24 protein-coding genes (2 of these 24 cut by a window edge) are annotated in these 57671 nt (G+C 62.0%); 12 read left to right on the top strand and 12 right to left on the bottom strand.

Translation table 11 applies throughout. The features are described from left to right. The 3 genes in view from CKW38_RS03875 to CKW38_RS03865 are tightly spaced (at most 49 nt apart) and all read left to right on the top strand, a layout consistent with a single transcriptional unit that may run on beyond the window. A protein-coding gene (locus CKW38_RS03875; RefSeq protein WP_095111881.1) for a fumarylacetoacetate hydrolase family protein crosses the window boundary here: on the top strand, positions 1 to 336 show its 3' end. It extends 357 nt beyond the left edge of the window; the window shows 336 of its 693 coding nt (coding positions 358-693); the start codon falls outside the window, past its left edge; it ends in the stop codon at positions 334 to 336. A gap of 49 nt (positions 337 to 385) precedes the next feature. Beyond that, complete coding sequence (locus CKW38_RS03870; protein ID WP_095112193.1) at positions 386 to 1144, top strand: SDR family oxidoreductase; 759 nt, start codon at positions 386 to 388, stop codon at positions 1142 to 1144. Positions 1145 to 1176: 32 nt separating this feature from the next. Next, a complete protein-coding gene (locus tag CKW38_RS03865) occupies positions 1177 to 2133 on the top strand; it encodes a 2-hydroxyacid dehydrogenase (RefSeq protein WP_095111880.1) in 957 nt (318 codons plus the stop codon). A gap of 320 nt (positions 2134 to 2453) precedes the next feature. Here CKW38_RS03865 and CKW38_RS03860 read toward each other — a convergent pair whose 3' ends face one another. Further along, positions 2454 to 4580, bottom strand: coding sequence for a TonB-dependent siderophore receptor (locus CKW38_RS03860; protein WP_095111879.1), 2127 nt, complete (start codon positions 4578 to 4580; stop codon positions 2454 to 2456). A gap of 267 nt (positions 4581 to 4847) precedes the next feature. Between CKW38_RS03860 and paoC the strand changes: the two genes are divergently transcribed. Then, the gene (gene paoC, locus CKW38_RS03855) at positions 4848 to 7058 is read left to right on the top strand and encodes an aldehyde oxidoreductase molybdenum-binding subunit PaoC (protein ID WP_095111878.1); all 2211 of its coding nucleotides are present in this window, start codon (positions 4848 to 4850) and stop codon (positions 7056 to 7058) included. 12 nt (positions 7059 to 7070) lie between these two features. Here the strand turns inward: paoC and CKW38_RS03850 are convergent, their stop codons facing one another. Continuing rightward, positions 7071 to 7781, bottom strand: a complete 711-nt coding sequence (locus tag CKW38_RS03850) for a carboxymuconolactone decarboxylase family protein (protein ID WP_256588334.1) — start codon at positions 7779 to 7781, stop codon at positions 7071 to 7073. Positions 7782 to 8087: 306 nt separating this feature from the next. Between CKW38_RS03850 and CKW38_RS03845 the strand changes: the two genes are divergently transcribed. Then, positions 8088 to 9035 (top strand): NAD(P)-dependent alcohol dehydrogenase, encoded by a 948-nt coding sequence (locus CKW38_RS03845; protein WP_095111876.1) that lies wholly within the window; start codon positions 8088 to 8090, stop codon positions 9033 to 9035. Continuing rightward, positions 9035 to 9739 carry a YafY family protein gene (locus tag CKW38_RS03840; protein WP_095111875.1) on the top strand — a complete coding sequence of 235 codons (705 nt, stop codon included), beginning with the start codon at positions 9035 to 9037 and terminating at the stop codon, positions 9737 to 9739. Before CKW38_RS03845 ends, CKW38_RS03840 begins: the two co-directional genes overlap by 1 nt. Before the next feature lie 33 nt (positions 9740 to 9772). On the opposite strand, the gene CKW38_RS03835 is transcribed toward CKW38_RS03840, so the two are convergent. Then, on the bottom strand, positions 9773 to 10357 hold the full coding sequence (locus tag CKW38_RS03835; RefSeq protein WP_077572446.1) for a TetR/AcrR family transcriptional regulator: 585 nt from the start codon (positions 10355 to 10357) through the stop codon (positions 9773 to 9775). A 212-nt stretch (positions 10358 to 10569) separates the two neighbouring features. Here CKW38_RS03835 and CKW38_RS03830 point away from each other — a divergent pair, with 212 nt between their 5' ends. The 4 genes from CKW38_RS03830 to CKW38_RS03815 all read left to right on the top strand — a co-directional run bounded on the left by CKW38_RS03830 (position 10570) and on the right by CKW38_RS03815 (position 16886). After that, a complete protein-coding gene (locus CKW38_RS03830) occupies positions 10570 to 11247 on the top strand; it encodes a type 1 glutamine amidotransferase domain-containing protein (protein ID WP_095111874.1) in 678 nt (225 codons plus the stop codon). A gap of 105 nt (positions 11248 to 11352) precedes the next feature. Beyond that, the gene (locus CKW38_RS03825; protein ID WP_095111873.1) at positions 11353 to 12477 is read left to right on the top strand and encodes an alkene reductase; all 1125 of its coding nucleotides are present in this window, start codon (positions 11353 to 11355) and stop codon (positions 12475 to 12477) included. 279 nt (positions 12478 to 12756) lie between these two features. Continuing rightward, entirely contained in the window at positions 12757 to 14295 is a 1539-nt protein-coding gene (locus CKW38_RS03820) for a cryptochrome/photolyase family protein (protein WP_095111872.1), read from the top strand. 128 nt (positions 14296 to 14423) lie between these two features. Beyond that, the gene (locus CKW38_RS03815) at positions 14424 to 16886 is read left to right on the top strand and encodes a PAS domain-containing protein (RefSeq protein ID WP_007915999.1); all 2463 of its coding nucleotides are present in this window, start codon (positions 14424 to 14426) and stop codon (positions 16884 to 16886) included. Here CKW38_RS03815 and CKW38_RS03810 read toward each other — a convergent pair. After that, on the bottom strand, positions 16848 to 18395 hold the full coding sequence (locus tag CKW38_RS03810; protein ID WP_095111871.1) for a sensor domain-containing diguanylate cyclase: 1548 nt from the start codon (positions 18393 to 18395) through the stop codon (positions 16848 to 16850). The two genes, CKW38_RS03815 and CKW38_RS03810, sit on opposite strands and share 39 nt — an antisense overlap. 265 nt (positions 18396 to 18660) lie before the next feature. Between CKW38_RS03810 and CKW38_RS03805 the strand changes: the two genes are divergently transcribed. Beyond that, positions 18661 to 19911 carry an MFS transporter gene (locus CKW38_RS03805; RefSeq protein ID WP_095111870.1) on the top strand — a complete coding sequence of 417 codons (1251 nt, stop codon included), beginning with the start codon at positions 18661 to 18663 and terminating at the stop codon, positions 19909 to 19911. A gap of 81 nt (positions 19912 to 19992) precedes the next feature. Here CKW38_RS03805 and ycaC read toward each other — a convergent pair whose 3' ends face one another. Further along, positions 19993 to 20625 (bottom strand): isochorismate family cysteine hydrolase YcaC, encoded by a 633-nt coding sequence (gene ycaC, locus CKW38_RS03800; RefSeq protein WP_064390431.1) that lies wholly within the window; start codon positions 20623 to 20625, stop codon positions 19993 to 19995. Between the two features lie 318 nt (positions 20626 to 20943). On the opposite strand from ycaC, the gene CKW38_RS03795 reads away from it, so the two are divergent. Next, positions 20944 to 21690 (top strand): response regulator transcription factor, encoded by a 747-nt coding sequence (locus CKW38_RS03795; protein WP_095111869.1) that lies wholly within the window; start codon positions 20944 to 20946, stop codon positions 21688 to 21690. A 224-nt stretch (positions 21691 to 21914) separates the two neighbouring features. Here the strand turns inward: CKW38_RS03795 and CKW38_RS03790 are convergent, their stop codons facing one another. The 7 genes from CKW38_RS03790 to CKW38_RS03760 form a co-directional block, all read right to left on the bottom strand. Continuing rightward, positions 21915 to 22196, bottom strand: a complete 282-nt coding sequence (locus tag CKW38_RS03790) for a DUF6124 family protein (protein ID WP_256588333.1) — start codon at positions 22194 to 22196, stop codon at positions 21915 to 21917. A 59-nt stretch (positions 22197 to 22255) separates the two neighbouring features. Further along, positions 22256 to 22621 carry a DUF6124 family protein gene (locus CKW38_RS03785; RefSeq protein ID WP_095111868.1) on the bottom strand — a complete coding sequence of 122 codons (366 nt, stop codon included), beginning with the start codon at positions 22619 to 22621 and terminating at the stop codon, positions 22256 to 22258. A gap of 678 nt (positions 22622 to 23299) precedes the next feature. Next, positions 23300 to 25258, bottom strand: a complete 1959-nt coding sequence (locus CKW38_RS03780; protein ID WP_007915988.1) for a MacB family efflux pump subunit — start codon at positions 25256 to 25258, stop codon at positions 23300 to 23302. Between the two features lie 2 nt (positions 25259 to 25260). Beyond that, positions 25261 to 26409 carry a macrolide transporter subunit MacA gene (macA, locus tag CKW38_RS03775; protein ID WP_095111867.1) on the bottom strand — a complete coding sequence of 383 codons (1149 nt, stop codon included), beginning with the start codon at positions 26407 to 26409 and terminating at the stop codon, positions 25261 to 25263. 66 nt (positions 26410 to 26475) lie between these two features. Further along, entirely contained in the window at positions 26476 to 44328 is a 17853-nt protein-coding gene (locus tag CKW38_RS03770) for a non-ribosomal peptide synthase/polyketide synthase (protein WP_095111866.1), read from the bottom strand. Next, complete coding sequence (locus tag CKW38_RS03765) at positions 44325 to 57341, bottom strand: non-ribosomal peptide synthetase (protein WP_095111865.1); 13017 nt, start codon at positions 57339 to 57341, stop codon at positions 44325 to 44327. Before CKW38_RS03765 ends, CKW38_RS03770 begins: the two co-directional genes overlap by 4 nt. 246 nt (positions 57342 to 57587) lie before the next feature. After that, on the bottom strand, positions 57588 to 57671 hold the 3' end of the coding sequence (locus CKW38_RS03760; RefSeq protein WP_095111864.1) for a non-ribosomal peptide synthetase. The gene runs 6327 nt beyond the window's last position; 84 of the gene's 6411 nt are visible here — the last part of the coding sequence; its start codon lies beyond the right edge, outside the window — the gene reads right to left on this strand; the stop codon is at positions 57588 to 57590.

Genomic DNA, 57671 nt, shown 5'->3' with positions numbered 1-57671 from the left:
GCCAAGAGCAATGGTTTGCCGTGGGAAGGTGCCAAGGTGTTCGACGGCGCCGCGCCGATGACAGCCATCATGCCAGTGACCCGCGCGGGCCATCCCGAAGGCGAATTGTGGTTGAACGTCAACGGCGAGGAGCGTCAGCGCGACAGCCTCGACAGCCAGATCTGGTCGGTGGCTGAAGTGATCAGCCGGATCTCCCGGTCAGTGGCGCTCAGGGCCGGCGACCTGATCATGACCGGCAGCCCGGCCGGCGTCGACGGCCTGCAACCGGGCGATGTGATCAACGCCGGCATCGACGGTATCGGCCAACTGGAAATGCGTGTCGGCCCCAAGGCGTAAAACCCCTATGGCCTCAGTGATTTGAAGACAGGAGAACAACAAAATGTCCATCACTCAACCTTTGAAAGTCGCGCTGGTCACCGGTGCCGGCAGCGGAATCGGCCGCTCTGTGGCGCTTGGCCTGTTGGCCGACGGCTACACCCTGGTGCTTGCCGGTCGCCGGCCGGAACCGTTGCAAGCGCTGGTCGAACTGGCGGCAAGCGAAGGACACGAAGCCCTGGCGGTGCCCACCGATGTGCGCGACCCAGGCAGTGTCGATGCGCTGTTCGCAACCATTGCCGAGGTCTACGGACGCCTGGATGTGGTGTTCAATAATGCCGGGGTCAATGCCCCCGCTGTGCCCTTGGACGAACTGACGTTCGAACAGTGGCGCAACGTGATCGACACCAACCTCAACGGGGTTTTCCTCTGTGCTCGTGGCGCCTTCGGACTGATGCGCCGCCAGCAGCCACAGGGCGGGCGCATCATCAATAACGGTTCGATTTCGGCACACACGCCACGCCCGTTCAGCAGCGCCTACACCGCCAGCAAACATGCGGTGCTGGGGCTGACCAAATCACTGGCGCTGGACGGTCGCGAATTCAACATCGCGTGCAGCCAGATCGACATCGGCAACGCCCTGACTGAAATGTCAGTGCGCATGACCAAAGGCGTGCGCCAGGCCAACGGCAGCATCGCCGTGGAACCGATGGTCGACGTCAAGCATGTCGCCGATGCGGTGCGCTACATCGCCGGCCTGCCGCTGTCGGCCAATGTTCTGAACATGACCGTCATGGCCACCGCCATGCCGTTTGCCGGTCGCGGTTGAGCCGGCCTTTTTATTCGGTAAGTGAGGTTTACATGAAACCAGAAATCCTGCAGCTGAGCCCGATCCTGATTCCTGAAATCAATGCGCGTCTCGACCAACTGTTCACGGTCAGACGCTACTTCCAGCAGGCAGACAAACCCGCCTATGTGCAGGAGCACGGCGCCAATATTCGTGGGGTGATCACCGGCGGGCACACAGGCATTACCCAAGCACTGATGGCGCAACTGCCAAACCTTGAGGTGGTGGCGGTCAACGGCGTCGGCACCGATGCGGTTGACCTGGCTTATGCTCGGGATCGCGGCATCCGCGTGACGGCGACCATTGGCGCGTTGACCGAAGACGTCGCCGACCTTGCCATCGGTTTGCTGATTTCCGTGTGTCGCGGGCTGTGTACCAGTGATCGCTATGTACGCTCGGGTCAATGGCTGCACAGCGCCACACCGCTGGCGCCTCTGCCGCTGGCACGTCAGGTGTCCGGCATGCGTATCGGCATTGTCGGCATGGGCCGGGTTGGCCGCGCGGTGGCCAGCCGAGCGGCGGCCTTCGGCTGTCCGATCAGTTACACCGACCTGCAACCGATGAGCGACGTCAGCCACACCTTTGTCGCCGACCTCAAACAACTGGCTCGCGACAGCGATGCGCTGATTCTCGCCGCCGCTGCCGACAAGGCCGAGGCCATCATCGATGCTTCCGTGCTACAGGCCTTGGGCAAGGACGGTTATCTGATCAACGTGGCACGGGGCAAACTGGTCAACGAGGCAGATCTGGTGGCGGCGCTGAATGCCGGCGAGATCGCCGGTGCGGGGCTGGATGTGTTTGTCGATGAACCGAATGTGCCAGAAGCCTTGTTCGGTAATGAGCAAGTGGTGCTGCAACCGCACCGCGCCAGCGCCACCTTGCAGACACGCACACGCATGGGTGAGATGGTGGTGGCGAGTCTGCTGGACAGCTTTGCCGGGAAGACGCCGCAGGGTTGTGTCACTGGTTAAGTGGCAGGGGCCGAAACAGCTGCCCTCACCCTAGCCCTCTCCCCCAGGAGAGGGGACCGATTGGGGGATATTGGCGATGAACGCCGACGTGCAATAGCGTCTGTGAATCCAATGCCGCCAGGCATTACCGATGAATCCGTAGTGGATGAACGCAAACGTGCAATAGCGCCTGTGAATCCATCACCGTCTGGCATTACCGATGAATCCATAATCGACGCAATGTTTCAGGTCGATGTATAACGCCAGACACCTCGGTCGGCCCCCTCTCCCTCAGGGAGAGGGCTGGGGTGAGGGGCAGCCGTTGCAGCGTCGAGCTCGGCTTACAAGGTATAGGAAATCCCAACCTGCACCGTTCGCGGCGCGCCCGGATAGGCGTAGACATTACCAAACGCGCCCTCTTCATAATCCCGGTCAAACAGATTCTTCACGTCAAGATTGAGCCGCACCTTCTCGTTGACCTTATAAAAGCCGAGCAAATCGACAACGGTGTAGCTGTCCATCGAGAACGCAGTATTGGCGGTTTGCCCGGCGCGTTCGTCGACGTACTTGAGTCCGGTACCCAGGCCCAGGCCTTTAAGCGTGCCGTCCTGAAATTCGTAGACGTTGAGCAGGCTGAAGCTGTTTTGCGGAATGTTCATCAGTCGCGTGCCCGAACGGATCACATTGTCTTTGGTCACTTCGGCATCCACGTAGGCGTAGCCGCCGATGACGCGCCATTCAGGCGTCAGGTTGCCGGCGACGTTCAGGTCGAAACCACGGCTGCGTACTTCCCCGGCCGCCACACTGAAGGTCGAGTCCACCGGGTCGGTAGTCAGCACGTTGCGCTTTTCGATCTGATAGATCGCCGCGTCGACGCTCAACTGATGATCCAGCGCTTCCCACTTGACGCCCATTTCGTAGGATTTGCCTTTCTCCGGGGCGAAGCCTCCGCCCACGCGGCTCGCGCCGGTGTTGGGCTTGAACGAGCGCGCAGTGTCGGCGTAGACCGCCAGGGTCTCGGTCAGGTCGTAGGTCACGCCGAGGCGCGGGGTCACCGCGTTGTCGCTGGCCTGCCAGTTTTTTCCGCCCGGCACGTAGGTTTCATAGTCGTGTTCGAAACGCTCGAAACGCGCCCCGGCCAGCACCTTCAGACGCTCGGTCAACGCCACCTGATCCTGGACGAACGCGGCATAGGTCTTGAGGTTTTCCTTGTCGTGGGTCGGGGTGCGAGTCAGCGCCGGGCGCGGCTGACCGTAAACCGGATCGAAGATGTCGATCGGGTAGGCGCCGACCGCGCCGCTGGAGCGTTGAATGATCGACTTGTAGTCGTAATCTTCATACTCGATGCCGGTCAGCAAGGTGTGCTGCAAGCCACCGGTACTGAAATGCCCGGTCAGATTGAGCTGGGTGTCCTTGTCGGTCCACTCCAGTTTGCGGTAGTTGAAATTGCGCCCCAGGGTTCGACCGTCATCAGCAATGCCGTTGGCTTCGATCGCATTGCCCTCAAGCGAGCCGTCGAGCCACTGAAAACCACCGCCCAGCGTCCAGTCATCATTGAGCAGATGTTCGAAGCGCAGCTGCGCCATGTTGTTGTCGTTGTGCAATTTGCCGGCGTCTTTCTCGCCGAAAAACGTGTCGCGCGAGGCCGTGCCGATCTGTTTGGCGTAACGCGTCACGCCGCGATCCAGTGGATGATTATTGCGCATGAAATCACCCTCGAAAATCACTCGCGTGGTATCGCTGGCCTGCCAGGTCAGCACTGGCGTGACGCCGTAGCGCTCGGTCTCGACGTGATCGCGAAAGGTATCGCCGCCCTCGCCCACCACGTTCAATCGATAGGCCAGGCGCCCCTCTTCGTCCAGTGGGCCGGAGGCGTCCAGCGTGCCGCGCTTCATGCCTTGATCATTCAACTGACTGCCCAAGGTGACTGTGCGCTCGGCCAACGGCTGCTTGGAAACGACGTTGAAGGTGCCGCCAGGATCGCCACGGCCGTAGAGCATCGTCGCCGGCCCGCGCAGCACTTCCAGACGCTCGATGGTGTTGGCATCGGGCATGTTCGGGTAGCCGCGATTGATCGGGAAACCGTTGCGGTAGAACTCGCCGGTGGTGAAGCCGCGCACGGTGAATGTGGTCAATCCCTGCCCGCCGAAATTGTTTGCCCGGCCAACGCCGCCGGCGTAATCCAGTGCGTCTTGCAGGCGCGTGGCGCCGAGGTCTTCGACCGCATCCTTGGTCACTACGCTGATCGATTGCGGAGTTTCATGGATTGAGGTGTCGGTGCGCGTGGCACTGGCGGAACGTGTAGCGCGATAACCCTGCACCGGGCCGTCGGCCCGTTCGTAATCCGCTGTACCGACCACGTCGGTCGCCTCCAGCTCTAGCGCTGAGGATGTTGAATCGGCCTGTTCGGCCCACGAGGAAGAAGACAACGCCTGCAGCACGCAAATTGAAAGCAGAGTACGACGCATGAAATGAAAACCTTACGAATAGGCCAGAACGAAGGGTAAAACCGCCAGAACAGCGGCGCGGATGGTATACCAGAGATCGTGTAATTGAAACTTATTCTTATTTGTCATGTTGGTCAGGATTCATGAGCCGAACTCATGACTCCATCCTGGCAAGGCGCATTATCAGATGCGGTTCAATGGCCTAGGCTCGTAGGCGATATGGCCTGCAAACGCTGGCGCTGAGGCGCCCGGTGTTGTCCGCCAGCCCGCCTGAAGAGGAACTCAGCGATGAAATTCGACACACCGGCCGGCACTAATCCGATCGATCAATTGAACGTCATCGGCCAGCCCGCCGACCGCATCGATGGCAAGTTGAAAACCACCGGGACCGCGCCCTACGCGTATGAACAACATGCCGCAGTGCCCAACCCCGCCTATGGCTATGTGGTCGGCGCCGGGATCGGCAAGGGACGAATTGCCTCGATCGACTCGACGCAGGCGAGCAACAGTTCCGGGGTGATCGCGATCGTCACCTACGAGAATGCCGGGCCGTTGGCCAAGGGCGAGTTCTATGTCGCGCGCGCATTGGCCGGCCCGCAGGTGGACCACTATCACCAAGCCGTCGCGATTGTCGTCGCGCAGACATTTGAAGAGGCCCGCGCGGCTGCCAATCTGCTCGAGATCAGCTATGTGGCCGAACCCGGCGCGTTCGATCTGGCTGCCGCCAAGGATTCGGCCACACCGCCCCCACCTGCCGGTTTCGGCCCACCGCCGCAGACGCAGATCGGAGATTTCGAAGGCGCCTTCAACGCCGCACCGATCCAGATCGACCAGCACTACAGCACGCCGGATCAGGCGCACGCGATGATGGAACCCCACGCCACCATCGCCCAGTGGAACGGCAATTCGCTGACGTTGTGGACGTCGATACAGCAGATCAACTGGGGCGTGCGCGATCTGGCCAAGACACTCGGCATGCGCAAAGAAGATATTCGTTTGATATCGCCCTACATCGGCGGCGGTTTCGGCGGCAAAGGCACGATCCTGTGTGACGCGGTGCTGGCGTCGCTGGCGGCACGCCACGCCGGGCGCCCGGTGAAAGTCGCGCTGCCACGTCCGCTGATGTTCAACAATTTGACCCATCGCCCCGCGACGCTTCAGCGCATTCGCATCGGTGCCAGCCGCGAGGGTTTGATCGCTGCCATCGGCCATGAGAGTTGGTCAGGCAACCTGCCCGGGGGCCGGGCCGAAGCCGCGACGGCCTCGACGCGTTTGCTCTACGCTGGCGCCAACCGCATGACCCGCTTGAATCTTGCCGTGCTGGACCTGGCTGAAGGCTCGGCCATGCGCGCGCCGGGGGAAGCACCGGGAATGATGGCGCTGGAAATTGCCATGGATGAACTGGCGGAAAAACTGGCTATCGACCCACTGCAGTTGCGCCTGCTCAACGACACACAGGTCGACCCCGAACAGCCATCACGACCGTTTTCCACACGGCAACTCGTCGAGTGTTTACAAACCGGTGCCGAGCAATTCGGCTGGCACCAGCGCAACGCAAGCGCCGGCCAACGTCTGGAGAATGGCTGGCTGATCGGCATCGGTCTGGCGTCTGCCATACGTGGCGCGCCAACCACCGCATCGGCGGCCCGTGTGCGTCTTGATCGGCACGGCACAATCACTGTCGAAACCGACATGACTGATATCGGCACCGGCAGCTACACGATCATTGCGCAGACCGCCGCCGAGATGATGGGTGTGGAACTGGACCGGGTCGAAGTGCACCTTGGCGACTCGCGCTTTCCGGAGTCGTCGGGATCGGGCGGGCAATGGGGGGCGGCGTCGTCAACCGCCGGGGTCTATGCCGCTTGCGTCAAGTTGCGCGAAGCCGCTGCCCGCGCCGTCGGACTTGATCCGCAAACGGCCGAATTTGCCCACGGCGAGGTGCACGATGGTACGCGGCATTTTCCTTTGGCTCACGCGGCGGCCGCAGGCGATCTCGTTGGCGAAGACCGCATGGAATTCGGCGATCTGGCCCAGCGCTTTGCCCAGCAGACCTTTGGCGCACATTTCGCCGAAGTCGCGGTCAACGCGGCGACCGGCGAGATTCGTCTGCGCCGCCAATTGGCGGTCTGCGCAGCGGGGCGGATTCTCAATCCGAAGACCGCGCGCAGCCAAATCATCGGCGGCATGACCATGGGCGCCGGGGCCGCACTGATGGAAGAACTGCAGGTCGACAAGCGCCTTGGTTTTTTCGTCAACCATGACCTCGCCGGTTACGAAGTACCGGTGCACGCCGATATTCCCCATCAGCAGGTGATTTTCCTCGATGAGGTTGATCCCTACGCCACGCCGCTCAAGGCCAAAGGCGTCGGCGAGTTGGGCATCAGTGGCGCCGCAGCGGCCATCGCCAATGCGATTTACAACGCCACCGGCGTGCGCGTGCGCGATTATCCGATCACGCTGGACAAACTTATCGCGCACTTGCCGGAGCAGATTTGACGCCCTGTTCAGTCAGCCCGGCGCGCGCTGGCTGAACACTTCCTTGAACACCGGCACGGCGGAAAACGCATTCGGCCATCCGGCATAGAAAGCCAGTTGGGTAATCATTTCCGCCGCTTCGGTCTGGCTCAAACCGTTGTCCATCGCCCGACCCAGGTGATAGCCGACCTGGCCGGTCTGCCCGTTGGCCACCAACGAACTGACCGTGATCAGGCTGCGATCGCGAGGCGCCAGACCTGGCCGCAACCACAGATCGCGGAACAGCGCTTTGGTGGTGAACTCGACCAGCCCCGGCGCCACTGATCCCACCGCCGCATTCACGCGTTCCACGCGATCAGCTTCGCGAGCCTGGTCCAGCGGCAACAACGACGGCGCAACCGGCGCCAGTTGCTCAGCACCGATGTTGCGCGCGGTGAACACCTCGCCGGCGATAGGCAGCGCCGCTGCCGCATTGCCCCAGCCGGAATAAAACGCCAGGTGATTGAGCGTTTCGGACAGTTCCAGCGGTGTGACACCGTTGTCCAGTGCGAGGTTGAATTGCGCGGCCATCTCGGCGGTTTGTCCGCGTGCGATCAACACTGCAACGGTTACCAGACTGCGGTCACGGGGTGACAATCCGGGGCGTTTCCATATTTCGCCAAACAACATGGCATCGGTGTTATGAGCCAGTGCCGGGGACACGGCAGCCGCGGCATCGGAGGTCATTGCGGGTGAACGTTTCATGGAGGTCGAACCTTTTTCAGTTGAAGCACAGGCTGTCAGCAACAGTGCGATGGCCGTCAACAGAAGTCGGCGGGAATGGGTGACGTTTCGAACCGGGCGTGCTGCCATCGCTAAGCGCCTGCTGGCGGGATAATCAGCCGCTACGTTAAACCGACGAGGATCCTGCGACTATCGGCGCTGAGCTTCATGAAGTCATGAACACCGTTCATCAATCCGTCTTCTCAATAGAAAGCGAATGGTGCCAAAAACTGGCACTGCCCCGTTATAGAGTCGGCGTCATGTCCACTCTCGGAAGGCGAACCCGACATGTCAGCGAGCTATAAACGTATTCAGTACTCACGCTACGGCGGTCCGGAGGTGATGCACATTGAAGCATTCCCGTTGCCGGCACCCGGCAAGGATGAAGTGCTCGTGCAGGTCAAATGTGCAGCGATCAACCCCATCGACTGGAAGTTGCGCCAGGGCCGGATGAAGCTCATCACCGGCAGAACATTTCCGCGCGCGATGGGCATGGATTTCTCCGGCGTGGTTCTTGCGGTTGGGGCGGGCGTCAGCCGCTTCCGGGTCGGCGACGCGGTTTTCGGGCTATCCCGCTTCAAAGAAAGTGGCGCATTGGGCGAAGCCGTCGTGACCAGGGAGGACTTTCTGGCGAGCAAACCGGATACTCTTTCTTTCGCCGATGCGGCGTGCCTCGGCACACCGGGCATTACCGCGTGGAACGGGTTGATCGACAAGGCCAGGCTGCAAGCCGGTCAGCAGGTTTTCATCAATGGTTGCGCGGGGGCAGTCGGCGAAGCGGCGGTGCAGATCGCCCTGATGTCGGGGGCCACGGTATCGGGCAGTTGCAGCGCGTCGGACGTTGCCCGGGCACAGGCGCTGGGGGTATCGACCGTCTACGACTACCGGTTAACGGACCTGAAGAGGCTGCCGGCGCGCTTCGATGTGGTGTATGACACGGCCGCGACGATGACGGTCTCGACCGGTATCGGATTGCTGCGTCCGGGCGGCTGTTTGCTTGATCTCAATCCGGGTCCGTGTAAGTTCCTGCGTGGCTTGATTGATCGGCGACTGAAACTGGTCATTGGCACACCGCGACACGAAATCCTCGAAACACTGGCCAGTGCCGCCAGTGAGGCACGCTTGAAGATTCGGCTAGGAGAAGTGGTGCCGCTGGACGGCGCCATACAACTGATCCGCGAGCTCGAACAGGGCCGCAAACTCGGCGGCAAAGGTGTCGTCGCCATGGAGCGTTAATGGCCAGAAGTCATCGTCTGTTTGAGCTGATGCAAGCGCTGCGGCGTCATCGTCGTACGGTGTCCGGCAAAGCCTTGGCGGCTGAATTGGGCGTGTCGTTGCGCACGATTCGCCGCGACATCGTCACGCTGCAAGGCATGGGGGCCGAGATCGACGGCGAGCCGGGCCTTGGGTATGTGCTCAAGCCCGGTTTTGTCCTGCCGCCTTTATCGTTCAGCGCCGAGGAAATACAGGCCTTGGTCATCGGTGCGCAATGGGTCAGCCGGCAGACCGACAGCCAACTCGCGGGCGCCGTCAACAATGCCCTGGCGAAAATCAGTGCCGTGCTGCCCGCGCAGATGCGGCCGATCTTCGAAGACGAAACCTTTTACGTGGCCAAGCCGCACAAGCCCGGCACAACCATCGACCTCAGCGAGATTCGTCGGGCGCTGCGCGAGCAGAACAAGCTGCGCATCGCGCTAGCGCTCGAACATGCGGAGGCCGCCGAACACATCATCTGGCCGATCATGTTGGGCTTTATCGAAGGCAAGCGCTGCATCGCGGCGTGGTGCGAAGGCGACAGCCGGTTTCGCGTGATCGATATGGCTGACCTTGCGACGGTGCAGGTGCTTGTCGAACACTACGCGCCTGAACGCCGGCGCTTGATCAAACAATGGCGTGCCGAGGATGTGCGGCCCTGCAACAGTCAGGGCGAGGTGTGTTGAGTCATGTAACCTGGCCCACAACGGCCCCACCGCTCATACCGCCAGCAGTTGTCGGGTCATCGCCATCGAGGTCTGCAACGACTGCCCGGTACGCTGCAATTTGTTCAGCAAACTGGCGCCCAACCACAACTGATACAAGGTTTCCGCCAGATGCCGGGCATCGCCCTGGGGCAGACTGTTTTCAGCCTGACCCTGCTCGATACACAGGGTGATGCGCGCCACCACTTGCTCGGCGCCATCGCGCAAGGTCAGGCGCATCGACTCCGACAAATCGGCGACTTCGGCGCTGAGCTTGACTACCAGACACTCATCGCCATGCCCTTCGAGGGTGCAGCGGTTCTGCCAGCCCTGCCAGTAATCCATCAGCCGCTCATAGGCGCTCAGCCCCGGCAGCGTCAGGCGGCGTTCCATGTCGGCGAGGTAGCCGACGAAATAATCCGCGAGCAACGCCTGGCCGTACAACTCTTTGGATTTGAAGTAGTGATAGAACGAACCCTTGGGTACACCGGCGGTTTGCAGGATTTCGTTGAGGCCGACACTGGTGAAGCCCTTCTCGGCCATCATCCGGTGGCCGGTGTCGAGCAAGTGTTGGCGGGTGTCGTCGTAGGTCGCTTTCATGGGGCGCAAGTTACCAGGCAATAGACCAGTCGTATATTGGGAGGAACGGAAGTTTGCCACACCTGTCGATGAAAAACCGCAGGATAAAAAATTACTAGACGACTGGTCTAATTGGAATCTATGCTGCGCCCCGACAAACGTTTTCTGACCGGTGTGGCCGATGTGCGAATCCTTCGCTCAATCGAAGACACCTGATCGACTCAAGGTGCTCTATGAAAATCCTGATGGTTTTGACTTCCCACGATCAACTCGGCGACACCGGCAAGAAAACCGGTTTCTGGCTGGAAGAGTTCGCCGCGCCCTACTACGCCTTCAAGGACGCCGGCGCCGACGTCACGCTGGTCTCACCGGCCGGTGGCCAGCCGCCGCTGGACCCGAAAAGCGATGAGCCTGATGCCCAGACGGCCGAGACCGATCGCTTCCGCAAAGACTCTGCCGCGCAACAGGCACTCGCCAACACCGGTCGCTTGGCCGACGTCAGCGCTGAGGATTTCGATGCGGTGTTTTACCCGGGCGGCCACGGTCCACTGTGGGACCTGGCCGAAGACAAGCAGTCGATCGCGTTGATCGAAGCCTTCGACCGCGCCAACAAACCCCACGGTTTTGTCTGCCATGCACCGGGTGTGTTGCGTCATGTCCTCACCGCTGACGGCAAACCGCTGGTGCAGCACCGCCAGGTCACCGGTTTCACCAATGCCGAAGAAGCGGCCGTTGGCCTGACGGACGTGGTGCCGTTCCTGATCGAGGACGAGTTCCAGCGCCTCGGCGGCCATTATTCGAAAGTCGCTGACTGGCAGGTTCATGTAGTCGCCGACGGGCAACTGGTCACCGGCCAGAATCCAGCCAGCTCCGCCGCTGTCGCTGAAAAACTGCTGAAGATGCTGGGCTAAAACTTCGCTTCCAACCTTCCTAACGCCGAGTGCGTCTTGCTCGGCGTTATTTTTTCACCCAATCAATAGTCGACTGGTCTAATAAACACCAAGACAAGGTAATCCATGAATAGCAGCACGTTCTTCACACCCGCCAAACTCGGCAACCACACCCTGAAAAACCGTATCGTCCTGCCGCCTCTCACCCGCCAGCGCAGCACCCAACCGGGCAACATCGCCAATGAGTTGATGGCCGAGTATTACCAACAGCGCGCCGGCGCAGGTTTGCTGGTCACCGAAGGCACGCAGATCGAACCCCGTGGCCAGGGTTATGCGTGGACGCCGGGCATTCATACGCCTGAGCAAATCGCCGGTTGGCGCAAAGTCACCGAGGCCGTGCATGCCGTGGACGGGGTGATTTTCGCCCAACTGTGGCACGTCGGCCGCGTCTCCCACACCGCGCTGCAACCCGACGGTGCTGCCCCGGTTTCGGCCTCCGCCGTGGCTACCGACCGGGTCAGCGTGTTCATCGAAACTGCGCCCGGTGCCGGTGAACTGGTTCCGCCGTCGGCACCTCGTGCGCTGAGCACCGATGAAGTTCAGGAGTTGGTTCAGCTGTACATCCAGGCGGCGCGCAACGCCATGGACGCCGGTTTCGATGGCATCGAATTGCACTGCGCCAACGGTTATCTGGTGAACCAGTTCATCTCTGCCCACAGCAATTTGCGCGAGGATCAGTACGGCGGTTCGCTGCAAAATCGCCTGCGCTTTCTCAAGGAAGTGGTCGCCGGTGTCGCCGAGTGCATCGGCAAGGAAAAGGTCGGCGTGCGATTTGCGCCGCTGTTCACCACCACCGATGAAGCGCGTACCTATTTGGGCATGGTCGAAGAGGATCCGCACACCACCTACATCGAAGCGATCAAGGTGCTGCAGGACGTGGGCATCGCCTATCTGTCCATCGCTGAAGCCGACTGGGACAACGCGCCGGCGATGCCCCTCACGTTTCGTCAGGCCGTACGCGACACCTTCAGCGGCGCGATCATTTATGCCGGGCGCTACACCGCAGAATCCGGCGCGCAACTGCTCGATTCCGGGCTGGCAGACTTGGTCGCTTTTGGCCGCCCGTTCATGGCCAACCCCGATCTGCCTGCGCGGATTGCCAATGACTGGCCGTTGAATGCGTTGAATCCTGCAACGGTGTATGGCGGCACCGCCGAGGGCTACACCGACTACCCCGTTTTTCCCGGCTAAGCCTTTCCACGCGGCGTCAAGCGCTCCCGCAACAGCGGGAGCGTTCATCCGAGTCGGAGTGCAAGCCCTTGTGGGAGCGAGCCTGCTCGCGAAAGCGGCGGGTCAGTCACTCACAATGTTGAATGTGACGACGCCTTCGCGAGCAGGCTCGCTCCCACAGGAGATGTGAATATTCACCGCACAAAAACCTATACACAGACTACAATCTGTACAACTATCTGGACTTAACATGTAAACGTCCATTCGGCAGCTCGCTGCTCACTACGCTGAATCCGTGAAATGAACAAAACCCATCGGCTGTGCCTCGTTCTGGGTGACCAGTTATCGTTTGATCTGGCTTCATTGGCAGGTCTGGATCGCGAACAGGATCGTGTGCTACTGGTCGAGGTCATGGAGGAAGCCACCCATGTTGCCCATCACCCGCAGAAGATCGCGCTGATCTTCAGCGCCATGCGTCACTTCGCTAAAGCCCTGAAAGATCAAGGCATCCGTGTGCATTACGTGACCCTCGACGACCCGCAAAACAGCGGCTCGGTGCCCGGCGAGTTAAAGCGCTGGCGGGCACTGCTACAGGCCAACGAATTGCACCTGACCGAATGCGGCGACTGGCGTCTGGAGCAATCACTGAAGGATTGTGGCTTGCCGATCCACTGGCATGCCGACAACCGTTTCCTGTGCAGCCGCGACGAATTCCGCGCGTGGGCCGCAGACAAAAAGCAACTGCGCATGGAATTTTTCTACCGCGAGATGCGCCGCAAAAGTCGCCTGTTGCTCAATGGCGATGGCACGCCCGTCGGCGGCGCGTGGAACTTTGATGCCGACAATCGCAAAGCCCTGCCGAAAACCGTCAAGGCGCCCTACCCGACGGGTTTTACCAACGATGCAATCACCCTCGATGTCCTCGCACTGGTCAAGGATCGCTTCGCCAGTCACTACGGCAGCCTGGACGATTTCAACTATCCGGTGACGCACGCCGACGCCCAGGCATTGTGGGCCTACTTTCTCGACTATGGTCTGGCGGGCTTCGGCGATTATCAGGACGCCATGGCCCGCGACGAACCGTTTCTGTTCCATGCCCGCATCAGCGCTGCGCTCAATATTGGCTTGCTGGACCTGCGCCAACTCTGCAGTGATGTGGAGTCTGCCTACTGGTCCGGCAGCATTGCCCTGAACTCCGCCGAAGGTTTCATTCGCCAACTGATCGGCTGGCGCGAATACGTCCGTGGCGTTTACTGGCTGCACATGCCGGAGTACGCCGAGGGCAATGCCTTCGGTAATACGCGGCGCTTGCCAGAGTTTTACTGGACCGGCGCAACGCAGATGAACTGCATGCGCCAGGCCATCGGCCAAAGCCTCAAACACGCCTACGCCCATCACATTCAGCGCCTGATGGTGACAGGCAATTTCGCCCTGCTCGCCGGTATCGCGCCGAGCCAGATCTGTGAATGGTATCTGGCCATTTACATGGACGCGTTCGACTGGGTCGAGCTGCCCAACACCCTCGGCATGGTCATGTACGCCGATGGCGGTTACCTCGGCTCCAAGCCTTATTGCGCCAGCGGCCAGTACATCAACCGGATGTCCGACTACTGTCGCGACTGTGCCTACTCGGTGCGCGAAACCACGGCTGACAACGCGTGCCCGTTCAACGCGTTGTACTGGCATTTTCTGATGCGCCACGGCGACCTTCTGCGCGGCAATCAGCGCATGGGCATGATGTACAAAAACCTCGACCGCATGCCGCCGGAAAAGCAGCAGGCCTTGTGGCAGCGCGGGCAGAGCTTGCTCGACAGACTGGATCGCGGCGAATCGCTATGAAAACGCGTGCCCCCTTGGCTCGCGTGCAACTTAAACATGAGACCCCGGGTCAATGGCTCACAAAGCTTGCAAAGTCGATGGCTTGAAACACGCCAATTAAACGCAGAGCAACAATAAAGGCATGAGGAGTGGATACCCTGAAACAGCTTACTCGCGAGGAGCTTGAGTCCGAAGTCACGCGCCTGCGTCTGGCCGTCAAAGCGACCTGCGACGCCGTCTGGGACTGGGATCTGAAAACCAATCAGGTCATCTGGAACGACTCGCTGCAACAGGCGTATGGCTACGCGTCAGCAGCCATCGAGCCGACGTGTGACTGGCGGTTTGCGCAGATTCACACGCAGGATCGCGCACGCGTGACGACCTCGATTCGCTCAGCAATTGACGGCTCCGGGACGACCTGGAGCGCTGAGTACCGCTTCCTCTGCCACGATGGTTCGTACGCCGAAGTGCTGGATCGCGGGCACCTGATTCGCAATGCCGATGGCCAGGCCGAACGCATGATCGGGGCGATGCTCGACCTGACCCGCTCGCGCAGTGCCGAAACTGCATTGCGTCGTAGCGAAGAACGTTTCAGCACCATTCTGGAAACCATCGAGGCCGCGTTCGCCATCGTCAAAGTCAAATTCGACGCCGACGACCACCCGATCGACTATTGCTTTGTCGAGGCCAACCCGGCGTTCGAGCGTCAGGCGGGGGTCAACCTGCGGGGCAAATGGGTCACCGAGTTTGCGCCCAACCTGGAGAAGTTCTGGTTCGAGACCTACGGCCATGTGGCCAAGACCGGCGAGCCGGCAAACTTCGAGAACTACGCCAATACCTTCGAACGCTGGTTCGATGTGCGTGCCGTGCGCGTCGGTGATCCGGCCGATCGGCAGATCGCGATCTTCTTCAGCGATGTCACCGAGCGCCGCGACGCGCAAGAACGTTTGCGCATCAGCGAAGCGGTCGCTCGGGAGAACGTCGAACGCGTGCAACTGGCCCTCGCCGCTGGCGCCATTATCGGTACCTGGCATTGGCACCTGCCCAGCGATCGCTTCAGCGTCGATGAAGCCTTCGCGCGGGTGTTCGACCTCGACCCCGCCTGGGGGCTCGACGGTCTGAGCCTGGAACAAGTAGTGATGACCGTTCACCCGGACGACCGGGAGGGACTGATAACCGCCATCAACGAAGTCAAAGCCCGCGGCGGGGCCTATTCGCACCAGTACCGAGTGCGCGGCGCGGATGGCAAATACACCTGGATTGAAGCGAACGGCCGCGTCGAGTGCGCCGAAGACGGCACGCCTTTGCGCTTTCCCGGCGTACTCATCGATGTCGAAGACCGGCGCAACGTCGAAGCCGAGCGCGACCGGGTCACCGCTGCGTTAAAGGCCCTCAATGACACACTGGAACAACGGGTCTCGGCGCGCACCGCAGAGCTGATGCAGGCCGAAGAAAAGTTGCGGCAATCACAGAAAATGGAAGCGGTCGGGCAACTCACCGGCGGTCTGGCGCATGACTTCAACAACCTGCTGGCGGGTATCTGCGCATCCCTTGAGCTGATGGACAAACGCATCGCCCAAGGGCGTCTGAGCGACATCGACAAATACATGCTGATCGCACAAGACGCCGCCAAACGCGCAACGGCCCTGACCCATCGCCTGCTGGCCTTCTCCAGGCGGCAGACACTCGATCCCCGGCCAACGGAAGTCAACGCGCTGATTGCCGGCATGACCGAACTGATCCAGCGCACCGTTGGCCCGAGCATTCGCCTGAAGACGGTCGTCGCCGCCGACCTGTGGCCGGCGCTGGTCGATGCCAGTCAACTGGAAAACGCCCTGCTCAACCTGTGCATCAACGCTCGCGACGCGATGCCCGACGGCGGCAGCATCACCGTCGAAACCGCCAATCGCACCCTGGATGCTGAAGCGGCGCGCGTAAGGGAAATGCCCGAAGGGCAATACTTGTGCCTGTCTGTCGCCGACACCGGAACCGGTATGAGTGCAGAAGTGATGGCCAAGGCCTTCGACCCGTTTTTCACCACCAAACCGCTGGGCCAGGGCACGGGGCTGGGGCTGTCGATGATCTACGGTTTCACCAAGCAATCTGGCGGACAGGTGCGGGTGCAATCGACCGTGGGTCAAGGCACCACCATGTGCGTTTACCTGCCGCGCTACCTCGGCGAAACGCAGCGCAATCACGATGACGCGCAAAGCTTGGCAACGCCTCAAACCAAGGCCGGCGAGACCATCCTGATTGTCGACGACGAGCCCACCGTTCGCACGCTGCTCAAAGACGTGCTGAACGACCTTGGCTACAACCTGCTCGAAGCGTGCGACAGCGTTGAGGGTCTGGAAGTATTGCGCTCCAGCGCGCACATCGATTTGCTCATCACCGATGTCGGCTTGCCCGGCGGCATGAACGGCCGACAAATGGCCGATGCAGGCAGGCAGATCAGGCCGAAACTGAAGACGTTGTTTATCACCGGATATGCGGAAAGCTCAGTGATCGGCAACGGTCAACTCGGCCCGGGCATGCAGGTACTGACCAAACCCTTTGTCGTCGACACGCTGGTGTCACGCGTCAGTGGCCTGCTGTCCATCGACGTCGAGTAAGCGCTGCGCTCGGGATGCCATGAACCGGTTGCGCCCCGCGGTTTTCGCTTGATACAGCGCCTGATCGGCTGACTCGATCAAACCGTGCGCAGGGTCCAGGCGTGAAGCGCGCGCGGCGGCGATGCCGATGCTCAGGCTCACGCGTGCCACGGGACTGGAGGGGTGAGCAATGTTTGCTTGCTGTAAACGCTCAATGATCAACTGCGCTACCACGGCGGCACCGTCGATGTCGGTGGCGGGCATGATGACCGCGAACTCCTCGCCGCCGTAGCGCGCGACCAGGTCTGACGGTCGCCGCACACATTCATCCAGCACCCTGGCAACGGCTTGCAGACAGGCGTCGCCGGCAACGTGCCCGAGCGCATCATTGAAGCGCTTGAAATAGTCGATATCGATCATCAGCAAGGCCAGCGACGAGCCGTCGCGCTGTGCCCGCCGCGCCTCTGTGGCCAGGGTCTGATCAAAGCAACGCCGATTCGCCAAACCGGTCAGCGCATCTTTCATGGCCAACAACTCCAACTGTCGGTTCGAGCCGAGCAATTGCTGCTGAGCGATGCGCAGTTCGCCTTCCACCTGGGTCCGGCGCCGGATATCGAGAATCAAGAACCAGCCAATCAGACCGGTAAGCCCCAACAGCCCCGCCACCACCACCGCCGACAGCAACGCCTCGGTTCGCCAGGCCGCGAGGGCTTCACGCTTGCCGATGGCGACCGTGGTGATCAGGGGCAATTTTTCACTTTTGCGGAAGGCGTAGAGGCGTTCGACGCCATCCAGGCTGGAGGTATAAGAGGCGGTGCCGACCGATTGATCGACCAGGTATTTGGCGTAGATCGGCGACTTGGAAAAGTTGCGGCCCATGTCCTGCTCGCGGAAGGGATAGCGCACCAGCAACGTACCGTCGGTATAGGACAGGCCGATGGCCCCGTCCTGGCCGATGTCGAGTTTGCCGAACAGACGCAGAAAGTTTTCCACGCCAAGGGTCACGGCCACGACCCCGGCAAACTCGCCGCGATCATCATTGAAACGGCGGCTGACGGTGATCACCCATTCCTGATTGGAACGGCTGCGGATCGGAGGCCCGATAAAGGGTTCGCGGCTCGGATCGTCGCGATGATGAATGAAGTAGGCTCGATCAACGCTGCTGGCACCCACCGGAATCGGCCGGTTCGACGACATCAGCCAATGACCATCGCGGTCATAGATAGTGATACCGCTCAGCTGTGGCATCAGCGGTTGCTGGCGGTTGACCAGCGCACTCAGGCGCTGGATCTGCGCGGGGCCACTGCCCTCGGTTTCCAGGCGCTCGACCAGCCCGAGCAACAGCAGCGAACTTTGCCGGACAATGCCCTCGGAATAGGTCTCGAGTGCCTGGGTCAGGTTCAACCCGTGCACGTTGACTTCCTCCAGCGCGCGATCGCGCGAAGACAGCACTTTCCAGATGGTCAGCGACGCCAGGGAGCAGCCGATGACCAGCAACAAGAGGATGACGAGGTGGGTATCACGCTTCACGAAAGTACCTAATGGAAAGTCCGGTTTCCGGTTCCGGCCGTTACTGATTCAAGGCAATAACAGCGGTCGTATGTCCTCGACCGGCGCAAGGATACAAGTAGCGCGTCGAACGTGCAGCAACCGTATGACGGAACGTCGTTTTCAGGCCTTAGGCGTTGTTTCGCAACGACACGGCAGCAGCTTGCAACTTATATTCACGGCCGCAGGTCATTAGGCTTGCTGAGGTTGAATCCATCCGCAAACCTCTAACATTGAAGACACCGCCGTGGCCGCTGACCTCGATCGCCGCAACAACCTGTCACTGGACAGCCTGAATTTTTTCCTCGCCGACGTGCGCGACGGTCTCGGTCCCTATCTGGCCATTTACTTACTCGCGGTGCATCACTGGGAGCCGGCCAGCATTGGCCTGGTGATGACCATTGCTGGGGTCGCTGCACTGATCACCCAGACGCCGGCCGGCGCCTGGGTCGACAACAGCCGGCGCAAACGTGCGTTGATTGCGATCGCCGCGCTGCTGGTGACCGGCAGTTGCCTGCTGCTGCCGTTCGTGACGTCCTTCACGTGGGTGGCGTTGACGCAAACCCTGAGTGCGATGGCCGCTTCGATATTCGCCCCGGCCATTTGCGCAATTACCCTGGGCATGACCGGGCCACGAGCGTTCACGCGGCGAACCGGGCGCAACGAAACCTTCAATCATGCCGGCAATGCCTGCGCTGCCCTGCTGGCCGGGGTGTTCGCGTATCTGTTCGGCCCGGTGGCGGTGTTCTATTTGATGGCGGCCATGGCCCTGGCCAGTGTCATTGCCATCGCCTGCGTTTCGCCAGCAGCCATCGACCATGATCTGGCCCGCGGACTGGATCCGGCCGACGCTGGGCATCGTCAGCCTTCCGGTTTGTCGGTGCTGCTGAGCAACCGGCCGCTGTTGCTGTTCGCCATTTGCTGTGCACTGTTCCATCTCGCCAATGCGGCGATGTTGCCGTTGGTGAGTCAAAAACTCGCGCAAGCCAATCTACAGATGGCCACGCCGCTGACCTCGGCCTGCATCGTCGCGGCGCAATTGGTGATGGTGCCGGCGGCGTTACTGGTCGGGGCGAAAGCCGATCTGTGGGGACGCAAACCGCTGCTGCTGGCCGGTTTTCTGATCCTGCCGTTGCGCGGTGTGCTCTACACCCTGTCGGACGACGCCTATTGGCTGGTCGCGGTGCAGATGCTCGACGGCGTCGGCGCCGGTCTGTTCGGCGCCTTGTTTCCAATCATGGTCAAGGATCTCACCCAGGGCACCGGTCACTTCAACATCAGCCTTGGCGCACTGACGACAGCTTTCGGACTAGGCGCGGCGCTGAGCAACGGCCTCGCTGGATTCGTGGTGCAAGAGGCCGGTTACAGTGCAGCGTTTCTTACTTTGGCCGCTATTGCGGCAGTGGCTGTTGTCCTGCTCGGGATCGGGGTGCCGGAAACCCAGCGCAGTGGTCGTCTGGCTGAAACCGGCGTGGTCGAGGCCGCTGCAGAATCCTGAACGTATCCTGCTGTTCAGCTTTAACGTACGAGCACGACAAAAGCCTGCTTTTCAGGGCAGGCTTTCGTTTGTCGCGCAGGATTATTTCTGCTGAGCCGTCAGCGCCGAATAGCTGTTCATCAGGTTGCGGTAGTTAGGGATCCGCTGCGACAGCAGATTGCCCAAACCTTCAATATCGTTGCGCCAGTCGCGGTGCAGCTCACACGCCACCGAGAACCAGTTCATCATCTGTGCGCCGGCCTGCGTCATGCGGCTCCACGCGGCTTGTTGCACCGTGGTGTTGAAGGTGCCCGACGCATCAGTCACCACAAACACATCAAACCCTTCTGCCAGCGCCGACAAGGTCGGGAACGCTACACAGACATCCGTCACTACACCGGCAATGATGATCTGTTTACGGCCGGTAGCCTTGATCGCTTTGACGAAGTCTTCGTTGTCCCAGGCGTTGATCTGACCTGGGCGAGCGATGTACGGCGCATCCGGGAACATTTCTTTCAGTTCCGGCACCAGCGGGCCGTTCGGGCCTTGTTCGAAACTGGTGGTGAGGATGGTCGGCAGTTCGAAGAACCTGGCCAGATCGGCCAGGGCCAGCACGTTGTTCTTGAATTCGTTGGGCGAGAAGTCCTGCACCAGAGAAATCAGGCCGGTCTGGTGGTCGACCAGCAGCACGATGGCGTCGTCTTTGTTCAGGCGGTTGTAGGTTGGAGTGGTCATGGTCTGCGTCCCTTTTGAGTTTTTGAAGTTGTTGTTGCGTTCAAGTTGGGTACAGATTACTGACGCATCGAAAAGGGATAAATCGGCTGAAAGGCGTTTCACCGTCAACCTGAACGGGACAATTCGCCATCGATGCCTCGGCGTTTTTACCTTCAACCCAGCAGAGTCGCGGTTATTAGCTAATAACACCTTCATTAAACCGTCGCTCAAACGTTGTACTAGGATAGGATCCAAGTCTGCGGTATTTCGTCGACCAAGGAGATCGTCGACGGTGCTGCAGACGTTTTTGAATTGACGCCTCTCAGGGATGACACGCATATGAACTCACACTTGTTCCCCCACATCGGCAAGGTCATCGCCAGCACCGGCAGCCGGCACTTTCCGCGCATGCTGCATGACCTGATCCTGACGCAACTGGCGGTGGACGCCACGCACATCCGGCAGATGCGTGTCGAACCGCTGGGCCGCGCATCGAGTCGCAATGAGCCGGAGCCGCTGAAAGAGCCGGCCCTGCTCGCCGAAACGGTGTTTTCCGAACACAGTGCGGCGGCCCACCACTTACAGAGTCCGCCGGCCGCAACCAGCGCAGACGCTTCGCAGCTGCACTTGACCCGGCGCAAGGACGGCTATCGCTACGTGATTTCGGTGTACCGCAACGGCGAGTCGCAGCGTTTTTCCGCGCAGGAGCGCAGCCTGTTGCAGGACATCTCCCCGGTGCTGCTGCCGATGGTGGAAAAACACATCAACGCCCTGCAACCGACCACCCCTGATCCACAAAGCCTACCCGAGGCCGCCGAAGGCAACGGTCCGGAAACCTTGCGCCTGCGCTTCGACGAACGCCTGGAGCAACTGGGGCTGAGCCTGTCCAACCGCGAAACCGAAGTGTGTGTCGGCCTGCTCGCCGGCCGCACGGCGCCGGAACTGGCCGAGCAGTTGGCGCTGAAGGTCAACACCGTGGAGAGTTATCTGAAACGGGCGGCGATCAAGTTGGGCATCAGTGGGCGGCATTCGTTGATGCGCTGGATGTATTCGCCGTTGGAGGCGTTGGCGTCGAGTGCGGCGTGACAGAGGTGGGTTTTGTGCACGGCTCTGGATCGCTACCCCCTCACCCCAGCCCTCTCCCCCAAGGGGGCGAGGGGGAAAGGGAGCCGATCTCGGTTTAATTCGAAACTGAGTTCGATTTTTTAGCCGATCTTTGTGCTGTTCAAACCCTGAGTTCGACTCGGTATCTCACGTCGGTGCATCTCGAAAGAACACCTCGGTCAGTCCCCTCTCCCTCCGGGAGAGGGTTAGGGTGAGGGCAATCCCGCGACGTGCCCCCATGCCTGATTCACCGCCAATTCCCCCAACATCACCACTTGCGCGATGCCCAGCAAGGTCTGGCGATTGGGCCCCTCCAGCATCCCGGCAAAATCACACAACATGACCGAGGCCGAGGCCAGCGATTCACAGGCGTTTGCCAGCAGGGATTCCGTATCGGTTTGCGGGTTGACCCGGAACATAGCGTTGGGCGTATAGGGCGTGGCCATGATATTTGCCGCAGTGACCGGTGGATCGGGTGTCTTTGACATTCGCACAAACTCCTTCTGCGCAGCGAGGGAGCAGGCTCCCTCGCGCGGCTGTTTCGCAATTAGTTGGGCAAGCGCTGGTTGTCGAGGACGCGACTCACCACCAGTTCACTCAACATGATCACCTGTTGCAGGATCAGCATCTTCTTGCGGTGCGGGCTGTCGATCGAGTCGGCAAGGTCGCGGGCCATGTCACTGGCCGAGGACAACGATTCGTAGGCTTCAACGAGCAGGGTTTCGTCGTCGATGGTGGGGTCGATCAGGTAGATCTTGCCGGTTTTGCGAGTAGGTTTTGAGGTTTTGAGCGCGGAAGGATTGAGGTAGAAATTGATTGCACGTTCCGTGGCCTCTTTGATGTTTTGAGGTTCGAGTGCGGCGTCGTAGGGGATTGGATCGGTATCTGGTGGGTTGGGTGTGGCTTTGAACATAGATAAAGTCTCGTATCGAAATTAACCGGAGCCATCACTTTCGCTACCAAACGAAGGTGGCGGCCATGCGCGGGTTGGTAGACCGGTCGATACGGAAACCCGGCGCTCATGAATGAGCCCCACGCATGTCCACCATATAAAACGCAGCCGCAAAAAGAGACTGCATAAGGTGGCGCCATACGGCGGTACCGAAGCGGGCTACCAAACCCGATCACTGATTTGCAGTGACAGGCAAACGATATATCCCGACCCATAGCCGCGTAAGCCGGCGGATTCTGGCGTACGCGTAGGTAACGACGCAAGGTGTTGTAGGCGGTATGACGTAACGGTTCGTGTAATTTAAACGCCCTCACGGCGTTGTGTTTATTGATGGAAATACTGGATGGTGGTGGTTCCAGGTTTTGCGGTGTGTCAGTGGGATTTACCCCCTCACCCCAGCCCTCTCCCCCAGGGGGGCGAGGGGGAAAGGGAGCAGATTTGTGTAGTTTTCGTGCCTGAGTTCGACGCGATATTTCAAGTCGGCGTACCTCGAAAGAACACCGCGATCAGTCCCCTCTCCCTCTGGGAGAGGGTTAGGGTGAGGGCAATCCCGCGACGTGCACCAATGCCTGATTCACCGCCAATTCCCCCCAACATCACGACCTGAGCCATGCCCCACAGGTTTGATGAGGGCCGCTCTCAATCCCGCGCCAACGCCTCAATCGGATCAAGCCGTGAAGCATTCCGTGCCGGCACAAAGCCAAACACAATCCCGATCAACGTTGAGCACACCACCGCCGTCAGCACCGACGCCAGCGAAAACACCATCTCCCATTCCTTGATAAACACCGAAAACAAATGCCCGATCGCATACGACAAAGAAATCCCGATCGCCCCGCCCAACAAACACACCATCACCGCCTCCACCAGAAACTGCTGACGAATGTCCGACTGCCGCGCCCCCACCGCCATGCGAATACCAATCTCGCGAGTGCGTTCGGTCACCGATACCAGCATGATGTTCATCACTCCGATGCCGCCGACCACCAGGGAAATCACTGCAATCAGCGACAGCAACAACGCCAGCGAACGGCTGGTTTTCTGCACGGTCTGCAAGACGCTGTCGAGGTTGTTGGTGAAGAAATCCTTGGTACCGTGGCGTTGCAACAACAGTTGAGTAACGTGCTCTTCCACGACTTTGCTCGGCTGGCCGTCCTTCATGCGCACGCTGATGCTGTCCAGATAACGCTGGCCCAATACCCGTCCGGCCGCCGTTTCATAAGGCACCCAGACATTCAGGGTCTTGCCCGAGGCGAACAGGCTTTTATCCTGCGCGGCCACGCCGATCACCGTGCACGGCAGGTTGCCGATCAGGATCACCTGCCCCAACGGATCCACGTCTTGCCCGAACAAACGCTGACGGGTGTTGTGATCGATGACCACCACCTGCGCCTGGCGCCGCGCATCGCTTTCGCTGAACGGGATGCCCGCAGCCATTTTGATCCCGCGCACTTTGAAGTACTGATCGCTGACGCCGTTGACTTGGGCGTCGAGGTCGATATTGCGATAGCGCAGCAATAGGCTGCGGCCGATCATTGGCGTGGCGCTGTCGACGTAATACAGCTGATTCAGCGCGGTGACATCGGCCGGCGTCAGGGTTTCGATGGCCGCTGCACGTTTGTCGCCGTAACTGCTGCCGGGATAGACATCAATGGTGTTGCTGCCGATGGCGGCGATGTCCTTGAGCACGTAGTTCTTCGCGCCCTCGCCGACCGCCGAGATCGACACCACGGAAGTAATGCCGATGACGATGCCGAGCATGGTCAGCAAGGTGCGCATGCGATGGGAAATCAACGCCACCCAGGCCATGGCGAACGCTTCTTTGAACAGCCCGAGGCTGGCGACCAGGCGCCGTGACGCAGCCGCTTTCGGTGCCACCGGTTCTTCGCTGAGCAGGTGCGTGGTGTCGCGCTCGTTGGTGCGGTCGCTGAGGATTTCGCCGTCGCTGACTTCGATGATGCGCTCGGCGTTGGCGGCGACTTTCGGGTCGTGGGTCACCAGAATCACCGTATGCCCCGCCGCGTGCAGCTCCAGCAGGATGCGCATGACCTCCTTGCCGCTGGCCGTGTCGAGTGCGCCGGTCGGCTCGTCGGCGAGGATCACTTCGCCGCCGTTCATCAAGGCGCGGGCGATACTCACCCGCTGCTGCTGACCGCCGGAGAGCTGGCTCGGCCGATGCGTCAAATGCCCTTCCAGACCCAGTCGCGCCAACAACTCGCGGGCGCGGGCGTGGCGCTGAAGCTGCGGCGTCCCGGCGTAAATCGCCGGCATCTCGACGTTGTGCATCGCGCTCAAATGCGGCAGCAAGTGGTAGCGCTGGAATATGAAACCGAAGTAGTCGCGGCGCAGTTCGGCCAAGGCCTGATTGTCCAGATCGCGGGTTTCCTGGCCGTTGATCTTGTAGCTGCCGGCAGTGGCGTAATCAAGGCAGCCGAGGATGTTCATCAGGGTCGATTTGCCCGAGCCCGAGGCGCCAATGATCGCGACCATTTCCCCGGCATTGATCGTCAGATTGATGTTGTTCAGCGCGAGAAATTCGCGGTCACCGGCGGTGAAACTGCGGGTGATACCGGTGAGCTGTAGCAGTGGCTCGGTCATGCTCAGGCCCCCGCCACATTCGTCAGCGGATCACCGATGACTACGCGATCGCCTTCCGCCAGCCCGGCATTGATCTGCACTTTCACGTTGTTGTTGATCCCGGTCTGCACATTGCGCGATTGCGCGTGGCCCTTGGCGTCGAGCACCCGTACCGGAAAACTGCCATCGGCGTTGCGCGGCCCGAGCGCCGCCACCGGCACGGTCAGCACAGCCTTGGCGGTGTCGAGGATAATGCGCACCTGCGCGGTCATCGATATGCGCAAACGATGGTCAGGGTTCGGCACCTCGAACAAGGCGTTGTAGAACACCGCGCTGCTTTGCTTTGGCGTGCCGGCGGGCGGTGTTTCAAGAAAGTTCTGTGGCGCCGGGTCGGTGCCGCGCAGTTTCGCGTAGTAGCGTTTGTCCTCACCGAGAATGGTGAAATACACCTGCTGCCCCGGGGCAATGTGAATCACATCGGCTTCGGACACCTGCGCCTTGACCGTCATGGTGTCCAGATCCGCCAGTTTCAGCAGGACCGGCGCCAGTTGGCTGGCGATCACCGTCTGGCCTTCCTGAGTGACCACGCCGACCACATCGCCATCGATCGGCGCGACAATCCGCGTATACGCCAGATTGACCTTGGCCGTGTCGATCTGGATGTGCGCACTTTTGATCTGCGCGTCCAGCGACATCAGGTTGGCCTGTTGTACCTGATAGTTCGACTCGGCATTTTCGAAATCCTGGCGCGAGATCGACGCGTCGTCCTGCAAGTTCTTGTAGCGCTCGTAAATCGCTTTGGTCTGCCTCAGTTGAGCCTGAGTGGCGCGTTTCTGCGCTTGCAGGTTCTCCTCATCGACCTGGGCCTGACGCAGGGTGTTCTGCAGCACCAGCGGATCGATTTCCGCCAGCCACTGCCCCTTCTTTACCTTGTCGCCAACCTTGACCTTGAGCGACTTCAATTGCCCGGACACCTGCGCACCGACGTCCACTTGTTTGATGCCTTCGAGCAACCCGGTGGCCAGCACCGCGTTTTCAATATCACCGCGCTCCACAGGCGCGGTCAGGTATTGCGGCGCCTCGGCCGGTGCCTGCACCGCGTAGAACGCCAATCCCGCCACCGCAACCAACGCCAGACCCATACCGACTTTGCGCAACTTCGACTTTTCCATAAATGACCACAAGTCCGTTCAGGGGTGAGCCCGGCCAGCGGCCGGGCTCTGGTAGATAAACAACAATCAGGAAACCACTTGGCCGGCCGGCACTTTCAGGCCGTCATGCCACCACGCCGCGAGACTGAAGACGTTGGGCGCCTTGAGAATCGTGAAGTGGTTGCCCGGCCCGTACCACACCACCAGATCCGTCACCTGACGCTGCCAGCCTTCGACCATCGTCGCTTGCTCGCGCTGATTGCCCCACGCATCCAGCGTCGGGTCATCGACCAGCGCCAGCCGCACCGCCCCGCTGTAGGCCAGTTGCGGTTGATAGACCGTGCGCAAGGCTGTGGCGAAGGTGCGCACCGGGCCGTGCATGGCCTGCGCTGACGAACGCGCAGACAACACACCGGCGCGCACCATGCCCTCGTGCAACAGGCGCATTTGCGTGGTGTTGTCAGCCTCGGCGAACGCCAGCGGATCGATGCCCAACGACTTGCCACTGGACAGTTGCAGCGTCTCGATCAAGCGTTCCAGCGCGGCGGTCGTCGTATACGGTTTGCCCGCCGTGCCATTGCCACCGGGGGCTTCGCTGTCGATCAGGGTCAACGACGCTACCTCACGCCCGGTCGCCTGCAACTGCGCGGCCATGGCATGCGCGACCCAACCGCCGAACGAATGGCCGATCAAGTGCACCGGACCTTGCGGATACAACTGCTCGACGGCTTGCAGATAACACCTCGCCGCCGCTTCCACCTGACTGTGCGGCACGCCGCTGCCATCGAGCCCGCGCGGTTGCAGACCGAAAATCGGCCATTCCGGCCCCAGTGCTTCGGTCAGGTGAATGAACCCGGTGACACTGTCGCCCGCCCCCGGCACGCAAAAGATCGGCGCATGCCCGGCGTGCCCGCTCTGGATCGTCAACACGGGTTGATAAACCTGTGGTTGCGGGGCCTGCGCAGCGGCCATGGCCTGACTCAAGGCCTGGCCGAGTGCCTGGACATCCGGGTTTTTCATCATGCTGCGGTGATCCCCCGGCACATCGATGCAGCGCAGCAAACCTGCACCGACCTTGTTCTCCCAGCCACGGGTCGGACTCGGCTGTGCCTGCCCTGGCATCAGTGCCTGAGCGCGGAACAAGTGCACCGGCTGGCTGGCCGGGCTGACCCGGTAATGCGCCAGCGCCAAGCCATGAGCGGCCTCACGATCAAAGTAACTCCAGGCATCCGCTGCGCTCAGTGCGGCCAGTTCCGGGTCAGGCAATTGCTGTTCGCAGCAGCGCTGGAACAGTTCATCGAAGGCGATGAGCTCGACTTCAGCCTCCAACCGCTCGACCTCAGCCATCGCTGGCAGCCCTTCTTCTCCACGCATCTGCGAACGCGCGCGGCAGTGTTCAAGCAATTGACGCTTGTCGCGATGCGCGCCGCTCCAGCGGGTTTTATCCTGACTGGCCGGATGTGGCGCGTAGGTATCGAGCAGGCCGACAAACGCTACCGCCTCATCGAGACCGAGCAATTGCTGGGCGATTTCATACGCCAGCAAGCCGCCAAACGACCACCCGGCCAGACGATACGGCCCATGCGGCTGCACCGAGCGGATGATCCCGACCATCCGCGCGGCCATGCATTCAAGGGTACGCAGTTGCGGCTGCCCCAGCGGCACACCGGGCAAACCGTAAATCGGAAACTCGCCCTCGATATGCAGGCCCAATGCCGGGAAATACACGTCCCGACCGCTGAATTCATGGATCAGGAACAGCGCATTGCCGCCCTCGCCCGGTCGCACCACGACCAGTCCTTCCGGCTGCGCGGGCACGGCATGGCGTTGACTGAGCAGCGCCGCCAGCGACTCGACACTCGGCCGCTGGAACAACTGCGCCAGCGTCACCTCCTGCCCCGCACGTTGCAGCAGGTTGACCAAACGAATCGCCAACAGCGAATGCCCGCCCAATTCAAAGAAGTTGTCGTGACGTCCGACCCGCTCGACATTCAACACTTCACCCCAGACCTGCGCGAGCAAGCTTTCGACCTCGCCTTGCGGCGCTTCGTAGTGGCGGCTGAGCACCGCGTCGATGCCCGGTGCCGGCAGCGCCTGACGGTCGATCTTGCCGTTGGGACTCAACGGTAAAACGTCGAGCGCAACAAACGCGCCCGGCACCATGTACTCGGGTAATTGTTCGAGGATGAACGCGCGCAGCGTGTCGATCGTGGGCGCTGCACTGCCCTCGCGCACCGTGAAATACGCGACCAGACGCTCGTCGCGCATCAGCACGACCACCTCGCGCACATCCGGGTGCTGGATCAACCGCGCTTCGATTTCACCGAGTTCCAGACGCAAGCCATGCAGCTTGACCTGGAAGTCGTCGCGCCCGAGGAATTCGAGGTTGCCGTCAGCGCGGTATCGCACCAGATCGCCGGTGCGGTACAGGCGATCACCGGCCACAAACGGACTGTCGATAAAGCGCTCGGCCTGCATCTGCGGCAGCCCCATGTAACCGCGCGCCACGCCGATGCCGCCGATGTGCAACTGGCCAATGACGCCGAGCGGCACCGGTTGGTCATGGGCATCGAGTACATACAGACGCGTGTTGCAGATGGCTTTGCCGATCGGCAATTCAGACGTTGGCACCGGCATGTGCGGTTCCAGGGTCCACGCCGTGCTGTCAACCGTGGCTTCGGTCGGGCCATACACGTTATGCAGGCGCACCCACGGCAGGTGCTGGCGCACAGCAGCGGCCAGCGCCGCGGTGAGTTCGCCGCCACCGCAGAACACATCGGTGAGGCTGGTGCATTCACTGACATCCTGCAGTTCAACAAACTGCTGCAACAGCGCCGGCACAAACTTGACCACCGTCACACGTTGCTGACGAATCACTTGCGCCAGATACGCCGGTTCCCGATGGCCGCCCGGCCGTGCCAGCACCAGACGCACACCGGCGGTCAGCGGCCAGAAGAACTCCCACACCGAACCATCGAAACTGAACGGCGCTTTTTGCAACAGCGCGCCGTCTGGGGTCGGCGGGCAGATCTGCGATCCCCAATGCACCAGATTGCACAAGCCCCGATGTTCGAGCATCACGCCTTTTGGCGTACCGGTCGAACCTGAGGTGTAGATCATGTACGCCAGATTCGAGGCGTTCAGACCGGGCACTTGCGGATTGCTTGCCGATTGTTCGTGCCAGCTGCATTGGTCAAAGTCGATCACGGCCACGTCGGTCCCGGCAAACAGCACACGGGTGGCCGTCTGCACCAGCACCGCCACCGGCGCGCAGTCCCTGAGCATAAAGTCCAGGCGCTCCGCCGGATAAGCCGGATCCAGCGGCACATAAGCACCACCGGCCTTGAGAATGCCGAGCAACCCCACCACCAGATCAAGCCCACGCTCTACACACAGCGCCACTCGCGCATCCGGCCCCACGCCCTGCTCGCGCAAATGATGTGCGAGGCGGTTGGCACGGGCATTCAACTCGCGATAGGTCAGGCTGTGTTCGCCCGACTGCACGGCGATGGCGTCCGGCTGACGACGTACCTGTGCTTCAAACAGGCTCTGGATCGGTTGCTCGACCGGGCAATCAACCGCCGTTGCGTTGAAATCGCCGAGCAAGCGCTGCTGCTCTTCCGGCGCAAGCAGGTTGACCTGCGCCAACAGCGCCTGATCATCACTGACCAACGCCGCCAGCAAGCGCTGCAAGTAACCGACAAAACGCCGCACGGTCGACTCATCGAACAACGCCGTGGCATAGCGCAGTGCACCACGGATGCCTTGCGGGTTCTCACCGAGGCTCAGCGACAGGTCGAACTTCACAAAGTGATTTTCCCCGGCCACGCCTTCCAGCGTGAGACCGTCCAGTGCCAGGGCGGGCGCCACGCTGCTGTCCCAGCTCACCAGGGTCTGGAACAACGGTGTGTGGGAAAGGCTGCGCAGCGGCCGGGTGATTTCCACCACGTGTTCGAACGGCAGATCCTGATGCGCCTGCGCGGCCAGAGTCTGCGCCTTGACCCGCGCCAGCAGCGCCGCACCGGTCAGATCGCCCGAGGTATCGATGCGCAGCGCCAAGGTGTTGACGAACATGCCGATCAGCCCTTCGATCTCGGCGCGGGTACGGTTGGCTACCGGCGAGCCAATGACCACATCGGACTGCCCGGACAGGCGCGCGAGCAACATTGCCCAGGCGCTCATAAGCACCATGTACGGTGTCACGGCATGACGCTGACACAACGTCTTCAGGCCGGCGCTGGTCTGCTCGTCCAGCACGAGCTCGACACTGCCGCCGTGGTGATCCTGTTGCGCCGGACGTGGACGGTCGGTTGGCAGGCTCAGCAACGCCGGAGCGCCGGCCAAGGTCTGCTGCCAGTAATCGCTTTGACGCTGCAGCACCTCGCCGCTGAGCCAGCGCCGCTGCCACACCGCGTAGTCGGCGTATTGCAAGGCCAGCGCTGGCAGTGGATCTGCCTCGCCATGGCTGAACGCCTGATACAGCGCCATCAATTCACGGGTCAGCACGCCCATCGACCAGCCATCGGAGATGATGTGGTGCATCGTCAACAACAGCACATGGTGCTCATCGGCCAGACGCAGCAACCGTCCGCGAATCAACGGACCGTCCTGCAAGTTGAACGGTCCGCGTGCTTCAGTTTCGATCAGCGCGCGCAAGGCCTCGTCGGTCTGCGGCTGTTGTCGCCAATCCTCCTCAATCAGCGACAGGCCACTGTCGACCGGGGCAATCAGCACCTGTGCTTCGTCGTTCAATTGTGCGAAACGACTGCGCAGGCTTTCGTGACGCGCGACGATCCGCGCCAATGCCCGGTGCAGCGCCTCTGCGTCGAGTCGTCCACGCAAATGCAGGCCCAAGGGAATGTTGTAAGCGGTGTTGCCGCCGTCCATCTGCGCGAGGAACCACAAGCGTTGCTGGGCGAACGACAGCGGCAGCGCCTGATCGCGCGGCGCCGGCAGAATCGGCGGCAAGCTGCTGCGTTCGGCCTGACTCAATACGTTGGCGACCGCCGCCAATTCCGGATTGGCAAACAGATCAGCCAGCGCCAGCTCCACGCCCAATTGCTGGCGCACCTGGGAGAGCATGCGCATGGCCAGCAATGAATGGCCGCCGAGTTCGAAGAAGTTGTCGTGACGGCCGACCTGTTCGACCTGCAACACCTCGGCCCAGACCTGTGCGAGGCTGATTTCCAGTGGATTGGCCGGCGCCTCGTAGACCCGACTGAGCAGCGCCTCCTGGGTCGGTGCCGGCAGTGCCTTGCGGTCAACCTTGCCGTTGTTATTCAGTGGTAACACATCGAGTTGCACCCACGCGGTGGGCACCATGTATTCCGGCAGGCGTGCGTGCAACTGAGCGTGCAGTTCAGCGCTGTCCAAGACGCCATCGTGCGCCGTGTAATACGCCACCAGACGCGTGGCGTCCTGGCCGTCGCGGCGCGCCAGCACCACGGCTTCCCTGATCCCCGCGCAGTTCAGCAGGCGACTCTCGATTTCTCCCAGCTCGATGCGGAAACCACGAATCTTCACCTGATCATCGTTGCGGCCGATGCAATCGAGTTGTCCCGGCGCCAGCCAGCGCGCGAGGTCACCGGTGCGATAAAGCAACGCGCCCGGCGTCTCGCTGAACGGATCGCGGAGGAATTTCTCGGCGGTCAGATCCGGCCGGTTCAGGTAACCCAGCGCTACGCCCTGCCCGCCGATGTACAGCTCGCCGGTCACGCCCATCGGCACCGGTTGCTGATACGCGTCGAGCACGTACACCTGCGTGTTGCCGATCGGTCCGCCAATCGGCACGCTCTCGGCGTTTTCCGCCACTTCACGCACTTCGAATGTCGTGGCGTACGTGGTGGTTTCGGTCGGGCCGTAGCAATGCACGATGCGCAATGCCGGGGCCTCGGCCAGCAGTCGCCGGAACGCCGCCGGATCGCCACGCTCACCGCCGCACAGCAGCATCCGCAGGCCCTTGAGCGCCTGCGGGATCAGTTGCACGTATTGGTTGAACAGCGCGGTGGTGACGAAAAGGATCGTCGCGCCACTGGCACTCAGTTCACGGCCGAAGGCATTCGGATCGAGCAGCGTTTGATGGTCGATGATCACCACGCGACCGCCATTGAGCAGCGGCCCCCAGATGTCCATGGTGCTCGCATCGAACGCCGGGTTCGAGGCGAAGACCACACGATCCTGCGCATTGAAATCGGCATAACCGTTGTTGAGCACCAAGCGGCCGATGCCCCGGTGCGGCACCATCACCCCTTTCGGCGTGCCGGTAGAGCCGGAGGTGTACATGATGTACGCCAGCGCCTCGGACGACTGCAGCAGATTCGGGTTGTGCGTCGGCTGGCCGTTGAGGGTCAGCGTGTCCAGATCGATGCGCGGTGCGGTGTAGTCGATGATTTCGCTGCTGAGGGTCAACAGCGCCACCGCTCGGCAATCCTCAACCATGAACGCCTGGCGCTCGCTCGGTGCGTTGATGTCCAGCGGCACGTAGGCCGCCGCGCATTTGGCAATGGCCAGTTGCGCGACCAGCAACTCCAGCGAACGTGGCAGCAGGATCGCCACGTGATCGCCCGGCTGCACGCCGTGGGCGATCAGGTGATGGGCCAGGCGGTTGGCTTGGGCATTCAGCTCAAAGTAACTCAGCGAATGCGCGCCATGTACCGCCGCCACCGCTTTGGGATGCGCCGCCGCCTGCTGCTGGAAAATCCCGTGCACGGTCAGTGTTTGCGGGTAGTCACGCACCGTGGCGTTGAAGTCGTACAGCAAACGCTGGCGCTCATCCGCCGCCAGCAACGGTACCTGTTCCAGTACCGTTTGCTCACCGCCAATCATCGCTTCGAGCAGACGTTCGAAGTAGCCGATATAACGCTTGATCGTCAGCGCATCGAACAGCGCCGTGGCGTAGTTCAGCGTGCCGCGAATCGCTCCATTGACCTCGCCCAGTATCAGCGTCAGGTCAAACTTGGCGACCTCGCCCGGGCCGGCCACGCCCTCCAGCGTCAGATCAGCCAACGCCAGTTGCGGGCCGACGCTGCTGTCCCAGTTCAGCGTGGTCTGGAACAGCGGGCTGTGCGCCAGGCTGCGCAGCGGCCGGGCGATTTCCACCACTTGCTCGAACGGCAGATCCTGATGCGCCTGCGCCGCCAGTGTCTGCGCCTTGACCCGCGCCAGCAGCGCTTCGACGTTCACCGCGCCCGAGGTGTCGATGCGCAAGGCCAGCGTATTGACGAACATGCCAATCAGGCCTTCGACTTCTGTGCGAGTGCGATTGGCCACCGGCGTACCGATCACCACATCGGTTTGCCCGGACAGACGACTCATCAGCAGCGCCCAGGCGCTCATCATGGTCATGAACAGGGTCACGCCGTGACGTTGGCTCAAGGCCTTGAGCCCCGCGCTCAGGCGCGGGTCCAGCAGCACGTCGACGTTGCCGCCGGTGTAATCCTGTTGTGCCGGACGCGGGCGATCGGTGGGCAGCGTCAACACGGCCGGCGCACCGTCGAGGGTTTGCTGCCAGTACTCGCTTTGCCGCTGCAGCACCTCCCCGCTGAGCCAGCGGCGCTGCCACACGGCGTAGTCGCCATATTGCAGCGTCAGCGCTGGCAGCGGATCAGGCTGACCCTGGCTGAACGCTTGATACAACGCCATCAACTCAGCCGTCAGCACGCCCATCGACCAGCCATCGGCGACGATGTGGTGCACGGTCAGCAACAGCACATGATGATCGTCGGCCAAGCGCACCAGTCGCCCACGAATCAGCGAATCATTCTGCAGATCAAACGCTGTCGAGGCTTCCTGCGCCATCAATCCCTGCAAGGTGAGCTCGGCTTGCAAGGCTTGGCGCAGATCGTCCACGCGCAAAAGCAAACCGCTGTCGACCGGGGCAATCGATACCTGCGCAGTGTCGTCGAGGCGGATGAAACGGCTGCGCAGGGTTTCGTGACGAGCGACAATCCGTGCCAGCGCCGCTTGCAGGGCGTCGCCGTCGAGGTGACCGCGCAGGCGCAGGCCGAGAGGAATGTTGTACGCCGAGTTGCCACCGGCCATTTGCGCGAGGAACCACAGACGTTGCTGGGCGAAGGACATCGGCAGCGGTTGATCACGCGGTGCCGGCACAATGTCCGCTAGCGCGCTGCGCCCGGCGCGGCTCAATACTTCAGCAACCGCACTCAATTGCGCATCGGCAAACAGATCACTCAGCGCCAGTTCGACGCCGAGGCGCTGACGGATCAGCGAAACCATGCGCATCGCCAACAGCGAATGACCGCCGAGTTCGAAGAAATGATCGTGACGCCCGACCTGCTCGACTTGCAGCACTTCGGCCCAGATCTGCGCCAGTGCGGTTTCCAGCTCACCTTGTGGTGCTGTGTATTCGCGGCTGAGTAACGTAGCGTCGTCAGGCTTGGGCAAGGCTTTGCGATCAACCTTGCCATTGTTGTTCAGCGGCAACCTATCCAGTTGCACCCACGCTGACGGCACCATGTATTCCGGCAGTCGTGCTTGCAACTGCTTGTGTAGCCCGGCGCTGTCCAGCTGTTCAGCGTGAGCGGTGTAATACGCCACCAGACGCGTAGTTTGTTGACTGTCCTGGCGAGCCAGCACAACCGCTTCCTTGACCCCGGCACAGCTGAGCAGGTGGTTTTCGATTTCGCCCAGCTCGATACGGAAGCCGCGAATCTTCACCTGATCGTCGTTCCGTCCGATGCAATCGAGTTGCCCCGGCGCCAGCCAACGCGCGAGGTCGCCCGTACGGTACAGAAGCGCGCCGGGTTTATCGCTGAATGGATCGCGAAGGAATTTCTCGGCAGTCAGATCCGGCCGGTTCAGATAGCCCAGCGCCACACCCTCACCGCCGATATACAACTCACCGGTCACGCCCATCGGCACCGGTTGTTGATGGGCATCCAACAGGTAAACCTGCGTGTTGCCGATCGGCCCGCCAATCGGCACGCTCTCGGCGTTTTCCGAGACTTCGCGCACCTCAAAGGTGGTCGCGTATGTGGTGGTTTCGGTCGGGCCGTAGCAGTGCACGATACGCAGCGCTGGCGCCTCGGCCAGTAACTGTCGGAACGCCGCTGGATCGCCCCGCTCGCCGCCACACAACAGCATACGCAAGCCTTTGAGCGCCTGCGGAATCAGTTGCACGTACTGGTTGAACAGCGCGGTGGTGACGAACAGGATCGTCGCCCCGCGAGCACTCAATTCACGGCCGAAAGCGTTCGGGTCGAGCAGCGTCTGATGGTCGATGACCACGACGCGACCGCCATTGAGCAATGGCCCCCAGATGTCCATGGTGCTGGCGTCGAACGCTGGATTGGAGGCAAACACCACCCGATCCTGCGGGTTGAAATCGGCATAACCGTTGTTGATCACCAACCGGCCGATGCCTCGGTGCGGCACCATCACGCCTTTCGGTGTGCCCGTGGAACCGGAGGTGTACATGATGTACGCCAGCGATTCCGAGGTTTGCGAAAGGTTCGGGTTTTGCGTTGATTGCTCATCCAGCGACAACGTATCCAGATCGATGCGCCGGACGGCGTAGTCGATGACTTCACCGCTCAAGGTCAACAGTGCCACAGCCTGGCAGTCATCGACCATGAACGACTGCCGCTCGCTCGGCGCATGGATGTCCAGCGGCACATAGGCCGCCGCGCACTTGGCGATTGCCAGTTGTGCGACCAGCAGCGTCAGCGAACGTGGCAACAATATAGCCACGTGGTCGCCCGGCTGGACGCCTTGCGCGATCAACTGATGGGCCAGACGGTTGGCCTGCGCATTGAGTTCAAAGTAACTCAACGATTGCTCACCGTGCACCGCGGCCACCGCTTGCGGTTGCGCCGCCACTTGCCCCTCAAACAACGCGTGCACTGTCAGCGCCTGCGGATACTCGCGTTGTGTGGAGTTGAACTCGACCAGTAACTGATGACGTTCTTCGGCGCTGACTACCGACAACCGATCAAACCCCGCGTGCGGCGTGTGCTCCAGCGCGTTCAGCAAAGTCATCAATGCACCCTGCATGTACCCGCAGATTCGCTGTGCATCAATCCCCGCCCCGGCCAATACCTTCAAGCCGAAATCTTCGCCAAGATCGTCAACGCTGAGGGTCAGGCGATAGTTGGTGTGTTCCTCGGCATCGAGCAATTGCATCCCGTGCCACGCCGCTTGCACCTCGGCGGATATCGGCCCGACCGGGGCGCTGTGACGATAGTTGAGCAGCGTGCTGAACAGCGGCGTACCCGCCGGCATCGCGCTGCACTGCTGCACCTGCGCCAGTTGCGCGTGCTCGTGAGCAAGCAACTGACTCAAGCGTTGATGGGTCGCCAGCGCCGCCCCTTTAACGCTGTGCGCATTGAGCTCGATGCACAGCGGCAAGGTGTTGATGAACACACCCAGCGCCCGCTCCGCTCCTTCGCCGCCCTGCAATCTGCCAAGCAAAACCGTGCCAAAAACCACGGCGTCGCGCCCGGACAATTGCCCCAGCACCTGCGCCCAGGCGAGGTGCATCAGGCTGGCGGCGCTGACACCCAAGCGCCGCGCCTGTTGCCTTACGCTGTGGCTGAGTGTGTTTTCCAGCGTCAACTGCGCTTCCTGCGCGGGGCCGTCATGGGCCAGATTCTGACCATAGGGCAAGGTCGGCTCATCGATCGCGCCGAGCATTTCGCGGAAGAAGCTTTCGTGCTCTTGCGCGCTCAGCCCGGCGCGGGTGTGCGCCACGTAGTTGCGATACGGCACTGGCTCGCTCAGTTGCCCGGCGTTGCCCAGCAGAAACGCCTGCATCTCGTGCTGCAACACCTCGAGCGCCACGTGATCCATGACCAAATGATGGAACAACAACAACGCCACCACCCGTTGATTGACGGCATCACGGCTGTACACCACGCGCATCAGCGGCGCCTCGGTCACAGGCATGCGGTAGCTATCGATGGTGAAGCGTCTGTGCAACTGGCTCAGCGCATCGCCCGCTTCGGCGTCCAGCTGCAAGGCCTCACAGCTCAGCGAAGCCTCACGCCAGACCACTTGCACCGGCTCTTCCAGACTCTCCCAGAACAGCGACGTGCGCAGAATGTCATGGCGCTCGATCACTTGTTGCAGTGCGTCGGTGAAGGCTTGCAAACGCTGTTCATCGGCGAAGGCAAACTGCGCCTGCAGCACATACGGATCACCCTGCGCAGCCGAAAGATGATGGAACAGAATGCCGGTCTGCAAAGGTGCCAGCGGGTAGATGTCTTGAACATTGCGCGCACCGCCGGGGACACTCGCGACGATGCGGTCGATCGTCGCTTGATCCAGCGTCACCAGTGGCAGCAGTTCGGGCGTGATGCGCGGACAATCGGCTGGAATAAGATTCGCCGGCACCGCTGCTTCGGGTTCCCCGCCTACTGCCGCCGCCAGTGCGGCCAGCGTCGGTTGGCCGAACAGCACGCGAATGTCCGCCGACAGCCCGGCCCGGCGCATGCGCGCAACCAGATTGACCGCCAGCAATGAATGGCCGCCCAGTTCGAAGAAGTGATCAAAGCGCCCTACTCGCTCGACTTTCAGCAACTCGGCCCAGATACCGGCAATGACGGTTTCGACTTCACCGACCGGGGCTTCGTAATCGCGGGTCAGCAGCGCCGATTGGTCAGGGGCCGGCAAGGCCTGACGATCCAGCTTGCCGTTGGGGCTCAGTGGCAAGGCCGGCAAATGCACAAACACGGCAGGCACCATGTAATCCGGCAAGTGTTTGAGCAGTTCGCTACGCAGTTGATCGATGTCCAGCGGTTCGCCGCTGTAGTACGCCACCAGGCGCTGATCGCCCGGCACGTCTTCGCGAGCGAGCACGGCAGCTTCACGCACGCCGTCGATGTGCGCCAGATGCGCCTGAATCTCGCCCAGTTCGATGCGCAGGCCACGAATCTTGACCTGATCGTCGTTGCGCCCCAGGTACTCGATATTGCCATCGGCGAGATACCGCGCGACGTCGCCGGTGCGGTACAAACGCGCGCCTGGCTGATCATTGAACGGATCGTCGAGGAAGCGTTCGGCTGTCAGCTCAGGCCGATTCAGATAACCCCGCGCCACCTGCACCCCGCCCAGATACATCTCGCCGACTACGCCGAATGGCACCGGTTGCTGATGAGCGTCGAGGATATACGCACGGGTATTGCACAGCGGTTTGCCAATCGGCGGCGTGCCGTCCGGCACCGGCGAATCCGGTTCCAGCGTCCACACGGTGCTGTCGACAGTGGCTTCGGTCGGGCCATACACGTTGTGCAGGCGTACCTGCGGCAGACGCTCGCGGACGCTACGCACCAACGCGGCGGTCAGCTCACCGCCACCACAGAACACATCGCTGAGGCTGCTGCACTCGCCGACCTCTGCCACTTCAAGGAATTGCTGCAACAGTGCCGGCACAAACTGCACGACGTTGACCTGTTGCTCACGAATCAGCTGCACCAGCGCCGCCGGATCACGATGATCGTCCGGGCCGGCGAGCACCAGGCGCATGCCGCAGCTCAACGGCCAGAACAGCTCCCACACCGAGGCGTCGAAACTGAACGGGGTTTTCTGCAGCAGCGCGGCGCCGCTAGAAAGCGGGCACAGCCCGGCGCTCCAGTGCAGCAGATTGCCCAGGTTACGGTGCTCGACCATTACGCCTTTCGGCGTGCCGGTGGAGCCGGAGGTGTAAATCACATAGGCCAGATTTGCCGCGCTCAAGTCCGGCACCTGCGGATTGCTCTGCGCAAGGTCTTGCCAGTTGCACTCGTCGAAATCGACCAACACGCCGGCCCACTCGCAGATCAGCGCACGCGTCGGCGCATGCACCAGCACCGCCACGGGCGCGCTGTCCTCAAGCATGTAGGCCAGACGCTCGGCGGGATAACCCGGATCGAGCGGCACATAAGCGCCGCCAGCCTTGAGAATCGCCAGCAGACCGACCAACAACTGCGGCCCGCGCTCGACGCAGATCGCCACCCGCGAATCGCGATCGACACCGCACTGGCGCAGGTGATGGGCGAGTTGGTTGGCGCGGCGGTTCAACTCGGCGTAACTCAAACGCAGCTCAACGGCGACCACGGCGTCAGCGTCTGGCGTGCGCAACACCTGCGCTTCGAAGCGGCCATGAACGGTCTGTTCGAGATCGTGGGCGACGGCGGTGGCGTTGAGATCGACCAGCAGGTGCTGACGCTCGTCGTCCGCCAACAACGCCACGTGTTCAAGCACCGCTTGATCGTTGCTGACCATCGCCTGCAACAGGCGCTGGAAGTAGCCGACGTACCGTTGAATAGTCGACTCATCGAACAAGGCAACGGCGTACTCCAGCACACCGCGAATCCCGCCCGGCGCCTCTGCCAGCGTCAGTGACAGATCGAATTTGGCAAAGTGGCTCGGCTCGGCGACGCTTTCCAGCGTCAGCTCGCCCAGACTCAGGCTCGCGCCATGGCCGCTGTCCCAACTGAACATCGCCTGGAACAACGGGCTGTGCGCCATGCTCCGCGCCGGTTTGGTGATTTCCACCACTTGTTCGAACGGCAGGTCCTGGTGCGCCTGCGCGTCCAGCGTCCGCGCCTTGACCCGCGCCAGCAGCGCTTCGCAGCTCAACTCGCCCGAGGTATCGATACGCAAGGCCAGGGTGTTGACGAACATGCCGATCAAGCCTTCGATCTCGGCGCGGGTACGGTTGGCGACCGGCGAACCGATGACCACTTCGGCTTGCCCGGACAAACGACTCAACAGACTCGCCCAGGCACTGAGCATGAGCATGTACATCGTCACGCCGTGACGCTGGGCCAAAGCCTTGAGCCCGGCACTCAGGCGTTCGTCGAGCACCACGTCGACGGTGTTGCCGGCGTAATCCTGCTGTGCCGGGCGCACGCGGTCAGTCGGCAGCGTCAACAGCGCCGGAGCGCCGGCCAAAGTCTGTTGCCAGTATTCACTTTGGCGCTGCAGCACCTCACCACTGAGCCAGCGCCGCTGCCACACCGCGTAATCGGTGTATTGCAGCGCCAGCGGTGGCAGTGGATCCGGCTGGCCATGACTGAAGGCCTGATACAACGCCATCAGTTCGCGGGTCAGAACCCCCATCGACCAGCCATCGGAGATGATGTGGTGCAGGGTCAGCAACAACACGTGATGATCGTCGGCGAGGCGCACCAACCGACCGCGAATCAGCGCATCGTCCTGCAAGTCGAATGGCCCGGACGCTTCGCCCTGAATCAGCGCCTGCAAGGTTTCGTCGGCTTGCGGATGCTGGCGCAAATCTTCGACGCGCAGCAGCAGACCGCTGTCGACCGGCGCGATCAGCACTTGCGCCTCGTCATTGAACTGGGCAAAACGGCTGCGCAGGGTTTCATGCCGCGCGACGATGCGCGCCAAGGCCTGTTGCAGCGCTTGTTCATTCAATTGCCCACGCAGGCGCAGGCCGATGGGGATGTTGTACGCGGTGTTGGCGCCTTCCATTTGTGCGAGAAACCACAAGCGCTGCTGCGCGAACGACAGCGGCAAGGCGCCGTCACGGGCCACCGCGACAATCTCCGGTTGCGTGCTGCGCCCGGCTTGGGCCACCGCCTCGGCAACCGCGGCCAACTCGGCATTGGCAAACAGATCGCCCAGTGCTAGCTCCACGCCAAGGCGCTGGCGAACCTGGGACACCATGCGCATGGCCAACAGCGAATGGCCGCCGAGTTCAAAGAAATGATCCTGACGCCCTACTCGCTCGACCTGCAACACCTGCGCCCAGATCTGCGCCAAGGCGCTTTCCAGTTCGTTGTGCGGCGCCTCGTATTCGCGGGTGAACAGCGCCGCACGCTCAGGTTTCGGCAAGGCCTTGCGGTCGACCTTGCCATTGGCGGTCAACGGCAGTGCGTCGAGTCTGACGAAGGCCACCGGCACCATGTAATCCGGTAATTGGGTCAACAGGTGCGCGCGCAACTCGGCCACCGCCAGCGGTTCAACCTGACTCTGCTCGGTGAAATACGCCACCAGACGCGGTTGGCCGGGTTCATCTTCGCGGGCCAGCAGCACGGCTTCCTGAATGCCGGGCAACGAATTGAGGCGGGTTTCGATTTCGCCGAGTTCGATACGCACACCACGAATTTTCACCTGATCGTCGTTACGCCCCAGGTACTCGATCGTACCGTCGGCACGCCAGCGCGCGAGGTCGCCGCTGCGATACATGCGCGCATTCGGCACGGAACTGAACGGGTCATGGAGGAAGCGCTCGGCGCTCAGATCGGCACGGTTCAAATAACCGCGAGCGACCCCGGCTCCGCCAACATACAATTCGCCCATGACGCCAATCGGCACCGGACGCTGCTGTTCATCGAGCAAGTACACCGTGGCGTTGGCCACCGGTTTACCGATGTGCAAGGCGTCGCCCGCCTCGATGCGGCCAGAGGTGGCGACCACGGTGGCTTCGGTCGGGCCGTAGTTGTTGATCACCTCGAATTGCTGGTTGCGGCTGAACTGGCGCAAGCGGTCGCCACCGATCAGCAGCGTGCGCAGCGTCGGGTGTTCAAGGTTCTGGCTGAAGGCGTATTCGGCGACCGGTGTCGGCAGGAAACTCACGTCCAGTGGCTGCGCGCGCCACCACTCGAGCAGCGCATCGATGTCCTCGCTGCCCTCGTGCGTCGGTGCCAGATGCAAAGTCGCGCCAGCACACAACGCCGGCCAGACTTCCCAGGCCATGGCGTCAAAACCGAACCCGGCAAGACTGGACGTATGGCGACCGGCGCACAGATCAAACGCGCTGCAATGCCAGTCGACCAGATTCGACAAGGTGCGGTGTTCGACCATCACGCCTTTGGGCAGGCCGGTGGAACCGGAGGTGTAGATCACGTAGGCCAGATGTGCGGCGGTCAGGCCCGGCACCTGCGGATCAAAGGTCTCGCTCAGTGGCCAGGTGCGCGGGTCGAGATCGATCACCGGCACCGCCAGCGCCGGCAGGCGATCCCGCAGAGTGTTTTGGATCAGCACGGCAACGGGGGCGCTGTCGCTGAGCAAGTAGTGCAGACGCTCGGCCGGGTGCGCCGGGTCGACCGGCACATAACCGGCGCCCGCCTTCAAAATGGCGACCAGCCCGACCAGCGTATCGAGGCCACGGCGGGCGACGATGGCGACGCGATCATCAGGCTTCACTCCCAGCGCAATCAAATGATGGGCCAGCGCGTTGGCATGCCGGTTGAGCTCGGCATAACTCAGTTGCTCACCGAGGTATTGCGCGGCTACGGCTTCGGGCCGCTGCACCACTTGCGCTTCGAAACGTTGGCCAATGGTCAACGTCGCCGGGAAGTCGGCGTGAGTGGCATTGAACGCCAACAGCAGCTGCTCGCGCTCTGCCGCCGGCAGAATGGGCAATTGGTTGAGCGCGGTATCGGGCGCCTGTTCCAGCGCCAACACCAAACTTTCGAGGGCGCACTGCAGGTAATCGCAGATGCGCTGTGGATCGACCTCGGTGGTGGCCAGCAACGTCAGGCTGAAGGCATCGCCGAAATCATCGACGCTCAGGGTCAGCGGATAGTTGGTGCGTTCTTCGGAGCTGATCGTGCTGATGCCTTCCCAAGCGGCCAGGGTCTCGGCACTCGCCGTCGCCGCCGTGTGACTGTGGCGGTAATTGAGCAAGGCACTGAACAACGGCGTCGGCGCGACCACGCCGCTGCAACGCTGGGCCAGTGCCAGCGGCGCGTGCTCGTGGCGCATCAGCGTGGTCAGGCGTTTGTGCGTCGCCTCCACCGCCGCACGCACGCCCCGCGCATCGACATCGACCCGCAGCGGCAAGGTGTTGATGAAAATCCCCAGCGCCCGTTCGGTGGCTTCGGCGCCTTGCATACGGCCCATCAGCACCGTACCGAAGACCACATTCTGCTTGCTGGTGAGCACCGCCAGTACCTGCGCCCAGCCCAGATGAAACAGGCTCGCGGCACTCACGCCGAGCTGCCGCGCCTGCGCCCGCAGACGCTGACCGAGCAGCGGGTTGATCGGCTGGCTCAGCTCGGCGATACCGAGGCCGTCGCCCTGCACATCCTGCAAACCGTAGGGCAGCGTTGGCTCGGCGATGTCGGCGAGCATGTCGCGGAAAAACGTCTCGTGTTCGGCTTCGCTGATGCCCAGCCGCGCCTGCGCCACGTAATTGCGAAACGGCACCGGCCGGCCGAGCGATTGATCCTCGCCGGTGAGGCAGGCGAGCATTTCGTGACGCACCACATCGAGCGCCGAGTGATCCAGCGCCATGTGATGGAACAACAACGTCGCGACCACGCGCTGACCGGCCTCATCCCACGCGTAGGCCAGCCGCATCATCGGTGCGTGCTTGACGTCGAGACGGAAATGCCGCGCATCGAAACGCTCGTGCAATTGCTGCAGTACAGCGCTTTCGCCGTCGTGCACCACAACTTCTTCCATCGGCAACTGCGCCTGACGCCAGACCACTTGCAGCGGCACGTCCAGCCCTTCCCAATGCACGGCAGTGCGCAGGATGTCGTGGCGATCAATGACCTTTTGCAACGCCTGGGCGAAATCCTGCAAACGCTCACGACTGCTGAACGCAAAGTACGATTGCATGACGTACGGATCGCCCTGCTCGTTGCTCGCGTGGTGATAGAGAATGCCTTCCTGCAACGGCGCCAGTGGATAGATGTCCTGCACATTGGCGGCGCCGCCCGGGACATCGGCGATCAAACGGTCAAGGATCGGCTGATCCACTTCAGCGAGGGTCACCATCGCTGGCGTGATGTGCGTGCTGCCGGGGAGAATGCCGTTGGCCGGAACGTCGATCTGGCCGACGCGGGTGGCCGAGTATTGGCCGGCCTTGATCAGTTCAATCAGCGCCGGTTTGTGCTCGCGCAGCGCGGCCAGCAACGCCGGATCGCTCAACGCCTGCTTGTTGCCATTGACGCGCAATTGCTCATCGGTCACCGCCAACTGAATGTCTTTTGCCTTCAGGGTTGCCAACAGTTCGAGCACATTCACAGGACGATCTCCATTCTTTCGGTAATTGCGGCGTAGCCGGCCAGGGTCGGTTGTTCGAACAACGCCCTGACATCGGCTTCCATGCCTTCCTGACGTAACCGGCCGATCAGACTGACCGCCAGTAATGAGTGACCACCCAATTCAAAGAAGTGATCGTGGCGCCCTACCCGTTCGACGTTGAGCAGCTCGGCCCAGAGCCGTGCGAGGGTGATTTCCACTTCGCCGACCGGGGCTTCGTATTCGCGGGTTTTCAGCGATTGCTGATCCGGCGCCGGCAGTGCTTTGCGGTCGAGTTTGCCGTTGGGACTTAGCGGCAAAGCAGCGAGATGCACGAACACGGCGGGCACCATGTAGTCCGGCAAGTGCTCGAGCAAATGACTGCGCAGCAGGTCGATGTCCAAGCGCTCGCCGGTGTAATACGCGACCAGACGCTTGTCGCCCGGCACGTCTTCGCGGGCCAGCACCACGGCTTCCTGCACACCTTCGATCCGGGCCAGACGTGCCTGAATTTCGCCCAGTTCAATACGCAGACCGCGGATCTTCACCTGATCATCGTTACGCCCCAGGTACTCGATATTGTCGTCCGGCCGATACCGCGCGACGTCGCCGGTGCGGTACATGCGCCCACCAGGCTGGAACGGATCGTCGAGGAAGCGCTCGGCACTCAGCTCAGGCCGGTTCAGATACCCGCGCGCCACCTGCACACCAGCGATGTACAGCTCGCCGACTACGCCTTGCGGCACCGGCTGTTGTTGCGCATCGAGGATGTACATGCGGGTGTTGGCAATCGGTTTGCCGATTGGCGTGTTGTCCGGCGTCTGCTCGATGGAACCGGTGCAATCCCACGCGGTGACGTCGACGGCCGCTTCGGTCGGGCCATACAGGTTGTGCAAACCGCTGCCCGGCAGTTGCAGCTTGAAGCGCCGCACCAGACTGCCCGGCAACGCCTCACCGCTGCACATCACCTGGCGCACGCTGTCGCAGCGTGTGGTATCGCTGTTGGCGAGAAACACATCGAGCATCGATGGCACAAAGTGCAGCGTAGTGATGTGCTCGCGCTCGATCACTTCGCTCAGATACTGCGTATCCTTGTGCCCGCCGGGCTGCGCCATGACCAGTCGCGCGCCGGTCATCAGCGGCCAGAAGAACTCCCACACCGACACATCGAAACTGAACGGGGTTTTCTGCAGCACCGAATCGGCCGCCGTCAGCTGATAGGCGTCCTGCATCCATAGCAAGCGGTTGACCACACCGGCGTGTTCGTTGACCACGCCTTTCGGTTGGCCGGTCGAACCGGAGGTGTAGATCACGTACGCGCTGTGTTGAGGTGTCAGCGCCGGGATTTGCGGATTGTCGGCAGACAGCGATTGCCAAGTGATCTGGTCGAGATCGACCATCGCTGCCGAGATCTCACCCAGCAACGCACGGGTCGCGCCGTGCACCAGCACCACAGCTGGCGCGCTGTCCTCGAGCATGTAGGTCAGGCGCTCCGGCGGATAGGCCGGGTCCAGCGGCACATACGCGGCACCGGCCTTGTTGATCGCCAGCAGACCGATGACCATTTCCAGGCTGCGTTCGACGCAGATCGCCACCCGTGAATCCACTTGCACGCCGAGGCTGATCAAGTACCGGGCCAGGCGGTTGGCGCGCTCGTTCAGCTGCGTGTAGCTCAATGCCTGATCGCCGGCGACGACGGCCACAGCCTCTGGCGTACGTCGCACCTGCGCCTCGAACGAGCCGTGCAGCGTCTGCTGCAAATCGTAATCGACGTCGGTGGCGTTGAGGCCGAACAACAACGCCTGTCGCTCCTCGTCCGGCAACACCGTCAAACGATTCAACGGTTGCTGTGGTGTCTGCTCCAACGCCTCGGCCAGCGCAACCAGCGCGTTCTGCATGAACTGGCTGATGCGTGCTGCGCCGATGCGCGACGGGGTCATCACCGTCAGTTGGAAGCCACTGCCGAGATCGTCGACGTTGAGGGTCAACGGGTAATTGGTGCGCTCCTCGCCGGCCAGGGATTCGATGCCCTGCAAGGATTCACGCTTGGCGTTCTGACGGGCCTCACTGTCGCTATGCCGGTAGTTGAGCATTGCACTGAACAGCGGCGACGGCGCCGCGACACCGCTGCAACGCTGGGCCAGCGCCAGCGAAGCATGTTCGTGCGCCAACAGCGCACTGAGCCGCGCATGCGTGGCCTTGACCCCGGCGCGCACGTTGCTTTCGTCAACATCCACACGCAATGGCAAGGTGTTGATGAACATGCCCAACCCGCGATCCGCGCCCGCCCCGCCCTGCATCCGGCCAAGCAGCACGGTGCCAAAGACCACGCGTTCCTGACCGGACGTTGCCGCCAGCACCCGCGCCCAGGCGAGATGAAAAAGACTGGCGACACTGACACCGAGCAAGCGCGCCTGACTGCGCAGTCGCTGCGCCACCACGGCGGGCAGCGGCTGGCAGACCTCCTCGATGTCATTACCGTCGCCATGCACATCGTGCAGGCCGAACGGCAGAGTCGGTTCGTCGATGTCGCCGAGCATTTCGCGGAAAAACACTTCGTGCTCTTGTTCGCTGACACCAAGACGAGTCTGCGCAACATAATTGCGGTACGGCACAGCGGCCACCGGCAGTTGCTCATCGCCCTGCAAAATCGCCTGCATTTCCGCGCTGACCACCGCCAGCGCGGTGTGGTCCATGGCGATGTGGTGGAACAACAGCATAGCGACGACGCGCTGATGTTCCGGATCGAGGGCATACACCAGACGCAACAGCGGTGCCTGCCCCAAGTCCAGACGCCAGTGCCGCGCATCGAAGCGCGCCCGTAGTTGATCGATGGCTTCGCCCTGCGCAGGCTCCAGCGCCACGGCTTGAACCGGCAACTCCGCACGCCGCCAGACCACTTGCACCGGCGCCGGCAGGCCTTGCCAGACAATCGCACTGCGCAGGATGTCGTGACGGGTCATGACCTGGCGCAGCGCCGCCGCGAACGCTTGAACACGCTCGACGCTGTCGAACGCCAGACACGATTGCAGCAGGTACGGATCGCCTTTCACGGCGCTGAGGTGGTGATAAAGAATCCCTTCCTGCAACGGCGCCAGCGGATAAATGTCCTGCACGTTGGCAGCGCCACCCGGCACCGTGGCGACGATGCGTTCGATACTGGCCTGATCCAGTTGCACCAGCGGCAGCATGTCAGGGGTGATCTGTGTGCAATCGGCGGGAATCAGATTGTCCGGCACTGCAACCTCGCGGCCGCTGCCCACCGCCGCCGCCAGCGCGGCCAGAGTCGGTTGGCTGAACAGCACGCGCACGTCGGTGCTCAGATCGACCTGACGCATGCGTTCGATCAGCGTCACCGCCAGCAGGGAATGCCCGCCCAGTTCGAAGAAGTTGTCGTGACGGCCGACCTGCTCGACATTGAGGACTTCGGACCAGATCTGTGCCAGCACGATTTCCACCGAACCTTGTGGCGCGGCATACTCGCGACTCAGCCACGCTGTTTGATCCGGCGCCGGCAACGCCTTGCGGTCGAGTTTGCCGTTGGCGGTCAGCGGCAGTGCTTGCAGGCGCACGTAAGCGGCAGGCACCAGAGCTTGCGGCAACTGCGCTTGCAGATGACTGCGCAAATCCTCGATGTCGACGCTCAGGCGTTCGGTAAACCACGCCAGCAACTGGCCGTCGCGCACCAGCACCACGCAATCCTGCACGGCCGCGTGAGCGCTCAACGCCGCTTCGATTTCGCCCAGCTCGATGCGCACGCCGCGCAGTTTGATCTGATCATCGTTACGCCCCAGGTATTCGATGCTGCCGTCGGCGAGCCAGCGTGCGAGGTCGCCGGTGCGATACATACGCGCCTGCGGTTCGTCGCTGAACGGGTCGTCGAGGAAGCGTTCGGCAGTCAGCTCGGGTCGATGCAGATAACCACGCGCCACACCGGCACCGCCGACATACAACTCGCCTGCAACACCGACCGGTACGGGGCGCTGCTGGTCGTCGAGCAAATAAATCTTCGCGTTGGCCATCGGCTGACCGATGTGCAGCATCTGCCCGGCCTCGACCGCGCCAGAAGTCGCAACCACCGTGGCTTCAGTCGGGCCGTAGTTATTGATCACCGCGAAGGTCTGCTCGCGGGGGAACTGGCGCAGCTTGTCACCACCGATCAACAGCGTGCGCAAAGTCGGATGGCCGAGGTCGCGACTGAACGCATATTCGGCAACCGGCGTCGGCAGGAAACTCACCTGTAACGGCTGCGCGCGCCACCATTCCAGCAACTCATCGAGGTGCTCGTTGCTCACCGACTCCGGCGGCAGGTGCAGGGTCGCACCCACGCAAAGCGCCGGCCAGACCTCCCACGCCATGGCGTCGAAGCCGAAACCGGCGACACTCGACGTGTGGCTGCCGGCGCGCAGGTCAAAGGCCTCGCAGTGCCAGTGCACCAGGTTCTCCAGCGTTGCGTGTTCGACCATCACGCCCTTCGGTTGGCCGGTGGAGCCGGAGGTGTAGATCACGTAGGCAAGATGCGCCGGAGTCAGCGCGGACAGTTGCGGATTGCTCTCGGACAGCTGCTGCCAGGTGGGACTGCCCAGATCAATCAGCGGCACGGCGCCGAGCAAATCAACCGTCGCAGCCTGCGCCAGCACCGCCATCGGCGCGCTGTCCTGCAACAGATAGGCGATGCGTTCCGCCGGATACGCTGGATCGACCGGCACATAACCGGCGCCGGCCTTGAGGATCGCCAGCAACGCGACGAGCATGTCCGGGCCACGGCGCAGACACACGGCAATGCGGTCATCGGGCTGCACGCCGAGCCCGAGCAAGTGATGGGCCAGGCGATTGGCGCGCTGATTGAGCTGCGCGTAGGTCAGGTGCTGCGCGCCCTGCACCACGGCCAGTGCCTCCGGCTGCTGCTCGGCCTGAGCCTCGACCAAGCGTTGAATCGTCGCGCCACGCGGATAGGCCGCTGAGTGTTGGTTGAAGCCAACCAGCAAGTGCTCGTATTCCGCCACCGAAAGCACCGGCAAACGGTTGAGCGGACGCTGCGGCGTCTCTTCCAGTGCCGTCACCAGATGTTCCAGTGCGGTGTGCATGTAACTGCAAATCCGTTGCGCACCGATCTCTGCAACCGCCAGCACATCCAAGGCAAAACCTTCGCCCAGATCATCCACCGACAAGGTCAACGGATAATTGCTGCGCTCCTCACCGCCAAGCATGCGCACGCCCTGCCAGATCCCCTGGCCGTCGTGCGGCTGCTGCTCGGCGGCACTGTGTCGATAGTTGAGCAAGGCGCTGAACAGCGGTGCGGAACCGCCCATTGCAGTGCAACGCTGGGCCAGCGCCAGTGACGCGTGTTCATGGCCGAGCAGCGCCGTCAGCCGCGCATGGGTGGTTTTCACCCCGGCGCGCACGCCTTCAGCGAGATCGACGCGCAGCGGCAAGGTGTTGATGAACACCCCCAGCGTGCGGTCGGCGCCCTCACCACCCTGCATGCGCCCCATCAACACCGTGCCGAACACCACGTCGCGGCGCCCGGAGACCACGCCCAACACCTGCGCCCAAGCCATGTGCATCAGGCTCGCCGGGCTGACACCCAACTGCCGGGCCTGTTCACGCAGGCGCAAATTGAGCCCGGCATCGACCGGTTGCAGCGCTTCTTCGATGCCGCGCCCGTCGCCCTGCACATCCTGCAGCCCGAACGGCAAGGTCGGCTCGTCGATATCGCCGAGCATCTCGCGGAAGAACGCTTCGTGCGCCTGCTCATCGGCGCCCAGGCGGGCCTGCGCCACGTAATTGCGGTAAGGCATCGGTGGCGTCAGCGTGTCGAGTTGATCAAACATCAACGCGTGCATTTCCCGACCGATCACGTCCATGGCGGTATGGTCGAGAATCGAGTGATGGAACAGCACGATGGCGACGACTTGCTGTTGCGCCGGATCCTCGGCGTAGACCATGCGGATCAGCGGCGCGAGGGTCAGATCGAGGCAGTAATGCCGCGCATCGAAGCGCGCGTGCAACTGTTCGAGAATATCGCCGTCCTGCGCATCCAGCGGCACCTGCTGCACAACCATCTGCGCCTCGCGCCAGACCACTTGCTGCGGGCTCGGCAAGCCTTCCCAGATCACGCTGGTGCGCAGAATGTCGTGGCGCGCGATGACCTGCTGCAAGTGTGCGGCGAAGGTCTGTAAACGTTCGAGACTGTCGAAAGCCAGACGCGATTGCAGCAGGTACGGATCGCCCTGTTCGGCGCTCAGATGGTGATAAAGAATGCCTTCCTGCAACGGTGCCAGCGGATAGATATCCTGCACGTTGGCTGCGCCGCCCGGCACCGTGGCGACGATACGATCGATACTGGCCTGATCGAGTGTGGTCAGGGTCAGCATGTCGGGAGTGATGTGCGTGCAATCGGCCGCAATCAGATTGGCCGGCACCGCGATTTCCCGGCCACTGCCCAAGGCCCGCGCCAGCGCGGCCAGGCTCGGTTGATTGAACAGCACGCGCACATCGGCGCTCAAACCGGCCTGACGCATGCGTTCGATCAGGCTCACCGCCAACAGCGAATGGCCGCCGAGTTGGAAGAAGTTGTCGTGACGGCCGATCTGTTCGATGTTCAGAACGTCGGCCCAGATCTGCGCCAACGCTGTTTCGACCGGGCCTTGTGGTGCTTCGTATTCACGGCTGAGCCACGCATCCTGATCCGGCTCGGGCAAGGCCTTGCGGTCGAGTTTGCCGTGGGCGGTCAGCGGCAGGCTGGCCAGGCGTACGTATGCAGCCGGCACCAACGTGTCCGGCAGTCGGGCTTGCAGATGCTGGTGCAAGTCGCCGATTTCGACCGATTTGATTTCAGTGAACCAGGCGACCAGACGCCCGTCACGCACCAGCACCACGCATTCGCGAACTGCCTCGTGAGCAGTCAGCGCCGCTTCGATTTCCCCGAGTTCTATACGCACACCGCGCAGTTTCACCTGATCGTCGTTGCGTCCCAGGTATTCGATATTGCCGTCGTCCAGCCAGCGCGCAAGGTCACCGGTGCGGTACATCCGCGCGTGCGGCTCGTCGCTGAACGGGTCGTCGAGAAACTGTGCAGCCGTCAGTTCCGGGCGATTCAGATAACCGCGTGCAACCCCGGCGCCGCCGACATACAACTCGCCCTGCACACCGGTCGGCACGGGCTGTTGCTGACGGTCCAGCAGATAGATCTTGGCATTGGCAATCGGCCGGCCAATGTGCAGAACCCGTCCGGGTTCGATGCGCCCGGAAGTCGCGACCACCGTGGCTTCGGTCGGGCCGTAGTTATTGATCACAGCGAACGTCTGCTCACATGGGAACTGGCGCAACTTGTCGCCCCCAATCAGCAGCGTGCGCAGGGTCGGATGGCCCAGCTCGCGACTGAATGCGTATTCGGCGACCGGGGTCGGCAGAAAACTCACTTGCAACGGCTGCGCACGCCACCACTCGAGCAATTCATCGAGGTGTTCGTTGCCGATTGAAGGCGGTGGCAAGTGCAAAGTCGCGCCGACGCACAACGCCGGCCAGACTTCCCAGGCCATGGCATCGAAACCGCAACCGGCGACGCTGGCGGTGTGGCTGCCGGCGTGCAGATCGAAGGCTTCAGCGTGCCAGTGCACGAGGTTTTCCAGAGTGCGGTGCTCGACCATCACGCCTTTCGGCTGCCCGGTAGAACCCGAGGTGTAGATCACGTAGGCCAGATTTGCCGGGGTCAACTTCGGCAGTTGCGGATTGTGGTCAGGCAAGTTCTGCCAGTCGCTGGCGTCCAGATCGATTACCGGCACCCTGCCGAGCAGGTCGCGCGTTGAGGCCTGCGCCAGCACCGCGATCGGGTCGCTGTCCTGCAACAGGTAGGCAATTCGTTCTGCGGGATAATCCGCATCAATCGGCACGTAACCGGCGCCGGCCTTGAGAATCGCCAGCAGTGCGACGAGCATGTCCGGGCCACGACGCAGGCACAGTGCAACACGATCGTCGACTTGCACGCCGAGGCCAATCAAGTGATGGGCGAGGCGATTGGCGCGCTGATTCAGTTCGCGGTAGCTGAGCTGTTGCTCGCCCTGCACCACCGCCAGCGCCTCGGGATGCGCCGCCACTTGCGCTTCGAACAGACGCGGCACTGTTTGTGCGGGCGGGTATTCACGACCGCTGATGTTGAAGCCGACCAGCACCCGTTGCCGCTCGCCCGGCGACACGATCGACAGCTGCTGCAACGGCGCCTGCGGCGTGTACTCCAGCGCCGTCACCAGACTGTGCAACGCGGTTTGCAAGAAATCGCAGACTCGCACACCGTCCACCTGCGGCACGGCCTGCACACTCAAGCGGAAACCTTCGCCGAGATCGTCGACACTGACCACCAACGGATAGTTACTGCGCTCGCGCGAGCTGAGAATCTGCACGCCATCCCACGCTACAGCGGCCGAATCCGCCGCACTGTGGCGGTAGTTGAGCAAGGTGCTGAACAGGGCCTGCGACCCGGCGACACCACTGCAACGCTGAGCCAGTGCCAGCGAGGCTTGCTCATGGCCGAGCAATTGCGCCAAACGTGCATGGGTACTCCGCACGCCGCTTTCTACCGAGTCCGCCTCGACACTGACGCGCAACGGCAAGGTGTTGATGAACATGCCCAGCGCCCGATCAGCGCCCTCTCCACCTTGCATGCGCCCAAGCAAAACAGTGCCGAACACTACGTCTTGCTGGCCGGAAACCTGTGCCAACACCTGAGCCCAGGCCTGATGCACCAGGCTGGCAACGCTGACACCCAGCCGCCGCGCCTGCTCACGCAGACGTTGGCCGAGGCCGGCGTCCAGCTCGGCATGACTGTCGAGGATCGCGCTGCCGTCGCCGTGCACGTCCTGCAAACCGAAGGCCACAGTCGGCTCGTCAATGTCGGCGAGCATCTCGCGGAAGAACGCTTCGTGGACCCGATCATCGGCGCCGAGCCGCGCCTGCGCGACAAAGTGGCGGTACTGCACCGGCGGCGGCAGATCGACGCTATGGCCGAGCATCACATCGCTCATTTCCGCGACCAGCACTTCCAGTGCGGTGTGGTCGAGGACGATATGGTGCATCAGGAGGATGCCGATCCAACGGTTGTGCGGCTGATCTTCGGTGTAGACAAAGCGCATCAGCGGCGCGCGATTGAGGTCCAGACGATAGTGGCGTGGATCGAAACGCGCCTGCATCTGCTCCAGCACGTCGCCGTCGAGTTCATCGGCATCAACGCGTTCCAGCGCCAGTGGTGCCTCACGCCAGACCACTTGTACCGCCTCTTCCAGCCCTTCCCAGACAATGCCGGTGCGCAGAATGTCATGGCGTTTGATCACGCCGTTCAAGGCGCGAACGAAGGTTTTGATCTGCGCCAGACCGTCGAAGGCAAATTGCGCCTGCAACACATACGGATCGCCGGCGCTGGTCGCCAGATGGTGATAGAGAATCCCCGCCTGCAACGGCGCCAACCCATAGATGTCCTGCACATTGGCGATGCCGCCCGGCACAGTTGCAACGACACGATCGATCGCGGCCTGATCGAGATTGGCTAGCGGCAGCATCGCCGGAGTAATGCGCGTGCAACCCGGTTCGATCAGGTTGTCGGGAACGACGATGACCCGTTCGCTGCTCAAGGTCGCCGCCAACGCTGCTACGCTCGGTTGACCGAACAACACGCGTACGTCGCAATGCAGATCCTGTTGGCGCATGCGTTCGATCAGCTTCACCGCCAACAGCGAATGACCGCCAAGTTCGAAGAAATTGTCGTGGCGACCGACCTGCTCGACACCGAGTAACGTCTGCCAGAGTTCGGCAATCAGATTTTCCACGGCACCGACCGGCGCTTGGAAACCCCGTCGGGCAAACGCTTCGCTGTCCGGTGCCGGCAAGGCTTTGCGGTCGAGCTTGCCATTGGCGGTCAGCGGGAAATTCTCGAGACGCACGAAGGCGCTCGGCACCATGTACTCAGCCAGCGAAACCAGCAGTTGATCGCGCAATTGCGCCACATCCGGCGCGGCGCCTTCGTCGGCCAGCCAGTAGGCAACCAGACGCTGATCACCGGGGCTTTCCTCACGGGCGATGACCACGGCTTCGCGCACGCCTTCGCAAGCGCACAGGCGTGCTTCGATTTCGCCCAGTTCGATGCGGAAACCGCGAATCTTCACCTGATCGTCATTGCGCCCCAGGTATTCGAGGCTGCCATCGGCGGCCCAGCGCGCGAGGTCACCGGTTTTATACAACCGCGCCTGGGCGTTTTCGCTGAACGGATCATTGATAAAACGCTCGGCGGTCAGTGCTTCGCGATTCAGATAACCGCGCGCCACACCCGCGCCACCGACGTACAACTCGCCAATCACGCCGGCAGGGACCGGTTCGCGCTGCGCATCGAGGACATACAGTTGCAGGTCGGGAATGCGCACGCCAATCGGGCTGACGCCGAGCAACTGCGCGTCGGCAGCCTGCAACGGCCGATAGGTCACGTGCACCGTGGTTTCGGTGATGCCGTACATGTTCACCAGCCGCGTGCCGGAATTGCCGACCCGCGCATACCACGGCTTGAGTAAGCCCGGCTCCAGCGCTTCACCGCCAAAAATCACTTCCCGCAATGAGTGTTGAAGCTGACTGCGGCCCTGCGCGGCGATCAGTTGGCGGAATGCGCTCGGCGTCTGGTTGAGCACGGTCACGCCGGTTTCGCAGAGCAATGCATAGCAGTCGTCCGGCGAGCGGCTGACGGCTTGCGGGATCAACAGCAATTGCCCGCCGAATGCCAGCGCGGCCCAGATTTCCCACACCGAGAAGTCGAAGGCGAAAGAATGGAACAGCACGCCGATGTCTTGCTGGTTGAACTGGAACCAGTCCTGGGTGGCAGAAAACAGCCGCGCCACGTTGCGGTGCTCGACCATCACGCCTTTGGGCAGACCGGTGGAGCCGGAGGTGTAGATCACGTACGCCAGATGCGCCGGGGTCAGTTCGGGGATCTGCGGATTGCTGTCGAGTTCGGCCTTGAGGTGAGCGCTGTCGAGGTCGATCTGCGGCACCTCGAGATCGGCCACACGATCGCGTGTCGCCGCCTGCATCAGCACCGCCACCGGTGCACTGTCCTGTAAGGTGAAGCTGATTCGGTCCAGCGGATAGGCCGGATCAATCGGCACGTAACCGGCGCCAGCCTTGAGCACGCCGAGCAGGCCAACGATCATCTGTGGGCCGCGCTCGACGCAGATGGCGACACGGTCGTCAGGGCGAATGTTCAGCGCCAGCAAATGGTGGGCGACCTGATTGGCGCGATGATTGAGTTCGCCGTAACTGAGCGTTTGCCCTTCGAAGATCAGCGCCGTAGCGTCCGGGCGGGCCTGTGCCCGGGCTTCGAATTGCTGGTGGATCAGCGGGGTGTCGGGGCACTGCGACAGCGGCAAATTGCTGTCGTGTAGCAGGTGTTCGCGTTCGCTGGCGGGGAGGATTTTCAGCTCTTGCAGCGCCACATCGGCACTGGATTGCAGGGCCGCCGCCAGACTCTCCAGCGCGGTGTTCAAATAAGCCGCCATGCGCTCGGCGCCCAGTGCTGCATCCGCCAGCGCGGTGATGCGCAAGTCCACACCGAGGTCATCAATGTTGATCGTCAGCGGATAGTTGGTCCGCTCGCGCGCACCGAGCACCTGCACACCGGGGGCAATGTCGACCACGTCAGCGACTTCTTCGACGCTGCTGTGCCGGTAGTTGAGAATCGCGCTGAACAGCGGCGTCGGCACCGCGACGGCGCTGCAGCGTTGGGCCAGGGCCAGCGAAGCTTGCTCGTGCGCCAGCAACGCCGTCAGGCGCTGATGGGTCGCCCGCACGCCGGCACGCACGCTTTGTGCACCGACATCAACGCGCAGCGGCAAGGTGTTGATGAACATCCCCAACGCCTGCTCACCGCCCTCGCCCGCGTCCATCCGCCCGAGCAATACGGTGCCGAACACCACCGCCGTACGCCCGGACAATTGCCCCAATACACGCGCCAGCGCCAGATGCGTCAGGCTCGCGACACTCACGCCCAACTGCCGCGCCTGCTCGCGCAACTGCCGGCTCAAGCGGCTGTCGAGCATCAACGCGGCTTCCTCGATGGCGTGGCCGTCGCCCTGCACATCCTGCAGACCGCAGGGCAGCGTCGGCTCGTCGATGTCGGCGAGCATGTCGCGGAAAAACGCCTCCTGCGCCGGTTCATTGCCGGCACTGCGCGCCTTGGCCAAGTGATCGCGATACGGCACCGGCGCGGCCACTTGCGCGGTCTGCCCGAGCAGGCAGGCCTGAATTTCCCGACGCAGTACATCCAGCGCCACGTGATCCATGATCATGTGATGAAACAGCAACAGCGCAACGACGCGACCCTGAGCAGGATCCTGCGCATAGACCATGCGCAGCAACGGCGCTTGCTGCATGTCGAGACGGAAGTGCTGCGGGTCGTGGCGTTCGAGCAGTTGCGTCAGCACATCGGCGCCGCTGTCGACACTGACTTCTTCACACACCAGCGGCGCCTCGCGCCAGACCACTTGCACCGCTTCGTCGAGGTATTCCCAAACGAACGAGGTGCGCAGAATGTCGTGACGTTTGACCACCCAACGCAGCGCGTCGGCGAAAGCGTCCAGCCGTTGCTGGCTGTCGAACACGAAGCGCGCTTGCGAGATGTAAGGGTCACCGGCAGCAGCCGAGAGATGGTGATAGAGCATGCCCTCCTGCAACGCGGACAACGGATAAATGTCCTGTACGTTAGCCGCGCCACCCGGCACCGTGGCGACGATGCGGTCAAGCGCGTCCTGATTCAGCTTCACCAGCGGCAGCATGTCCGGGGTGATGCGAAACGCAGGACTCAGCCAGTCGCCGCCGTGTTGGGCAACCAATTCCAGCAATTGCGCCTTGTGCGCCGCGAGGCTGTCCCACAACGCGTCATCCAGCGCGTCGTCGCTGCCCAGAATGACCAGGTCTTCATCTTCCTGTTGAAGGCGGATCGCATGGGTGGAAATGGCAGCCATCAGTTCGCTGAAATGCATGAGGTAACCTGCTGTAAATACGGAAAAAAGGAGCGCGCAGCAGCGAGTCCGTGCACGCGGCGCGCAGCCTGGAAAAACTAAAACATCGGGGCGTGGGTGTCTGACATGGGAAGCGGGGACAAGCCGCCCTGCTCGCTGTTCGTCTCTGTAGGAGCTGCCGAAGGCTGCGATCTTTTGATTTTGCTTTTAAAAACAAGATCAACAGATCGCAGCCTTCGGCAGCTCCTACAGGGATTGTGGTCGCCGTCAGAGGCGGCGTTTGCGGTTGAGGCTCGGGATGGTGGTCTGGGCGATTTCGACCTGCTTGGCCTGCCGCGAGGTCTGTGCCGC

This window comes from Pseudomonas sp. Irchel 3H7 (assembly GCF_900187605.1).
Taxonomy (GTDB): domain Bacteria; phylum Pseudomonadota; class Gammaproteobacteria; order Pseudomonadales; family Pseudomonadaceae; genus Aquipseudomonas.
This window is presented reverse-complemented; position numbering and strand designations above follow the sequence as displayed.

Coding starts and splice junctions, on each gene's coding strand:
- paoC (WP_095111878.1), top strand. CDS start 4,848: ATGAAATTCGACACACCGGCCGGCACTAATCCGATCGATCAATTGAAC.
- CKW38_RS03840 (WP_095111875.1), top strand. CDS start 9,035: ATGGCCAGAAGTCATCGTCTGTTTGAGCTGATGCAAGCGCTGCGGCGT.
- CKW38_RS03835 (WP_077572446.1), bottom strand. CDS start 10,357: ATGAAAGCGACCTACGACGACACCCGCCAACACTTGCTCGACACCGGC.
- CKW38_RS03860 (WP_095111879.1), bottom strand. CDS start 4,580: ATGCGTCGTACTCTGCTTTCAATTTGCGTGCTGCAGGCGTTGTCTTCT.
- CKW38_RS03780 (WP_007915988.1), bottom strand. CDS start 25,258: ATGACCGAGCCACTGCTACAGCTCACCGGTATCACCCGCAGTTTCACC.
- CKW38_RS03785 (WP_095111868.1), bottom strand. CDS start 22,621: ATGTTCAAAGCCACACCCAACCCACCAGATACCGATCCAATCCCCTAC.
- macA (WP_095111867.1), bottom strand. CDS start 26,409: ATGGAAAAGTCGAAGTTGCGCAAAGTCGGTATGGGTCTGGCGTTGGTT.
- CKW38_RS03845 (WP_095111876.1), top strand. CDS start 8,088: ATGTCAGCGAGCTATAAACGTATTCAGTACTCACGCTACGGCGGTCCG.
- CKW38_RS03865 (WP_095111880.1), top strand. CDS start 1,177: ATGAAACCAGAAATCCTGCAGCTGAGCCCGATCCTGATTCCTGAAATC.
- CKW38_RS03765 (WP_095111865.1), bottom strand. CDS start 57,341: ATGCATTTCAGCGAACTGATGGCTGCCATTTCCACCCATGCGATCCGC.
- CKW38_RS03820 (WP_095111872.1), top strand. CDS start 12,757: ATGAACAAAACCCATCGGCTGTGCCTCGTTCTGGGTGACCAGTTATCG.
- CKW38_RS03830 (WP_095111874.1), top strand. CDS start 10,570: ATGAAAATCCTGATGGTTTTGACTTCCCACGATCAACTCGGCGACACC.
- ycaC (WP_064390431.1), bottom strand. CDS start 20,625: ATGACCACTCCAACCTACAACCGCCTGAACAAAGACGACGCCATCGTG.
- CKW38_RS03825 (WP_095111873.1), top strand. CDS start 11,353: ATGAATAGCAGCACGTTCTTCACACCCGCCAAACTCGGCAACCACACC.
- CKW38_RS03795 (WP_095111869.1), top strand. CDS start 20,944: ATGAACTCACACTTGTTCCCCCACATCGGCAAGGTCATCGCCAGCACC.
- CKW38_RS03850 (WP_256588334.1), bottom strand. CDS start 7,781: ATGAAACGTTCACCCGCAATGACCTCCGATGCCGCGGCTGCCGTGTCC.
- CKW38_RS03790 (WP_256588333.1), bottom strand. CDS start 22,196: ATGTCAAAGACACCCGATCCACCGGTCACTGCGGCAAATATCATGGCC.